This window comes from Mycolicibacterium sp. lyk4-40-TYG-92, from assembly GCF_030209435.1.
Taxonomy (GTDB): domain Bacteria; phylum Actinomycetota; class Actinomycetes; order Mycobacteriales; family Mycobacteriaceae; genus Mycobacterium.
Map to the genome: position 1 here is coordinate 57,132 of NZ_JARVRX010000018.1, position 50,006 is coordinate 107,137.

Annotated in this window: 50 protein-coding genes (1 of these 50 only partly in view); 34 read left to right on the forward strand and 16 right to left on the reverse strand. The window is 68.0% G+C overall.

Translation table 11 applies throughout. From position 1 onward, the window contains the following. Positions 1 to 1,119 carry the 3' portion of a DEAD/DEAH box helicase gene (locus tag QRN63_RS23760; protein ID WP_285033438.1) on the forward strand. Its footprint begins 2,118 nt before the window's first position, so the window shows 1,119 of its 3,237 coding nt (coding positions 2,119-3,237); its start codon lies beyond the left edge, outside the window; the stop codon is at positions 1,117 to 1,119. Positions 1,120 to 1,187: 68 nt separating this feature from the next. Here QRN63_RS23760 and nicT read toward each other — a convergent pair whose 3' ends face one another. From nicT to QRN63_RS23780, 4 genes are all read right to left on the reverse strand, one after another. Continuing rightward, the gene (gene nicT, locus QRN63_RS23765; RefSeq protein ID WP_285033439.1) at positions 1,188 to 2,351 is read right to left on the reverse strand and encodes a Nickel transporter NicT; all 1,164 of its coding nucleotides are present in this window, start codon (positions 2,349 to 2,351) and stop codon (positions 1,188 to 1,190) included. Between the two features lie 117 nt (positions 2,352 to 2,468). After that, on the reverse strand, positions 2,469 to 2,807 hold the full coding sequence (locus QRN63_RS23770; protein WP_267317018.1) for an ArsR/SmtB family transcription factor: 339 nt from the start codon (positions 2,805 to 2,807) through the stop codon (positions 2,469 to 2,471). A 40-nt stretch (positions 2,808 to 2,847) separates the two neighbouring features. Further along, positions 2,848 to 4,224, reverse strand: a complete 1,377-nt coding sequence (gene mtr, locus QRN63_RS23775; RefSeq protein ID WP_285033440.1) for a mycothione reductase — start codon at positions 4,222 to 4,224, stop codon at positions 2,848 to 2,850. 3 nt (positions 4,225 to 4,227) lie between these two features. Next, positions 4,228 to 5,262: an alpha/beta hydrolase gene (locus QRN63_RS23780; protein WP_285033441.1), complete on the reverse strand. Its 1,035-nt coding sequence runs from the start codon at positions 5,260 to 5,262 to the stop codon at positions 4,228 to 4,230. Between the two features lie 141 nt (positions 5,263 to 5,403). Between QRN63_RS23780 and mqo the strand changes: the two genes are divergently transcribed. The 11 genes from mqo (at position 5,404) to QRN63_RS23835 (ending at position 18,561) form a co-directional block, all read left to right on the forward strand. Beyond that, complete coding sequence (gene mqo / locus QRN63_RS23785; RefSeq protein ID WP_285033442.1) at positions 5,404 to 6,900, forward strand: malate dehydrogenase (quinone); 1,497 nt, start codon at positions 5,404 to 5,406, stop codon at positions 6,898 to 6,900. 14 nt (positions 6,901 to 6,914) lie between these two features. Then, positions 6,915 to 7,382: a GNAT family N-acetyltransferase gene (locus QRN63_RS23790; RefSeq protein WP_267317022.1), complete on the forward strand. Its 468-nt coding sequence runs from the start codon at positions 6,915 to 6,917 to the stop codon at positions 7,380 to 7,382. Continuing rightward, a complete protein-coding gene (locus tag QRN63_RS23795) occupies positions 7,382 to 9,259 on the forward strand; it encodes a magnesium chelatase subunit D family protein (protein WP_285033443.1) in 1,878 nt (625 codons plus the stop codon). Before QRN63_RS23790 ends, QRN63_RS23795 begins: the two co-directional genes overlap by 1 nt. Before the next feature lie 13 nt (positions 9,260 to 9,272). Next, on the forward strand, positions 9,273 to 9,887 hold the full coding sequence (gene cobO / locus QRN63_RS23800; RefSeq protein ID WP_285033444.1) for a cob(I)yrinic acid a,c-diamide adenosyltransferase: 615 nt from the start codon (positions 9,273 to 9,275) through the stop codon (positions 9,885 to 9,887). Between the two features lie 7 nt (positions 9,888 to 9,894). Then, on the forward strand, positions 9,895 to 11,289 hold the full coding sequence (locus QRN63_RS23805) for a cobyrinic acid a,c-diamide synthase CobB (RefSeq protein WP_285033445.1): 1,395 nt from the start codon (positions 9,895 to 9,897) through the stop codon (positions 11,287 to 11,289). A 22-nt stretch (positions 11,290 to 11,311) separates the two neighbouring features. After that, positions 11,312 to 12,541, forward strand: coding sequence for a uroporphyrinogen-III C-methyltransferase (cobA, locus tag QRN63_RS23810; protein WP_285033446.1), 1,230 nt, complete (start codon positions 11,312 to 11,314; stop codon positions 12,539 to 12,541). 55 nt (positions 12,542 to 12,596) lie between these two features. Beyond that, positions 12,597 to 14,132, forward strand: coding sequence for an MFS transporter (locus tag QRN63_RS23815; RefSeq protein ID WP_285033469.1), 1,536 nt, complete (start codon positions 12,597 to 12,599; stop codon positions 14,130 to 14,132). 36 nt (positions 14,133 to 14,168) lie between these two features. After that, the gene (locus tag QRN63_RS23820) at positions 14,169 to 15,593 is read left to right on the forward strand and encodes an alpha/beta hydrolase (protein WP_285033447.1); all 1,425 of its coding nucleotides are present in this window, start codon (positions 14,169 to 14,171) and stop codon (positions 15,591 to 15,593) included. 58 nt (positions 15,594 to 15,651) lie between these two features. Then, positions 15,652 to 16,068, forward strand: a complete 417-nt coding sequence (locus QRN63_RS23825; RefSeq protein ID WP_285033448.1) for a hypothetical protein — start codon at positions 15,652 to 15,654, stop codon at positions 16,066 to 16,068. 79 nt (positions 16,069 to 16,147) lie between these two features. Continuing rightward, a complete protein-coding gene (locus QRN63_RS23830) occupies positions 16,148 to 16,804 on the forward strand; it encodes a 4a-hydroxytetrahydrobiopterin dehydratase family protein (RefSeq protein WP_285033470.1) in 657 nt (218 codons plus the stop codon). Between the two features lie 11 nt (positions 16,805 to 16,815). Next, positions 16,816 to 18,561: a proline--tRNA ligase gene (locus QRN63_RS23835; RefSeq protein ID WP_267317029.1), complete on the forward strand. Its 1,746-nt coding sequence runs from the start codon at positions 16,816 to 16,818 to the stop codon at positions 18,559 to 18,561. Between the two features lie 95 nt (positions 18,562 to 18,656). On the opposite strand, the gene QRN63_RS23840 is transcribed toward QRN63_RS23835, so the two are convergent. From QRN63_RS23840 to QRN63_RS23850, 3 genes are all read right to left on the reverse strand, one after another. Further along, positions 18,657 to 19,589, reverse strand: coding sequence for a type IV toxin-antitoxin system AbiEi family antitoxin domain-containing protein (locus QRN63_RS23840; protein WP_285033471.1), 933 nt, complete (start codon positions 19,587 to 19,589; stop codon positions 18,657 to 18,659). Between the two features lie 153 nt (positions 19,590 to 19,742). Then, the gene (locus QRN63_RS23845) at positions 19,743 to 20,210 is read right to left on the reverse strand and encodes a ferritin-like domain-containing protein (RefSeq protein WP_285033449.1); all 468 of its coding nucleotides are present in this window, start codon (positions 20,208 to 20,210) and stop codon (positions 19,743 to 19,745) included. After that, the gene (locus tag QRN63_RS23850) at positions 20,207 to 20,740 is read right to left on the reverse strand and encodes a hypothetical protein (RefSeq protein ID WP_285033450.1); all 534 of its coding nucleotides are present in this window, start codon (positions 20,738 to 20,740) and stop codon (positions 20,207 to 20,209) included. Before QRN63_RS23850 ends, QRN63_RS23845 begins: the two co-directional genes overlap by 4 nt. A gap of 168 nt (positions 20,741 to 20,908) precedes the next feature. On the opposite strand from QRN63_RS23850, the gene rimP reads away from it, so the two are divergent. From rimP to QRN63_RS23885, 7 genes are all read left to right on the forward strand, one after another. Then, a complete protein-coding gene (gene rimP, locus QRN63_RS23855) occupies positions 20,909 to 21,463 on the forward strand; it encodes a ribosome maturation factor RimP (protein WP_267317033.1) in 555 nt (184 codons plus the stop codon). Next, on the forward strand, positions 21,460 to 22,497 hold the full coding sequence (nusA, locus tag QRN63_RS23860; protein WP_267317034.1) for a transcription termination factor NusA: 1,038 nt from the start codon (positions 21,460 to 21,462) through the stop codon (positions 22,495 to 22,497). Before rimP ends, nusA begins: the two co-directional genes overlap by 4 nt. 56 nt (positions 22,498 to 22,553) lie before the next feature. Next, positions 22,554 to 22,871, forward strand: a complete 318-nt coding sequence (locus QRN63_RS23865) for a YlxR family protein (RefSeq protein ID WP_285033451.1) — start codon at positions 22,554 to 22,556, stop codon at positions 22,869 to 22,871. A gap of 133 nt (positions 22,872 to 23,004) precedes the next feature. Then, the gene (gene infB, locus QRN63_RS23870; protein WP_285033452.1) at positions 23,005 to 25,854 is read left to right on the forward strand and encodes a translation initiation factor IF-2; all 2,850 of its coding nucleotides are present in this window, start codon (positions 23,005 to 23,007) and stop codon (positions 25,852 to 25,854) included. Then, complete coding sequence (gene rbfA, locus QRN63_RS23875) at positions 25,855 to 26,331, forward strand: 30S ribosome-binding factor RbfA (RefSeq protein WP_285033453.1); 477 nt, start codon at positions 25,855 to 25,857, stop codon at positions 26,329 to 26,331. Next, a complete protein-coding gene (locus QRN63_RS23880) occupies positions 26,300 to 27,307 on the forward strand; it encodes a DHH family phosphoesterase (protein WP_285033454.1) in 1,008 nt (335 codons plus the stop codon). The genes rbfA and QRN63_RS23880 overlap by 32 nt, the downstream gene beginning before the upstream one ends. 111 nt (positions 27,308 to 27,418) lie before the next feature. After that, positions 27,419 to 28,717, forward strand: a complete 1,299-nt coding sequence (locus QRN63_RS23885; RefSeq protein WP_285033455.1) for an MATE family efflux transporter — start codon at positions 27,419 to 27,421, stop codon at positions 28,715 to 28,717. A gap of 160 nt (positions 28,718 to 28,877) precedes the next feature. Here the strand turns inward: QRN63_RS23885 and QRN63_RS23890 are convergent, their stop codons facing one another. Continuing rightward, a complete protein-coding gene (locus QRN63_RS23890; protein WP_285033456.1) occupies positions 28,878 to 29,627 on the reverse strand; it encodes an enoyl-CoA hydratase in 750 nt (249 codons plus the stop codon). 71 nt (positions 29,628 to 29,698) lie between these two features. Between QRN63_RS23890 and QRN63_RS23895 the strand changes: the two genes are divergently transcribed. Together QRN63_RS23895 and QRN63_RS23900 are read left to right on the forward strand one after the other, a co-directional pair. Continuing rightward, complete coding sequence (locus QRN63_RS23895; RefSeq protein WP_029105342.1) at positions 29,699 to 29,965, forward strand: DUF2277 domain-containing protein; 267 nt, start codon at positions 29,699 to 29,701, stop codon at positions 29,963 to 29,965. Next, positions 29,962 to 30,510: a DUF1802 family protein gene (locus QRN63_RS23900; protein ID WP_285033457.1), complete on the forward strand. Its 549-nt coding sequence runs from the start codon at positions 29,962 to 29,964 to the stop codon at positions 30,508 to 30,510. The genes QRN63_RS23895 and QRN63_RS23900 overlap by 4 nt, the downstream gene beginning before the upstream one ends. Here the strand turns inward: QRN63_RS23900 and QRN63_RS23905 are convergent. Together QRN63_RS23905 and QRN63_RS23910 are read right to left on the reverse strand one after the other, a co-directional pair. After that, entirely contained in the window at positions 30,499 to 32,145 is a 1,647-nt protein-coding gene (locus QRN63_RS23905) for a CocE/NonD family hydrolase (protein ID WP_285033458.1), read from the reverse strand. The two genes, QRN63_RS23900 and QRN63_RS23905, sit on opposite strands and share 12 nt — an antisense overlap. A 55-nt stretch (positions 32,146 to 32,200) precedes the next feature. Beyond that, on the reverse strand, positions 32,201 to 32,785 hold the full coding sequence (locus QRN63_RS23910) for a DUF3558 domain-containing protein (protein WP_267317973.1): 585 nt from the start codon (positions 32,783 to 32,785) through the stop codon (positions 32,201 to 32,203). Positions 32,786 to 32,947: 162 nt separating this feature from the next. Here QRN63_RS23910 and pptH point away from each other — a divergent pair, with 162 nt between their 5' ends. From pptH to truB, 3 genes are read left to right on the forward strand one after another with little or no spacing between them, the layout of a single operon-like run. Then, a complete protein-coding gene (gene pptH / locus QRN63_RS23915; protein WP_267317043.1) occupies positions 32,948 to 33,889 on the forward strand; it encodes an ACP phosphodiesterase PptH in 942 nt (313 codons plus the stop codon). Then, on the forward strand, positions 33,889 to 34,554 hold the full coding sequence (pptT, locus tag QRN63_RS23920) for a 4'-phosphopantetheinyl transferase PptT (RefSeq protein WP_285033459.1): 666 nt from the start codon (positions 33,889 to 33,891) through the stop codon (positions 34,552 to 34,554). Before pptH ends, pptT begins: the two co-directional genes overlap by 1 nt. Continuing rightward, the gene (truB, locus tag QRN63_RS23925) at positions 34,551 to 35,453 is read left to right on the forward strand and encodes a tRNA pseudouridine(55) synthase TruB (protein WP_285033460.1); all 903 of its coding nucleotides are present in this window, start codon (positions 34,551 to 34,553) and stop codon (positions 35,451 to 35,453) included. Before pptT ends, truB begins: the two co-directional genes overlap by 4 nt. 141 nt (positions 35,454 to 35,594) lie before the next feature. On the opposite strand, the gene QRN63_RS23930 is transcribed toward truB, so the two are convergent. Further along, positions 35,595 to 36,539: an aldo/keto reductase gene (locus tag QRN63_RS23930; RefSeq protein WP_285033461.1), complete on the reverse strand. Its 945-nt coding sequence runs from the start codon at positions 36,537 to 36,539 to the stop codon at positions 35,595 to 35,597. 96 nt (positions 36,540 to 36,635) lie between these two features. On the opposite strand from QRN63_RS23930, the gene QRN63_RS23935 reads away from it, so the two are divergent. After that, entirely contained in the window at positions 36,636 to 37,187 is a 552-nt protein-coding gene (locus QRN63_RS23935; RefSeq protein WP_267317047.1) for a TetR/AcrR family transcriptional regulator, read from the forward strand. A gap of 4 nt (positions 37,188 to 37,191) precedes the next feature. Here the strand turns inward: QRN63_RS23935 and mntR are convergent, their stop codons facing one another. Further along, positions 37,192 to 37,902, reverse strand: coding sequence for a manganese-binding transcriptional regulator MntR (mntR, locus tag QRN63_RS23940; RefSeq protein WP_285033462.1), 711 nt, complete (start codon positions 37,900 to 37,902; stop codon positions 37,192 to 37,194). Positions 37,903 to 37,982: 80 nt separating this feature from the next. Here mntR and QRN63_RS23945 point away from each other — a divergent pair, with 80 nt between their 5' ends. The 4 genes from QRN63_RS23945 (at position 37,983) to QRN63_RS23960 (ending at position 43,258) form a co-directional block, all read left to right on the forward strand. Beyond that, positions 37,983 to 38,957, forward strand: a complete 975-nt coding sequence (locus tag QRN63_RS23945; protein WP_166556330.1) for a bifunctional riboflavin kinase/FAD synthetase — start codon at positions 37,983 to 37,985, stop codon at positions 38,955 to 38,957. Positions 38,958 to 39,047: 90 nt separating this feature from the next. Continuing rightward, positions 39,048 to 39,317, forward strand: coding sequence for a 30S ribosomal protein S15 (gene rpsO, locus QRN63_RS23950; protein WP_267317050.1), 270 nt, complete (start codon positions 39,048 to 39,050; stop codon positions 39,315 to 39,317). A gap of 328 nt (positions 39,318 to 39,645) precedes the next feature. After that, positions 39,646 to 41,928: a polyribonucleotide nucleotidyltransferase gene (locus tag QRN63_RS23955; RefSeq protein WP_267317051.1), complete on the forward strand. Its 2,283-nt coding sequence runs from the start codon at positions 39,646 to 39,648 to the stop codon at positions 41,926 to 41,928. After that, complete coding sequence (locus QRN63_RS23960) at positions 41,906 to 43,258, forward strand: M16 family metallopeptidase (protein ID WP_350224470.1); 1,353 nt, start codon at positions 41,906 to 41,908, stop codon at positions 43,256 to 43,258. The genes QRN63_RS23955 and QRN63_RS23960 overlap by 23 nt, the downstream gene beginning before the upstream one ends. Before the next feature lie 53 nt (positions 43,259 to 43,311). On the opposite strand, the gene QRN63_RS23965 is transcribed toward QRN63_RS23960, so the two are convergent. Then, a complete protein-coding gene (locus QRN63_RS23965; RefSeq protein ID WP_285033472.1) occupies positions 43,312 to 43,869 on the reverse strand; it encodes a DUF4334 domain-containing protein in 558 nt (185 codons plus the stop codon). A gap of 112 nt (positions 43,870 to 43,981) precedes the next feature. Continuing rightward, positions 43,982 to 45,088 (reverse strand): alanine dehydrogenase, encoded by a 1,107-nt coding sequence (ald, locus tag QRN63_RS23970; RefSeq protein WP_285033463.1) that lies wholly within the window; start codon positions 45,086 to 45,088, stop codon positions 43,982 to 43,984. Between the two features lie 89 nt (positions 45,089 to 45,177). Here ald and aldR point away from each other — a divergent pair, with 89 nt between their 5' ends. Beyond that, a complete protein-coding gene (gene aldR / locus QRN63_RS23975) occupies positions 45,178 to 45,702 on the forward strand; it encodes an HTH-type transcriptional regulator AldR (protein WP_285033464.1) in 525 nt (174 codons plus the stop codon). A 14-nt stretch (positions 45,703 to 45,716) separates the two neighbouring features. On the opposite strand, the gene QRN63_RS23980 is transcribed toward aldR, so the two are convergent. Beyond that, positions 45,717 to 46,277: a TetR family transcriptional regulator gene (locus tag QRN63_RS23980; RefSeq protein ID WP_285033465.1), complete on the reverse strand. Its 561-nt coding sequence runs from the start codon at positions 46,275 to 46,277 to the stop codon at positions 45,717 to 45,719. A 111-nt stretch (positions 46,278 to 46,388) separates the two neighbouring features. Between QRN63_RS23980 and QRN63_RS23985 the strand changes: the two genes are divergently transcribed. Further along, entirely contained in the window at positions 46,389 to 47,315 is a 927-nt protein-coding gene (locus QRN63_RS23985; RefSeq protein WP_285033466.1) for an SDR family oxidoreductase, read from the forward strand. Here the strand turns inward: QRN63_RS23985 and QRN63_RS23990 are convergent. Beyond that, a complete protein-coding gene (locus QRN63_RS23990; RefSeq protein ID WP_285033467.1) occupies positions 47,312 to 48,214 on the reverse strand; it encodes an NAD-dependent epimerase/dehydratase family protein in 903 nt (300 codons plus the stop codon). The genes QRN63_RS23985 and QRN63_RS23990 overlap by 4 nt on opposite strands. Before the next feature lie 35 nt (positions 48,215 to 48,249). Between QRN63_RS23990 and dapB the strand changes: the two genes are divergently transcribed. From dapB to QRN63_RS24005, 3 genes are read left to right on the forward strand one after another with little or no spacing between them, the layout of a single operon-like run. Beyond that, positions 48,250 to 48,984 (forward strand): 4-hydroxy-tetrahydrodipicolinate reductase, encoded by a 735-nt coding sequence (gene dapB, locus QRN63_RS23995; protein WP_267317058.1) that lies wholly within the window; start codon positions 48,250 to 48,252, stop codon positions 48,982 to 48,984. 10 nt (positions 48,985 to 48,994) lie between these two features. Then, positions 48,995 to 49,468, forward strand: coding sequence for a tetratricopeptide repeat protein (locus tag QRN63_RS24000; protein WP_267317059.1), 474 nt, complete (start codon positions 48,995 to 48,997; stop codon positions 49,466 to 49,468). After that, a complete protein-coding gene (locus tag QRN63_RS24005) occupies positions 49,465 to 49,914 on the forward strand; it encodes a flavodoxin family protein (RefSeq protein ID WP_267317060.1) in 450 nt (149 codons plus the stop codon). The genes QRN63_RS24000 and QRN63_RS24005 overlap by 4 nt, the downstream gene beginning before the upstream one ends. Positions 49,915 to 50,006: the final 92 nt, after the last annotated feature.

Sequence of the window (50,006 nt, forward strand, 5' to 3'; positions counted from 1 at the left end):
ATCGCCGAGCAGGTCGCCGCGGCCGACATCGTCGTCACGACCTACACGCTGCTGCGGATCGACAACGACAAGTATCGGGAAATTGCTTGGGCCGGAATGATTCTCGACGAGGCGCAATTCGTCAAGAATCATCACAGCAAGACGCATCAATGCGCGCGTCGCCTCGACGTGCCGTTCAAACTGGCCATCACCGGCACCCCGATGGAGAACAACCTGATGGAGCTGTGGTCGCTGCTGTCGATCACGGTGCCGGGTCTGTTCCCCAGCCCCAAGATTTTCGAACGCTACTTCCGCAAGCCCATCGAGTCCGATGGCGAGCCCGGACGGTTGGCCCTGCTGCGGCGGCGGATCAAGCCGGTGTTGTTGCGCCGCACCAAGAATCAGGTCGTCAAAGAGCTGCCGCCCAAGCAGGAGCAGGTGCTGGCCATCGAGCTGTCGGCCAAACACCGCAAGATCTACGACACCCGGCTGTCCCGCGAGCGGCAGAAGGTGCTCGGTCTGTTGGGCGAGTGGGAGAAGAACCGCTTCCAGATCTTCCGGTCGCTCACGCTGCTGCGGCAGCTCAGCCTGCACCCCGGGCTGGTCGATACCGAGACCATGGAGGCCGGGTCCACCAAGGTCGACTTCCTGATCGAACAACTGGACCAGCTGGTCGCCGAGGACCACAGCGCGCTGGTGTTCAGCCAGTTCACCGGTTTTCTGGCGATTCTGCGTGACCGCCTGGACGCGGCCGGGATCGAGTACAGCTACCTGGACGGGTCGGTGGACGCGCGCAGCCGGGCGCAGGCCATCGACGAATTCAGCGGCGGGCGGACCAAGGTGTTCCTGATCAGTCTGAAAGCCGGCGGCTTCGGACTCAACCTCACCGCGGCCGACTACTGCTTCCTGTGCGACCCGTGGTGGAGCCCGGCCGCCGAAGCGCAGGCTGTCGACCGTGCGCACCGCATCGGCCAGCAGCGACCGGTGAACGTCTATCGGCTGGTGTCCGAGAACACCATCGAGGAGAAGGTGATCGCCCTGCAGGAGCGCAAGCGCGCGCTGTTCGCCGCAGTGATCGACGACGGCGACATGTTCGGCACCGCAATCACCGCCTCCGACATTCGCGAACTCCTGGGCTGAACCCGTGACCTGTTCGCCGACAGGTTGGAGAGCCGAATTGCCTTACCCGCCATAGGGTTCTGTCACCGTTACGCGGAGTCCGCGAAGGCGGCCTCGTTGCCGAGTTTTGCCGACCAGCGTTCCTCGACGTTGCCGAAGCGCCACACGGCCAGCGCGGTGAGCCACGCGAGCACGAACAGGGCGACGATGCCGTAGCCGACGAAGTCGAGGTTGATGTTCGCAATCCAGGCCAGGGGCCCTGCGTCGATTCCCAGGCGCTCGGCGATGACGCCGACCAGTTCGATGGTGCCGATCACCAGCGCGACGGCCACGGAGATCGAGGTGATGGTCAGGTTGTAGAAGACCTTGCGTACGGGTTTGGCGAAAGCCCAGCCGTAGGCGTAGTTCATGAACACGCCATCGGTGGTGTCCATCAGGCACATTCCGGCCGCGAACAGGATCGGTAGTACCAGGACGGCGTAGAACGGCAGGTTGAACGCCGCAGCGCCGCCCGCGAGGACGAGCAGGCCGACTTCGGTGGCGGTGTCGAACCCGAGCCCGAAGAGCACGCCGATCGGGTAGATGTGCCAGGGCTTGGTCACGGATTTGGTCAACCCACCGAGGAAGCGGTTCATGAATCCGCGGGAGTCGAGGTGCTTTTCCAGGGCCGCCTCGTTGTACTGGCCGCGGCGGATGTCCCGGAAGACCTTGATGATGCCCACCAGGGCAACGAGATTCAGGATGCCCAGGATCCACAGAAAGATGCCCGAGACAGACGGACCGATCAGGGCGGTGACGGTGTGCAGCGTCGACTGTTCGTCTTCGACGGGCCCGACGAGAGCCTTGACTCCCAGTGCCAGCAGTAGGGACAGGGCGAACACGATGGTCGAGTGCCCGAGGGAAAACCAGAACCCCACCGAGAGCGGCTTGCGATCCACCCCCTTGTCGAGGTTGTCGGCGATCAACTTGCGGGTGGTGTTGTCCACAGCTGCGATGTGGTCAGCGTCGAAGGCATGCCGTAGCCCGAGGGTGTAGGCCAGGATTCCCACGCCCACCGTGAAGACCGGATGGTCGCCGCCCAGGTGATAGTTGTTGGGCGCGACGAACGCGAAGAGCACCACGAAGCCCACCGCGTGCAGCGCGACGATGAATCCGTACATCCCCCAAAGGGATTTCTTGTCGCCCGGTGACAGGCTGCGGCGGAACTGGGTCAGCCCGGATGGGGTTCGATCGGTCACGCCGCTGGTTGTCATATGACCGTCCCCCATCGTGGTGTGTCCGTGTGGGCACCCACGATCGGGGCTCAGGAGCACTTTCGGATCAGGCTATCCACGACCTGTTCACCTGTCCACGTGAACAGATATCTGAAATCAGCCGTGCTGGGCGCCGAGCCAGTGCAGCAGTTCGTGCACCGTGTCATCGGCCAGCCGGTAACTGACGGTGCGCCCCACCCGGGTCGCCGTCACCCAGTGCTGGCTGCGCAGAACGCGCAGTGCCTGGGAGACCGAGTTCTCAGATCGGCCGACCGCGGCGGCGAGATCGCCCACGCAGATTCCCGGAACGCGGTGCAGTGCGAGCAGGATGTCCAGACGATGCGGGTCCGAGAGGAGTTCGAACCGCATCGACCATGCCGCTGTGTCGACGTCGGCGCGCGCAGACTTCGCCGAATCGACTTTCGCCGAATCGGCCTTTGCGGCTGCGTCGCTCATCAGCACAATCTAGCCATTCCGCGCCGCGACTGGCGCGGCGTCAGATCAAGCCCAACAGCGCGTTTTCGATCACCTCGGACAGCGCCGGGTGAATCCAGTACTGGCCGCGGGCCACGTCCTGCGCCGTCTGTCCGAACGACATCGCCTGGATCAGAGGCTGAATCAGGGACGACGCCTGATAGCCCATCAGGTGCGCGCCCAGGATCCGGCCGGTGCCGCGCTCGCCGATGAGTTTGACGATGCCGGTCGTGTCTTCCATGGCCCAGCCGTACGCGGTGTCGCCGTAGTCCTGCACCTTGACCACGACGTCGAAGCCGGCTGCGCGCGCCTCGGCTTCGTTCATGCCGACCATCGCGACCTGCGGATCGGTGAACACCGCGGCGGGCACGAACCGGTGGTCGCTGGCCACCAGCTCGCCGTCCCAGTCGCGCAGCAGGTTCTCCTTCACCGTCCGCGCCTCGTGGTTGGCCACGTGCTTGAGCTGGTGGTGTGACGACACGTCGCCCAGCGCGAAAACCCCACGCGCCGTGGTGCGTTGGAACTCGTCGACGACGACGTAGCCGTCATCGTCGAGATCCACTCCGGCGAGCTGCACGTCGAGCAGGTCGCCGTTGGGCACCCGGCCCGTCGCGACCAACAGGGCATCGGCGCGCAGGGTCTCGCCGTCGTCGAATTCGAGCACCACGCCGTCGCCATCGCGCCGTGCACTGACGACGTTCTCCTGGGTGCGCAGATCCCATTTCTTGCCGACCACCGCGCTGAACCGCCGGCAGATCTCCTCGTCGCAGCGCCGGAGTAAGCGGTCGCCGCGCAGCACGATGGTCACCTTCGATCCCAGGGCCGAGAACACATGCGCGAACTCCACCGAGATGAAGCCGCCGCCGATGATGACGAGATGCCCGGGCAGCGCCGGGATGCGCATGATGTCGTCGCTGGTGAAGTACGGGACGCCGGAACCGGCGATGGTCGGGGGAATCCAGCTGCGCGAGCCCGCGGCGATCACCACCCGGTCGGAACTGAACTCGTCTCCCGCGGCAGTCCGCAAGGTGTACGTGCCGTCCGGCAACTTCGGCCCGAAGCGGGTGTGGCTGCCGTAGACCGTGACGTTCGGCAGGCCGCGGCGGTATTCCTCGCCGCCGGCCGCGATCGGGTCGATGCGGCCGAAGACGCGGTCCACGATGTCCGGCCAGCGGACGCCGTCGATGTGGGAGTCGACGCCGAAAGTGGCGCTGTGCCGGATGGTCTGGGCCACGTCAGCGGCGTAGACGAACATCTTGGTCGGGATGCAGCCGACGTTCAGGCACGTGCCGCCGAACGTGCCCTGCTCGCAGATCGCGACCTTCAGGCCGTCGTACCGCTCGTCGAGCACGCTGTTGCCCGAGCCGGTTCCGATGATGGTGAGGTCGTAGTGCTCCATTGCTCAGGCCTGTTCGTGTTGCGTTGTAGGGGAGACCGCTTGTGGGAGATACCAATCCAGCCAATGGTTCAGCTCGCCGAACGCGGCGGCACGTGGCGCCGGCAGGGACAGGAATACGTCGTGTTTGGCGTCGGTGACCGGGACGATCGTGCTGCGGTTGCCGACACATCCCGCCCACCGGGCGATCTGGCTGACGTCCAGCACCGCGTCGCCGCGTTCCATCCCGACCGAGGTGGTCGTCTCGGCGACGGTGTGGTCCGACCGCAGGATGAGGTTGGGCACCCCGACGTCGAGCCCGCGATGCAGCTGCAGTTGTCCGCGCCGGATGGCGTTGATCCAGCCGACGGTGACCGGGAACCCGCCCAACGGTTTCCAGTCCAGGTTGTAGTCGAACTCCCCGCCGTGGTCGCGGTGCAGGCTCGTGCCGTAGCCGCCTTCGGTGGGCTGCCGGACCACCGCCAGCTTGCGGAACCGGGCCAGGGCCCGCAAGGCGCCCGACACCGGCGACGAGCGCAGCACCGCCGGCCCGTGCAGATCGAAGAACGGGCTGTTGAGGATCAGGCCCGTCACCCGGTGGGTCCCGAGCGCGCCGTCGCGGCGCAGCTGATCGGCGAACAACGTCGCGATCAAGCCGCCGGCGGAATGTCCGTACAGGCAGACGCGGGCACCGGCGGTGTCGGCGGCGACGAGCTGCAGCGCCCGGCGGAGTTCGTCGTAGTACGACGCCAGATCGGTGGTGAAGTGCGGCGTCTGGCCGGGGCGCCGCGAGCGTCCGCACTTGTGCAGGTCTATCGCGTAGAACGCGATGCCGCGGGCGGCGAAGTGATCGGCCAGCTCCGTCTGGAAGAAGTAGTCGGTATAGCCGTGGACCACCAGTACGGCGTGTTCGGCCGGTCCCGGCTCACCGCGCCGCACGACGGTGGCGACCAAGTCGCCCTCTCCGTCGGGGTCGGGCCCCAGTGCGATGGTCTGCTGCCAGTACCCGGGCAGCACGTCCGGCTGCCACTCGGGTTGTCCCTGTGGCTCCTGCGGCGTCACGTGCTCAACCCTAACTGCGACCAACATCATGGTCGATGGGAGGAGATAGCGCGTAAGCGGCGAACACGGTCGCGATAACCTTGAGCACCGAGCATCCGCCAATACCGGCGGGTAACCCGAGTGCGAAGGACGAGCGATCACGTGTCGAATGCAAACGTAGCTGGGAGCGCACAGACCGACGTCGTCCTCGTGGGCGCGGGAATCATGAGCGCCACCCTCGGGGCACTGATCCGGTTGCTGGAGCCGGAGTGGTCCATCACCATGATCGAGCGCCTCGACGGTGCCGCCGCCGAGAGCAGCGATCCCTGGAACAACGCGGGCACCGGCCACTCGGCGCTGTGCGAGCTCAACTACACGCCGCAGAATTCCGACGGCACCATCGACATCAAGAAGGCCGTCCACGTCAACGAGCAGTTCCAGGTGACGCGCCAGTTCTGGGCCCACGCCGTGGAGAACGGGGTGCTGCCGGACGTCAAGAGCTTCCTGAACCCCATCCCGCACGTGAGCTTCGTGCACGGCGCCGACAGCATCGACTACCTGCGCAAGCGTCGCGAGTCGCTGGTCACCAACCCGCTGTTCTCGACCATGGAGTACATCGACGACAAGGACGAGTTCGCCCGGCGCCTGCCATTCATGGCCGCGCAGCGTGACTTCAGCGAGCCGGTCGCCCTGAACTGGACCACCGACGGCACCGACGTCGACTTCGGCTCGCTGTCCAAGCAGCTCATCGGCTTCACCGCACAGCGTGGCATGGAAACGCTGTTCGGCCATGAGGTGACCAACCTCAGCAAGCAGTCCGACGGCAGCTGGAAGCTCAACGTCGTGAACCGGCGCACCGGTGACCGGCAGAAGATCAACGCCAAGTTCGTGTTCCTGGGCGCCGGTGGTGGCGCGCTGCACCTGCTGCAGAAGGCCGGCATCCCGGAGGCCAAGGGCTTCGGCGGGTTCCCGGTCGGTGGTGCCTTCCTGCGCACCGACAACCAGGACCTGACGGTGGCGCACCAGGCCAAGGTGTACGGTCAGGCATCGGTCGGTGCCCCGCCGATGTCGGTGCCGCACTTGGACACTCGCATCATCAACGGTCAGTCCTGGCTGCTGTTCGGGCCGTTCGCCGGCTGGTCGCCCAAGTTCCTCAAGCAGGGTTCGATCACCGATCTGCCGCTGTCGGTCAAGCCCAACAACATCGCGTCGATGCTCGGCGTCGGCGTCACCGAACTGGGCCTGGTGAAGTACCTGCTCGAGCAGCTGGCCCTCAGCGAGGGCGAGCGCGTCGATTCGCTGCGCGAATTCGCGCCCAGCGCAGTCGATTCCGACTGGGAGCTGGATGTCGCGGGCCAGCGCGTGCAGGTCATCCGCCGCAAGGGCATCGGTGGCGTGCTGGAGTTCGGCACCACGGTCCTGACCGCCGAGGACGGCCGGATCGCCGGTCTGCTCGGTGCGTCGCCGGGTGCCTCGACCGCCGTGCCGGCCATGATCGAGGTGCTCGAGCGCTGCTTCGGCGACCGCTACCAGACCTGGCTGCCCAAGCTCAAGGAGATGGTGCCGTCGTTGGGCGTCAACCTGTCCGGCGAACCCAAGCTGTACCGCGAGGTGTGGGACTGGGGGACCAAGGTGCTCAAGCTCGACCAGCCGGCCTGATTTCGGGAGGCCGCATGACCGTCGCGCCGAGGCGCAGCTGGGCCAAGGATCTCGATGCCGCAACGCTCTACGAGCTGCTGAAGTTGCGGGTCGAGGTCTTCGTGGTGGAGCAGGCGTGCCCGTATCCCGAACTCGACGGCCGCGACCTGCTGGCCGAGACCCGGCATTTCTGGCTGGAAAGTCCTGACGGACAAGTCATCTCGACGCTGCGGCTGATGGAGGAACATCCCGGGGGCGAGAAGGTGTTCCGGATCGGCCGGGTGTGTACCAAGCGCAGCGACCGCGGTCACGGCCACACCACCCGGTTGATGCAGGCGGCCCTGGCCGAGGTGGGTACCTATCCGTGCCGGATCGATGCCCAGACCTATCTCGAGGAGATGTACGCCCGCCACGGATTCGTGCGCGACGGTGAGGAATTTCTGGAGGACGGCATTCCGCATGTGCCGATGATCAGACCAGGTCTGGGAGCGGGGCAGCAGTAGTGACCTATCCGTTCAGCGCGCTGGTGGGCCAGGACCGGCTCCGCCTCGCGCTCATCCTCTGCGCGGTTCGCCCCGACATCGGCGGCGTGCTGATCCGCGGCGAGAAGGGCACCGCGAAATCGACTGCGGTGCGCGGTCTTGCCGAGGTGCTGGCCGCCGTGGACGCCGAAGCCCGGCTGGTGGAGCTGCCCATCGGCGCCACCGAGGACCGCGTCGTCGGCTCGATCGATCTGCAGAAGGTGTTGCGGGACGGCGAACATGCCTTCTCGCCGGGCCTGCTGGCGCGCGCGCACGGCGGCGTCCTCTACGTCGACGAGGTGAACCTGCTGCACGACCACCTGGTCGACGTACTGCTGGATGCCGCCGCCATGGGCCGGGTGCACATCGAGCGCGACGGTGTCTCGCATTCGCACGAGGCCCGATTCATGTTGGTGGGCACCATGAATCCGGAGGAGGGCGAGCTCCGTCCGCAGCTGCTGGACCGGTTCGGGCTGACCGTCGACGTATACGCCTCCCGCGACGTCGACGTGCGTGTCGAGGTGATCCGGCGCCGCATGTCGTACGAGGCGGACCCGACGGGCTTCGCCGAGCAGTACGCCGTCGACGATGCCGAGCTGGCCGGCCGGATCGCCAAGGCCCGGGCCGCGGTGGCGTCGGTGTCGTTGCCGGACAGCGAATTGCGCCGGATCGCGGCGTTGTGCGCGGCCTTCGACGTCGACGGCATGCGCGCCGATCTGGTGGTCGCCCGCACGGCCGTCGCGCATGCCGCGTGGCGCGGCGCGACCGGGGCGAGCGAAGCGACGGGGAATGACCTAGTGGTGACCGAGGAAGACATCCGGATAGCCGCGGAACTCGCGCTCCCGCACCGGCGCCGTCGCGATCCCTTCGACGACCCCGGCCTGGACCCGCAGCAGCTCGACGACGCCATGGCGCAGGCCGACGCCGAATCGCAGTCCCGGCCAGAGCCGGATCCCGATCCCGATCCGCCGGGCGGCGGGGTCTCCGCGGACAGCCCGGAAGAGGCTGCGCCGCAAGGAAGTTCTGCCGGACCCGGTAGCGCGTCGCGGCCCAGCGCGCCGCCGTCGGCGACGTTCCGGACCCGGGCGCTGGTGGTGCCCGGCGTCGGGGAGGGTGCGCCCGGCAGGCGGTCGCGGGCACGCAACCGCACCGGCACCCCGATCTCGCTGACCGACGATGCCCGGGCCGGACACGGCGTACACGTCTTCGGCACGCTGCTGGCCGCGGCCGACCGGCGGCCACAGGCGGGTCGCCTGAAAGTGGCCCCGACCGACGTCCGCCACGCGATTCGCGAAGGGCGCGAAGGCAATCTGGTGATCTTCGTGGTCGACGCCTCGGGCTCCATGGCCGCGCGTGACCGCATGTCCGCGGTCAGCGGGGCAACGTTGTCACTGCTGCGCGACGCCTACCAGCGCCGCGACAAGATCGCCGTCGTCACCTTCCGGGGCGCCGACGCCACGCTGCTGTTGCCGCCGACCTCGTCGGTGCACATCGCGAGCCGGCGCCTGGCGCGTTTCGACACCGGTGGCAAAACCCCGCTGGCACAAGGGCTCCTGGCCGCACGCGACGTGGTGCTCCGGGAGAAGACCCGGGACCGGGCCCGCCGTCCGCTGGTGGTCGTGCTGACCGACGGCCGCGCGACGGGCGGTCCCGATCCGCTGGGCCGGGCCCGGACCGCCGCCGCAATGCTGGTCGCCGAAGGTGCTGCCGCCGTCGTCGTCGACTGCGAAACGTCTTACATTCGACTGGGATTGGCACAGCAGTTGGCCGGTCAACTCGGTGCCCCCGCCGTGCAACTGGCGCAGTTGCGCGCCGACAACCTGGCCCGTGTGGTCCGGGCCGGGCAAGCCGCGGCGTAAGAGGAAGAACGTCATGCCACAAGGACAACCGCTCGTCGTCCCCAACGACGGACTGACCACCAAAGCGCGCCGCAATGCGCCGATCCTGGCGGTGCACACCGGCCCGGGTAAGGGAAAGTCCACTGCCGCTTTCGGTATGGCGCTGCGCGCCTGGAACCAGGGGTTCGACGTCGCGGTGTTCCAGTTCGTCAAGAGCGCCAAGTGGAAGGTCGGGGAGGAGGCGGCGTTCCAGGCCCTCGGCCGGCTGCACGACGAGCAGGGCGTCGGGGGACCGGTGCAGTGGCACAAGATGGGCTCGGGCTGGTCGTGGACCCGCCGCCAGGGCTCCGACGAGGACCACGCCGCCGCGGCCGTCGAAGGCTGGGCCGAGATCGCGCGGCGGCTGGCCGCCGAGCAGCATGACTTCTACGTCCTCGACGAGTTCACGTATCCGCTCAAGTGGGGCTGGCTGGACGTGGAAGAGGTGGTCGAGGTGCTCCGATCCCGTCCCGGCACCCAGCACGTCGTCATCACCGGCCGCGACGCCCCGCCGCCGCTCCTCGAGGCCGCCGACCTGGTGACCGAGATGACCAAGGTCAAGCACCCCATGGACGCCGGCCGTAAGGGCCAGCGCGGCATCGAATGGTGAGTGCGGTGTGACCACCCACCCCGCCCCGGCGGTCGTGATCGCGGCGCCGTCCTCGGGCAGCGGCAAGACCACGGTGGCCACCGGTCTGATGGGTGCCCTGCGCCGCGCCGGGCACACGGTGAGCGCTGCGAAGGTCGGTCCCGACTTCATCGACCCCGGTTACCACGCGTTGGCCACCGGCCGGCCGGGCCGCAACCTGGACCCGGTCCTCGTCGGCGACGATCTGATCGGTCCGCTCTACCGGCACGGCAGTGCGGGCTCCGACATCACCGTCGTCGAAGGCGTCATGGGCCTGTTCGACGGCCGCATCACCGATCAGCCGATGTCCCCGGCACCCGGGTCGACGGCGCATGTCGCCGGGCTGCTCGGCGCGCCGGTCGTGCTGGTCGTCGATGCCCGGGGACAGAGCCAGAGCATTGCCGCTCTCCTGCACGGCTTTTCGACGTTCGGCCAGGCCGGGGCGAGCGGAGCGACGGGTATATCGCCGGTGCGGATCGCCGGGGTGATCCTCAACAAAGTAGGCTCGCCGCGCCACGAACAGGTATTGAGGCAGGCCTGCGAGCAGGCCGGCATCCCGGTATTCGGCGCCATCCCGCGAAACAGCGGACTGGAGATCCCGTCCCGGCACCTCGGCCTGGTCACGGCCGTCGAGCACGGCCGCCGCGCGCACGAGGCCGTCGATGTCATGACCGAGCTGGTCGCCCGGCATGTCGATATCGAAGCCGTCGCGCGGTGCGCCGGCATCGGTGCGCTGGCACCCGCGTGGGCCCCCGAACTGGAGCCGGTGGCGAACGTAGCCGTCGCGCTCGCCGCGGGCAAGGCGTTCAGTTTCGGCTACGCCGAGCACGCCGAGCTGCTCGAGATGGCCGGTGCCCGGGTCGTCGCCTTCGATCCGCTCACGGAACCGCTGCCGGACGGCACGCAGGCGCTCGTCATCCCCGGCGGGTTCCCCGAGCAGTTCACCGCCGAATTGTCGGCCAACGCCGTTGTGCGCGAACAGATTGCCGCACTGGCGGCAGCCGGCGCACCGGTACACGCGGAGTGCGCCGGGCTCACCTATCTGGTCGACGACCTCGACGGGCACCCCATGTGTGGCGTGCTGCCGGGCTCGGCGCGCTTCACCGAGCGACTCACCCTGGGTTACCGGGATGCCGTGGCGCTGGCCGACTCGAGCATGCACGCCGCGGGCGAGCGCGTCACCGGTCACGAATTTCACCGCACCACAGTCGAATTCGCCGAGGAGCAGCCGCCGGCGTGGGTCTTCCGGGGCGCCGGGCAGGCCACGGTGCATGACGGCGCGGTCCGCGGCGGCGTGCACGCCGGCTACCTGCACACCCATCCGGCCGCGCATCCGCACTCGGTGCGTCGGTTCGTATCGGCGGCAACTAAACTCGTCGGGTGATACTGCGCGCGCGAGGAGCAAAATGACGTCCCAGCATGCCTACCTCGTGGGGCTGCATCTGTCCGGCAAGAAGGTCGTGGTGGTGGGTGCCGGCAGTGTCGCCCAGCGCCGCTTGCCGCTGCTGATCGCCAGCGGCGCCGACGTCCACGTCGTCGCACCCGCGGCCACCCCGGTGGTCGAGGCGCTGGTCGACAACCCCGACGGCACCGGCATCACCCTCACCGCTCGCGAATTCCAGAACGACGACCTCGACGGCGCCTGGTACGTGCTGGCCGCGACCGACGACGAGGCCGTCAACGCCGCGGTGGCCGACGAGGCCGACCGCCGCCGCATCTTCTGCGTCCGCGCCGACGCCGGCTCCGAAGGCACAGCCGTGACGCCGGCGTCCTTCGAATACGACGGCCTGACGGTTGGGGTGCTGGCCGGCGGCGAACACCGGCGTTCGGCGGCGCTGCGCACCGCCATTCACGAGGCGCTGCACCGCGGCGCCATCGGCGACGCCGCCGAACCCGACAGCTACAGCGGAGTCGCGCTCGTCGGCGGCGGTCCGGGCGACCCCGAGCTGATCACCGTCCGCGGCCGCCGGCTGCTGGCCCACGCCGATGTGGTCGTGGCCGACCGGCTGGCCCCGCAGGAGCTCCTCGCCGAGCTCGGCCCGCACGTCGAGGTGATCGACGCCGCCAAGATTCCGTACGGCCGGGCGATGGCCCAGGACGCCATCAACGCCGTTCTGATCGACCGGGCCAAGGACGGCAAGTTCGTGGTTCGTCTCAAAGGCGGCGACCCGTTCGTCTTCGCGCGCGGTTATGAAGAGGTGCTGGCATGCGCCGAGGCGGGCATTCCGGTCACCGTCGTACCCGGTGTGACCAGTGCCATAGCGGTTCCGGCCCTCGCCGGTGTTCCCGTCACGCACCGGGCCGTGACCCACGAATTCGTGGTGGTCAGCGGCCACGTGGCGCCGGGGCATCCGGAATCGTTAGTGAATTGGGACGCACTGGCCGCGATGCGCGGCACGATCGTGCTGCTGATGGCCGTCGAGCGCATCGAGCTTTTCGCCAAGGTTTTGCTGCAAGGCGGCCGACCTGCGGAAACGCCGGTCCTGGTGGTCCAGCACGGGACGACGGCGGCACAGCAGACGCTGCAGACCACGCTTGCCGACGCGCCGGAGGACATCCGTTCGGAGGGCATTCGACCTCCTGCGATCATCGTGATCGGGGACGTCGCGGCCTTCGCAGGGTTAAAGAAATCTTAAGATTACTGTAAGGTAGCTTTCCATGACGGCTCTCAACGACGCTGAGCGCACCGCCATGGCATATAGCCGCCGCGAACCGCTCACGATGCACGTAGGGCAAACCGAGGACGAGCGTAAGAGCTGGTACCCGGCTTGGCTTCCGTCCCCTCGCTTCATTTCCGCGGTTATCGCCATCGGTGGCATGCAGCTACTGGCCACGATGGACAGCACTGTCGCGATCGTTGCTCTTCCTAAGATTCAAGACGAGCTCGGTCTCTCCGATGCCGGCCGCAGCTGGGTGATCACTGCTTACGTGCTGACCTTCGGCGGTCTGATGCTGCTCGGTGGCCGCCTCGGCGACACCATCGGCCGCAAGCGCACCTTCATCGTCGGCGTCGCTCTCTTCACCATCGCTTCCATCCTGTGCGGCGTTGCGTGGGACGAGACCACCCTGGTCATCGCCCGGCTGTTGCAGGGTGTCGGTTCGGCCATTGCCTCACCGACAGGCCTGGCGCTCGTCGCCACCACCTTTCCGAAGGGCCCGGCCCGCAACGCCGCGACCGCGATCTTCGCGGCCATGACCGGCGTCGGCTCGGTGATGGGCCTCGTCGTCGGCGGCGCGCTGACCGTCTTCTCGTGGCGCTACGCGTTCCTCGTGAACGTGCCGATCGGCCTGGTCATGATCTACCTGGCCCGCACCACGCTGACCGAGACCTCCCGCGAGCGCATGAAGCTCGACGCGGCCGGCGCCATCCTGGCGACCCTGGCCTGCACCGCGGCGGTGTTCGGTTTCTCGATGGGTCCGGAGAAGGGCTGGATGTCCCCGCTGACGCTGGGCTCCGGGGCGGCGGCAGCCGTGCTGTTCGTGGCGTTCCTCTTCGTCGAGCGCAGCGCCGAGCACCCCGTCGTGCCGTTCAGCCTGTTCCGGGACCGCAACCGCGTGGCCACCTTCGCCGCGGTCTTCCTGGCCGGTGGCGTGATGTTCACGCTGACCGTGCTGATCGGCCTGTACGTGCAGGACATCATGGGCTACAGCGCGCTGAAGGCCGGTATCGGCTTCATCCCGTTCGTCATCGCGCTCGGCATCGGGCTGGGCCTGTCCTCGCAACTGGTGGCGATGTTCTCGCCGCGGGTGCTGGTGATCGCCGGCGGCGTCCTGGTGCTGGCCGCGATGATCTACGGCTCCACCCTCAACGGCGGCATCCCGTACTTCCCGAACCTGGTCATCCCGATCACCGTCGGTGGTTTCGGTATCGGCATGATCGTGGTGCCGCTGACCGTCTCGGCCATCGCCGGCGTCGCGCTCAGCGACATCGGCCCGCTGTCGGCCATCGCGCTGATGCTGCAGAACCTCGGCGGCCCGGTGGTGCTGGCCGTCATCCAGGCCGTCATCACCTCGCGCACCCTGTACCTCGGCGGGACCACCGGTCCGGTCGCGAAGATGAACGCCGCGCAGCACACGGCACTCGACCACGGTTACACCTACGGCCTGCTCTGGGTCGCCGCAGTGGCGGTGATCGTCGGTGTGGTGGCGCTGTTCATCACCTACACCGCCGACGAAGTCGCGGCGGCACAGGACACCAAGGAAGCGCTGGACGCCGGCGAGCTCTGACGCTCCAGCTCGGCGTAGTTCTCCCGGAGGATCGGCGTGCCCTCGTTTGCCACCCATGCGTCGCTGACGCATGGGTGGCTGCCGTTTCTGGTTCAGGTCGTGGCTTTCGCCGCACTGTGCTTCGCGGTCGGACGACGGTCGCGGCAGTGGAGCGTCAGCCGGTTGCCGTGGGCGCTCGCTGTCGGCGTCGCGTGTGCCGCCGGGTTGTACTGGTACATCACCTCGCTCGGCATCGCCGGCGACCCCGCCCCGGTGTGGCTGTGGATCTGGACGGCGCTCGGCGGGTTCGCCGTCTCGGTCCTGATTCTCGGCTGGCGCGGATCCCCCTGGCGGCGCCGCGGGATGGCAGTGCTCGCCGTGCCCCTGTGCGCAGTCTGCGCGCTGCTGATGATGAATGTGTGGGTCGGGTACTTCCCGACCGCGTACGTGGCGTGGCACAAGTTCACCGTCGGCAAGGTGCCCGACGAGGTGGACCGCTGGACGGTGACGGCCATGCAGCTCAAGGGCATCCGGCCGCCGCGCGGAGTCGTCGTACCCATCTCGACCAGCTCGCAGGAATCGAACTTCTCGCACCGCGCCGAGCTCGTCTACCTGCCGCCGGCCTGGTTCGCCAGCAATCCGCCGCCGCAGCTGCCGACGGTCATGATGATCGGGTCGCAGCTGAACACCCCGGCGGACTGGATCTGGGCGGGCAATGCCAAGGCGACCATCGACGACTACGCGGCCGCGCACGGCGGTGCGGCGCCGGTGTTCGTCTTCGCCGACGCCACTGGTTCCTTCAACAACGACACCGAATGCGTCAACGGCAGCCACGGCAATTCGTCGGTCCACCTGACCAAAGAGGTCGTTCCGTACCTGATCTCGAACTTCGGCGTCAGCCCTAAGCCCGAGAACTGGGGCATCGTCGGCTGGTCGATGGGCGGCACCTGCGCGGTGCAGCTGACCGCGCGACATCCCAACCTGTTCAGCGCATTTGTCGACATCGCCGGCGATCTGAGCCCGAACATCGGCAGCAAGGACCAGACCATCGCCAAGCTGTACGGCGGTGACGCGGCCAAATGGGCCGAGTTCGATCCGAGCACCGTGATGCGGCAGTACGGCCGGTACCGCGGAATCTCCGCGCTGTTCGAAATCCCCGGCACCGTCGCGGCCTGCAACGCGCCCGGTCCCGGAGTGCCGCGCGATGCGCGGGCGAATCCGGAGGGTCAGGACATCGCGGCCGGAACGTTGTGCGAAATCGCCCGGCAGCACGGCATCAACGCCGAGATTCGTGCGCTGCTCGGACTCCATGACTGGGGCTTCGCCAACGAGGCGTTCGCGGATTCGCTGCCGTGGGTGGCCGGCAAGCTGCATTCGCCGGGAGTCGCGACTCCGGCCGGGCGGCCGGGCGCGCCGGTGACGTCCACCACCCCGGACGCGGGGAGTGCGGCGGCCGGCCCGCACACCGTTCCGACGCTCTAGCGCATCGTCGGCGTCGCCCGGTGGTCGGCGCCCCAGGTTTCGCTGCTATTCATGGTGCATGACTGCATTGCGCGCCCGGGCTGTGATCGCGGCGGCTGTGCTCGCCGCGACGGCGATCACGGGATGCCAGCGCCCACCGGCTCCCGGGCCACAGGCCGGTGCGCTGACGGGCGCCCCGATCCTCAATACCGTCACCGCGCAGGCCGTGGTGCGGGACGTGGGCGCCGCAGGCCTGCCGGTGGCCCACCCGCGGGATGTGTCCAAACAGAAATGCCCCGACATCAAGTGCATCGAGGCCATCGAGACGGACCCGATCACTGTGCTGATCTTCTCGACCACCGGCGCCGCCGAAGGCTATGCGGGCGCGACGCCGAGCACGTTCCAGGCGATGAACATCGTCCTGCAGTTCGGTCCGACGGTCACCGCGACAGACAAGACCGCGTACGAGCAGGTGGTGAACAAAGAGCTGCTCTGAGGACGCCTCAGCGCCGCAGTGCTATGCATTGAGGCATGACCGTCAGGGGGTGCGACATGGTCGCAGGGGCCGAATCATGATGCGGCGTCAGGAGATTTCGGATGCGGTGACCCCGCTGGGGTGGCGTCTGGTGCTCGGCGCTGTCTCCGCGGAGGTGCTGACGTCCGGCCTGGCGGCCTCGGCAGCGCTGGCCGCCGCGGTGGTCGAGGCGAGCGGACCGCAGGCGCAGGGACACCTGACCCTCGACATCCGCGCCGACCGCGTCGTCATGCGGCTGCGCTCGGCTGATGGCGTCACCGCGCACGACATCTCGCTGGCACGGCACATCTCTGACGCACTTGGCGATCGCGGCGCGGCGACCACGCCGGGCGACGTGTCGGTCCAGGCGATCGAAGTCGCGATCGACGCCATCGACATCCCGGCGGTGCGCCCGTTCTGGAAGGCCGTCACCGGCTACGTCGACGAAGTGGGGCCGTCGGATGTGAGCGGGGGACTCGTCGACCCGGCCGGCCGTGGCCCGGCCCTGTGGTTCCAGCAGATGGATGTGCCACGGCCACAACGCAACCGCATCCACCTCGATGTCGATGTGCCGCACGACCAGGCTGCGGCACGCATCGAGGCCGCGCTGGCTGCGGGCGGCACACTGCTGAGCGACAACGAAGCACCCGCGTTCTGGGTGCTCGCCGACGCCGAAGGCAACGAGGTGTGTGTCTGCACCTGGCAGGGCCGCGATTAAGCTGGCCCCCCGTGATCACCCGCATGTCCGAGCTGTTCCTGCGCACCCTGCGCGACGACCCCGCCGACGCCGAAGTGCCGAGCCACAAGCTGCTGATCCGGGCCGGCTACGTCCGCCCGATCGCGCCCGGCCTGTACAGCTGGCTGCCGCTGGGGCTGAAGGTGCTGCGCAAGATCGAGGACGTCATCCGCAGCGAGATGAACGCCATCGGCGCCCAGGAGATTCTGTTCCCGGCACTGCTGCCGCGCGCCCCCTACGAGACCACCGACCGTTGGACCGAATACGGCGACAACCTGTTCCGGCTGCAGGACCGCCGCAAGAACGACTACCTGCTGGGGCCCACCCACGAGGAGATGTTCACGCTGACGGTCAAGGGGGAGTACTCGTCGTACAAGGACTTCCCGCTGCGGCTCTACCAAATCCAGACCAAGTACCGCGACGAGGCGCGTCCCCGTGCCGGCATCCTGCGCGGCCGCGAGTTCATCATGAAGGACTCGTACTCGTTCGACATCGACGACAGCGGACTCAAGGACGCCTACCACGCCCACCGCGAGGCCTACCAGCGCATCTTCGACCGGCTGGCGGTCAAGTACGTCATCGTGTCCGCGGTGTCGGGCGCCATGGGCGGCAGTGCCTCCGAGGAGTTCCTGGCCGAGAGCGAGGTCGGCGAGGACACCTTCGTGCGTTGCCTGCAGTCGGGCTACGCGGCCAACGTCGAGGCCGTCGTCACCGCGGTTCCCGAGTCGCTGCCGATCGAGGGCCAGCCTGAGGCCGTCGTCTACGACACGCCCGACGCCCCGACCATCGCGACCCTGGTGGACTGGGCCAACACGGCCGGTCTGGGCCGGGAGATCACCGCTGCCGACACGTTGAAGAACGTGCTGCTGAAGGTGCGCCAGCCGGGCGGCGAGTGGGAGCTGCTGGGTATCGGTGTGCCCGGCGACCGCGAGATCGACGAGAAGCGTCTGGGCGCGGCGCTCGAGCCGGCGGAGTTCGCCCTGCTCGACGATGCCGACTTCGCCGCCAACCCGTTCCTCGTGAAGGGGTACGTGGGTCCGAAAGCCTTGCTGGACAACGGCATTCGATTCCTGGTGGACCCGCGGATCGTCGACGGCTCGTCGTGGATCACCGGTGCCGATGCGCCCAACAAGCACATCGTCGGCATGGTGGCCGGCCGGGACTTCGTGGCCGACGGCACCATCGAGGCCGCCGACGTCCGTGACGGTGATCCCTCGCCCGACGGCGCCGGGCCCCTGGTGTCGGCGCGCGGCATCGAGATCGGGCACGTCTTTCAGCTGGGCCGCAAGTACACCGACGCCTTCAGCGCCGACGTCCTCGGCGAGAACGGCAAGCCGGTGCGGCTGACCATGGGCTCCTACGGCATCGGGGTGTCGCGCATGGTCGCGGTGATCGCCGAGCAGCACCACGACGAGCTCGGGCTGCGTTGGCCGTCCTCGGTGTCGCCGTTCGATGTGCACCTGGTCATCGCCAACAAGGACGCGGAAGCTCGTACGGGCGCGACCGAGCTCGCCGGCGAGCTCGACCGGCTGGGCCTGGACGTGCTGCTCGACGACCGCACCTCATCGCCGGGCGTGAAGTTCAAGGACGCCGAGCTGCTGGGTGTGCCGTGGATCGTCGTGGTCGGCCGCGGCTGGGCCGACGGCACCGTCGAGCTGCGCAACCGCTTCACCGGCGAGAAGACCGAAGTGCCGGTCGACGGCGCCGCAGCGGCGATCACGGCGGCGCTGGCGGGGTAGCCCGGTCGGCGGCCTCCACGCGGACAACCATCCGCTACGCCGAGGATTGTCGTCACTATCTGGCGGCAATCCTCGGCGTTGGCGTATGGCGGCGGTCAGGCTGCGAGGTCGAGGCGGGTGTATCCGCAGGCCGGCCCGCACGCATGGCCACTGACGTCGATACCGTGCTGTCGCATCACTTGAGCGATCTTGGCGGCAGTCTGGCACGGTCGGTCGAACACTTGTCGATAGCCGAGCCGGACGGTCGACCGGCCATCTACCGCGGCGTCGAGGTCGCGCTCGAAGTCCTTGTTCCGGGCGGATGCCGAGTCGTGAAACAGGCGGCCGTCCAGTTCGACCACGAGCCGCTCCGCGTATTCGGCGTCGCGATAGACCACACCAAGCGAGGACACGAAACGGGTCTGCCGTTTGGCCCGCGGCAGGCCATGCGCGCGTTCGATGCGATTGCGGTATCCGTACTCGAGAACAGAGCAGGTTCCCTCGGCGATATCGACCAGAACTGCGCGCAGCCACCGCCGACCGCGAATACGTCGGCGGGAGTCGAATACTCGCAGAAGACGGTCTGCGGTGGTGCGCCTCGACTGGCAGGCATCGGCCAGTACCGCGATCGCATCGAAACCCGTGGCGCGGGCAGCAACGTCAAGGGCGGCCTCCTCATAACGCAGCCGTGGCGGCCCGACGTTCCAGAGCACCCGTCCGTCCAGGTGATCGATGTGGTGGATACGTACGCCTTCCGGTTCGACCAGCATCGCTCGATGCCGCGAGACCGCGATGTGGATGAGCGGGCCTTCGATCGATAAGGCGGACTCAAGGCACAATGCCGCCGGCGCCGCGTAAAGAACTGCGGCCCAGGCCCGTTGGAGCCAGGTCAGCGGACCTGTGTGGTCGATGTATACGCCGGCGTGGACCCGTGCCCATTCGTTACGTCTGAGCAGCCGACGGATCTGGTGGTCCCGTAGCCCTGCATCGATGGCTTGACGACGCGAAATGACGCCCGCCTGATGGCGAACCAATTCATCGATGTCCACGCCACCGATGCTGGCCGATCGTCGCTTTTTGAACCAGCGCCCGGTCACCAGCCTGTGGATAACCCAGTTACGCCGAGGACTGTGGTCACCATCTGGCGGCAATCCTCGGCGTTGGTGCCGGTTCCGAGTCTGCCTGCCGAGCCTCGCGCTGCGTTACTCGGCGCCGCCGGGGAACGCCACGACTGCCGGCGTCACGCCGAGGGCCACGCGCCACCGGGCCGCCAGCACCGCGCAGTCGGTGAGCGCCTTGACGGCCAGGGTCCGGTCCTCGGTGGTGGTGGCCTGCTCGGCCACGGCGCGCCAGGCGACGGCGGTGTCCTCTTCCATCTGCAGTGCCAGCTTGCTCGCGTCGGTCGGGTTGTTCGCGTCGATGGGGAGCTGATAGCCCGCGGCCGGCAGTGGCGCCGGCACCGATCGTGCGGCGAGGGCGGCGATGCCCGCTTCGCGGTTCACCCGGTGCTTGGCCATGGCCTCGGCCACCAGATCGTTGTCGTCGGGTGTGGTGTGCGCAGACACCAGGCCGTAGCCGTAGATGGTGCCGTGCTCGGCGGCGATGGCGTCGTACAGCGCGGCGTCGGCGGCGCTGCCCGGGCGGGTCGGAGTGGGTTGCGGGCTGGTCATGGCGCGGCCTGTCCAGCGAGTGTGACGGTGTGCGCAGTGGTGCACGCGGCGGCGATCGAGGCCAGCAGCCCGGCCCGGTAGCCCGATTTGCCGGCCGCGGCGCGGCCCGCACTGTCGGCGGCCTGCTCCAGCGCCGCGACGACTTCCTGAGGTGTGGGGGGCGGGGGCGCGGGGGTGGCGCCCGGCGTCGGCGCAGCGCTCGTAGCCGAGGTCTCGGTGGTGGACGACGACGGTGCAGCCGGCGGGCTGCCCATCCGGGTCAGTTCGTCGGACAGCGCGCGGGCATGCGCGTCCCGGAGCGTCGCGACGGACGTCAGTGCCGGCGCCAGCTGCGGCGGTACGCCGGCCACGGCGGACGTGGCCAGCTGGCTGTCGCGCCGGGCCCGGTCGAGTTCGGCGGTCAGGATGTCCAGGGCGGGATCGCGCTGCGGTGCGGACCCGCAGGCCGACGCCGCGCCGCCGAGCAGCGCCAGAGCCGCCGTGCCCAACAGGACACGCCGTCGGCTGACGGTGGTTTCGGTGTGCGGCACAGGCACATCCTGCCATTGCCTGCGCTGGCTTCCCGGCACCGCGGCGCCGGGTGTTCTCGGGTGCTGCGGTCGCGATTGCCATTCGGCCATGCGCTGCTGGCGTATCGTTGGTACCGGGTTCACCCTTCTGGGGGCCCTGTCCGCACAACTCAAGATGAGGAGCTCGCCGTGGCCCGGGACACGCCGGAACGACCGCTGCCACCCAGTCGGTTACCGACCACAGGCCAGGTGCTTGAGCTGCTCAGCAGTGCTTTTGCGGATGCCGGATACGACATCGAAGATGTGCGGGTGGACGCTGCCGCGCGGCCCCCGCGGATCGTCGTGGTGGCCGACGGCGACTCGGGTCTGGACCTCGATGCGGTCGCCGACCTGTCCCGCGTCGCATCCGAACTGCTGGACCAGGAGACGGCCGACTCCGAGCCGTATGTGCTGGAGGTCACCTCGCCCGGCGTCGAGCGTCCGCTGACCGCGGAGCGGCACTACCGCCGCGCCCGTGGTCGCAAGGTCGAGCTGACCCTGGCCGACGGCACGTCGCTGACGGGCCGGCTGGGCGAGCACGACGGCAGCGCGATCCAACTGGTCGTCGCCAACCGCGGAAAGCTGTCGGTGCAGCCCGTCGCGCTCGCAGATATTACGAAAGCTGTTGTACAGGTTGAATTTTCACCACCCAATCGCCGGGAACTGGAGCTGGCGGGTATGACCGGAGAGGGGGCCGACGGATGAACATCGACATGGCGGCACTGCATGCCATCGAGGCGGACAAGGGAATCAGCGTCGACGTCGTCGTCGACACCATCAAGACGGCGCTGCTGACCGCGTACCGCCACACCGAAGGGCACGAGCCCGACGCGTACATCGACATCGACCGCAAGTCGGGCAGCGTGCGGGTGATCGCCCGCCAGACCGACACCGACGGGACCGTCATCCACGAGTGGGACGACACCCCCGAGGGATTCGGCCGGATCGCGGCGACCACCGCGCGCCAGGTCATCCTGCAGCGGTTGCGCGATGCGGAGAACGAGAAGAACTACGGCGAGTTCTCGGCGCGCGAAGGCGACATCGTCGCCGGCGTGATCCAGCGCGACGCCCGGGCCAACGCCCGCGGTCTCGTGGTGGTGCGGGTCGGCACCGAGGCCAAGGGGTCCGAGGGCGTGATCCCGGCCGCCGAGCAGGTGCCGGGGGAGAGCTACGTGCACGGCGACCGGGTGCGCTGCTACGTCGTCGGGGTGACCCGCGGCGCGCGCGAACCCGTCATCACCCTGTCGCGCACCCACCCGAACCTGGTGCGCAAGCTCTTCTCGCTGGAGGTCCCCGAGATCGCCGACGAGTCGGTCGAGATCGTCGCCGTGGCGCGCGAGGCCGGGCACCGGTCCAAGATCGCCGTGGCATCGCGGGTGCCGGGGCTGAACGCCAAGGGCGCCTGCATCGGCCCGATGGGTCAGCGGGTGCGCAACGTGATGAGCGAGCTCTCGGGCGAGAAGATCGACATCATCGACTACGACGAGGACCCGGCGAAGTTCGTCGCGAACGCGTTGTCGCCGGCCAAGGTCGTGTCGGTGACGGTGATCGACGAGGCGCAGCGCGCGGCGCGGGTCGTGGTGCCTGATTTCCAGCTGTCGCTGGCGATCGGCAAGGAGGGCCAGAACGCCCGCCTGGCGGCGCGGCTCACCGGTTGGCGCATCGACATCCGCAGCGACGCCGACGGTCAGGGGGCGCCCGCCGCCCAGGGCGGCCGCAGCGGCGGCCACGATCGCTGAGGCGAAAACCCGCAGTTACCGGCGGCGTGTCGGGGCCGCGACCGCGATTGAAGTTCATGGGCCCCGAGACGGTAGACTGCACTGTGATCCAGCGCGAGACTCCGACAGCTCCGGTGCGTACCTGCATCGGCTGTCGGAAACGAGAGCTGGCCGTCGACTTGCTTCGAGTGGCAGCTGTACGCGACGGGAACGGTAAATGCGCCGTCTCGGTCGATGCAGCGGGTAACCTGCCGGGTCGGGGTGCGTGGTTGCACCCGGTTCAGCAGTGCCTCAACGCGGCAGTTCGGCGGCGAGCATTCGCCCGAGCGTTGCGCATCACCGGTTCGCCGGACACCTCTGCGGTCGAAGAGTTCTTCAGTGCCTTACCCGCCTGACGGACCCTGAACACCACAGCTAGAGAACAGGTAGCGAAGAACATGAGCACACCGTGAAGTCCCGATGACCATGCGTCATAGCTAAACCGAGGCGCGGCCTACCCACCGCTGACGCCTCACGACGAGGAGAGAAGTGGCAGCAGGTAAGGCACGCGTACACGAGTTGGCAAAAGAACTCGGTGTCACCAGCAAGGAAGTGCTCGCCCGACTGAGCGAACAGGGCGAATTCGTGAAATCTGCGTCCTCCACTGTGGAGGCGCCCGTCGCACGCCGGTTGCGTGAGGCGTTCGGCGGCGGCAAGCCCGCCAAGTCCGAGGCATCGGCCGCTCCGGCGGCCGCGAAGCCGTCGGGTGCCCCGAAGCCCGGCGCACCCAAGCCGGCTCCCGCCGCGGCACCTGCCGCGCCTGCTCCGGCCGCCCCGGCCGCAGCAGCTCCGGCACCCGCACCGGCGGCTCCCGCCGCCGGTGGACCCAAGCCCGGCGCACCCCGGCCTGCGGCTCCGCAGCCCCAGACCCCGGCTCCGGCTGCGCCCGCCGCTCCGGCAGCGTCGGCGGCCCCGGCCGCTCCGGCTCAGCCGCGTCCGGCCACCCCGGGTGCGACCCCGGGCCCGCGACCTGGCGCACCCAAGCCGGCCCCGCGGGCTCCGCGCGTCGGCAACAACCCCTTCTCTTCCCAGCAGCCGGTCGAGCGCCCGGCCCCGCGTCCGGCTCCCGGTCCCGGTGGCCCGCGTCCGGGTCCCGGCGCCGGCGGTCCCCGTCCTGGCGGCGGCCCGCGTCCGGGTGTCACGCCGGGCAACATGCCCCCGCGTCCGCCGGGTGCCCGTCCGGGTGCCGTCGGTCGTCCGGGTGGTCCGCGTCCCGGCCCCGGTGGCGGTCCGCGTCCCGGTGGCGGCCCTCGTCCCGGCGGTGCCGGTGGCGGCGGTAACTACCGCGGCGGTGGCGCCGGCGGTGGTGCTGGTGCCGGCGCAGGTGCCGGTGGTGGCTTCCGTGGTCGTCCCGGTGGCGGCGGCGCTCCCGGTGGCGGTGGCCCCGGTGGTGGCGGCGGTCGTCCCGGTCAGCGCGGCGGTGCCGCGGGTGCCTTCGGGCGTCCCGGTGGCGCGCCCCGTCGTGGCCGTAAGTCGAAGCGGGCGAAACGCGCCGAATACGAGAACATGCAGGCGCCGATCGTCGGTGGCGTGCGGTTGCCGCACGGCAACGGCGAGGTCATCCGCCTCGCCCGCGGCGCGTCGCTGAGCGACTTCGCCGAGAAGATCAACGCCAACCCGGCTTCGCTGGTGCAGGCGCTGTTCAACCTGGGCGAGATGGTCACCGCCACCCAGTCGGTGGGCGATGAGACCCTCGAGCTGCTGGGCGGCGAGATGAACTACGTCGTGCAGGTCGTGTCCCCGGAGGACGAGGACCGCGAGCTGCTCGAGTCGTTCGACCTGACCTACGGCGAGGACGCCGGCGACGAGGACGACCTGGCCAGCCGGCCGCCGGTGGTCACCGTCATGGGCCACGTCGACCACGGTAAGACGCGACTGCTGGACACCATCCGCAAGGCGAACGTCCGCGAGGGCGAAGCCGGTGGCATCACCCAGCACATCGGCGCCTACCAGGTGCTGACCGAGCTGGACGGCAACGAGCGTCTGGTGACGTTCATCGACACCCCGGGTCACGAGGCGTTCACCGCCATGCGTGCCCGTGGTGCCAAGGCCACCGACATCGCGATCCTGGTGGTCGCCGCCGACGACGGCGTCATGCCGCAGACGGTGGAGGCCATCAACCATGCTCAGGCCGCTGATGTGCCGATCGTGGTTGCGGTCAACAAGATCGACAAGGAAGGCGCGGATCCGCAGAAGATCCGGGCGCAGCTGACCGAGTACAACCTGGTGGCCGAGGAGTACGGCGGCGACACCATGTTCGTGGACATCTCGGCCAAGCAGGGCACCAACATCGACGGCCTGCTCGAAGCAGTGCTGCTGACCGCGGATGCCTCGCTGGACCTGCGGGCCAACCCCGACATGGAGGCCCAAGGCGTGGCCATCGAGGCGCATCTGGACCGCGGTCGCGGTCCGGTCGCCACGGTGCTGATCCAGCGCGGCACGCTGCGCGTCGGCGACTCGATCGTCGCCGGTGACGCCTACGGTCGCGTCCGCCGCATGGTCGACGAGCACGGTGAGGACGTCCACGAGGCGCTGCCGTCACGTCCGGTCCAGGTGATCGGCTTCACCTCGGTGCCCGGCGCCGGCGACAACCTGCTGGTGGTCGACGAGGACCGCATCGCCCGGCAGATCGCCGACCGGCGCAGCGCGCGTAAGCGCAACGCGCTGGCCGCACGTTCGCGCAAGCGCATCAGCCTGGAAGACCTGGATTCGGCGCTGAAGGAAACCAGCCAGCTGAACCTGATCCTCAAGGGCGACAACTCGGGCACCGTCGAGGCGCTCGAGGAGGCCTTGATGGGCATCCAGATCGACGACGAGGTGGAACTGCGCGTCATCGACCGCGGTGTCGGTGGTGTCACCGAGACCAACGTCAACCTGGCTTCGGCCTCGGACGCCATCATCATCGGCTTCAACGTCCGTGCCGAGGGCAAGGCGACCGAGCTGGCCAACCGCGAGGGTGTCGAGATTCGGTACTACTCGGTGATCTACCAGGCCATCGACGAGATCGAGAGCGCGCTCAAGGGCATGCTCAAGCCGGTCTACGAGGAGAAGGAGCTCGGCCGCGCCGAGATCCGCGCCATCTTCCGGTCGTCGAAGATCGGCAACATCGCTGGTTGCCTCGTGCAGTCGGGCATCATGCGGCGTAACGCCAAGGCCCGCCTGCTGCGCGACAACATCGTCATCGCCGAGAACCTCACGGTGTCCTCGCTCAAGCGCGAGAAGGACGACGCCACCGAGGTGCGCGAAGGCTACGAATGTGGTCTGACGCTGACGTACAACGACATCAAGGAAGGCGACGTCATCGAGACGTACGAGCTCGTAGAAAAGGCTCGGACGTAGGTGGCGGATCCAGCACGGGCCAAGCGATTGGCCAAGCGCATCTCAACGATCGTCGCTTCGGCGATCGAATACGAGATCAAGGATCCACGGCTGGACGGCGTGACGATCACCGATGCCAAGATGACCGGTGATCTGCACGACGCCACGCTGTACTACACGGTCATCGGGACCAGCCTCGACGAGGAGCCGGACTACGCCGGCGTCGCGGCTGCCCTGGAGAAGGCCAAGGGCGCGTTGCGCACGAAAGTCGGCGCGGGGACCGGAGTTCGGTTCACTCCGACGCTGACTTTCCAGCGCGACACCGTGCCCGATGCGGCTCTGAAGATGGAAGAGCTGCTCGCCCGGGCCCGTGCCGCTGACGAGGACGTTGCTCGCATCCGCGAGGGTGCCAAGCACGCCGGTGACGCCGATCCGTACCGTGTGGTGGGGGACAGCGATTCCGAGGATGCAGGTGACGGCGATCGAACCGACGACTGAGATTCGGCCGCAGGGCGCGCGGGTTGACGCGCGCGGTGCGGCCGACTTACTCGGTGCGGTCGACAGCGTCAGCGTGGTTGCCCACGTCTACCCCGACGCCGACACCATCGGGGCGGGCCTGGCGCTCGCATTGGTGCTCAGCGAAGCCGGTAAGGACGTGCAGGTCGGTTTTGCCGCTCCTGCGACCGTGCCGGATTCGCTGCAGACCCTGCCCGGTGGGCATCTGTTGGTGCCGCCGGACCAGATGCGTCCGGACGCCGACCTGGTGGTCACCGTCGACATCCCGAGTGTGAACCGGCTGGGGTCGCTGGCCAAGCTGGCCGATCCCGGAAGGCAGGTGCTGGTGATCGATCACCACGCCTCGAACCGGTTGTTCGGTACCGCGAATTATGTTGACCCATCGGCAGATTCGACCACCATGTTGGTGGCCGAGCTGCTCGATGCCTGGGGCAAGCCGATCAAGCTACCGGTGGCGCACTGCCTGTACGCGGGGCTGACCACCGACACGGGTTCGTTCCGGTGGGCCAGTGCCCGGGCGTATCGCCTCGCGGCGCGGCTGCTCGACATCGGCGTCGACAACGCCGCGGTCAGCCGCGCGCTGCTGGACACGCACCCGTACTCGTGGCTGCCCATGCTGTCTCGCGTGCTGTCGACGGCGTGCCTGGTGCCCGCGGCCGCCGGCGGTAAAGGCCTGGTGTATGCCGTTGTGTCGCACCAGGAATACGCGGCTGCGCGGTCGGAAGAGGTCGAGAGCATCGTCGACATCGTGCGAACGACGTCCGAGGCCGAGGTGGCCGCGGTGCTCAAAGAGATCGAGCCGGGGCAGTGGTCAATGTCGCTGCGTGCCAAGACCGAGGTCGACGTGTCGGTGCTGGCGAGCTCGTTCGGCGGCGGCGGTCACCGCTTCGCGGCGGGCTACTCGTCGACGGGCACCGCGGACGACGTCGTCGCGGCCCTTGTCGCCGCCTTGTCTTGATCGTCTCACTGCCTTGATGGTCTTCCTCCCGCGAGCGGCCGTGTTTGTACGCCGACACGCCGTGATTTGTGGGCATTTCGGGGCCGCTCGTCGGCCACGAGGGTGCGCATCATGACCACTGAGGTGACCGGCCGTCGCATCGCTGGGCTGGCGTTCCCGGCGCTCGGGGTGTTGGCCGCCGAGCCGATCTACCTTCTGCTGGACACTGCGGTCGTCGGCCGGTTGGGTGCGTTGCCCTTGGCCGGGCTGGCGGTCGGCGGGCTGATCTTGAGCCTGGTCGGGTCGCAGCTGACGTTCCTGTCGTACGGCACGACGTCGCGGTCGGCCCGGAGCTTCGGCGCCGGGGACCGGGCCGGTGCTGTCGGCGAGGGCGTGCAGGCCACGTGGCTGGCGCTGGCCCTCGGCGTCCTGATCGTGGCGGTGGTGCAGGCGCTGGCGCCATTTCTGCTCACGGCCATCGCCGGGCCGCGCGGCGGCATCGCCGAGACCGCGCTGCCGTGGCTGCGGGTCGCGATCCTGGCCGTACCGGCGATCCTGATGTCCATGGCCGGCAACGGCTGGCTGCGGGGCGTGCAGGACACGGTGCGGCCGCTGCGGTATGTGCTTGTCGGCGTAGGTATTTCGGCGGCGCTGTGCCCGCTGCTCGTCTTCGGGTGGCTCGGATTGCCACGGCTCGGTCTGACGGGCTCGGCGGTGGCGAACCTCGTGGGGCAGTGGATCGCCGCGGCGCTGTTCGGGTATGCGCTGCTGTCCGAACGGGTTTCGCTGCGCCTGCGGCCCGACGTACTGCGCGCGCAACTGACCATGGGCCGCGATCTGGTGCTGCGGTCCCTGGCGTTTCAGGTGTGTTTCCTGTCCGCCGGCGCGGTGGCAGCCCGGTTCGGCGCGGCCGCCGTCGCCGCTCATCAGGTGGTGCTGCAGCTGTGGAATTTCCTTGCCCTGGTGCTGGATTCGCTGGCCATCGCGGCGCAGTCGCTGGTCGGTGCGGCTCTCGGTGCGGGGGAGCCGGCGCACGCCAAGACAGTGGCGCGGCGGGTGACGGTCTACTCGGCCGCCGCGGCGACGGTGCTGGCGGCGGTGTTCGCACTCGGCTCCGGCGTGCTTCCGGCAGTGTTCACCGGAGATCACGCCGTGCGGGCGCAGATCGGCATCCCGTGGTGGTTCATGGTGGCCCAATTGCCCATCGCCGGAATCGTTTTCGCGCTCGACGGGGTGCTGCTCGGCGCCGGTGACGCGAAGTTCATGCGCAACGCCACCCTGATCAGCGGGCTCGTCGGCTTCCTGCCGCTGATCTGGTTGTCCCTGGCGTTCGGCTGGGGCCTGGCCGGTATCTGGTCCGGGCTGAGCACGTTCCTGGTGCTGCGGCTGGTGTTCGTCGGCGGGCGTGCGCTGTCCGGCCGCTGGACTTGACCAGGTCGCCCGCGAGCGTGCGTGTTTGCGCACGAAACGCCGTGGGTTCCGCGCAAAAACGTCCCGCTCGGGCTCGCCGAGCGGGACGTTCTTGTACGCCGATTGCGGAGTGTCGATGTACAAACACGCACGCTCGCCGGGGAAGCGCGAGGAACAGGTATTAGACCTGACTGCGGCCGCGCTGCATGACGGCGTCGCGGTTGGCGGCGATGTCGTTGCCGTTGGAGGCGTCCATCCACTTGCGGGCCGACGCAGCTTCGATCCAGAGGCCGGCGTCGGTCTGCGAACCGTCGATCTTGTGGTACGAGTCGAGCAGCGCCCGCACGGCGTTCTGATTGTTGCCGACGATCGAGGCCGCGACGCGGCGCGCGGTCGGGAGCAGCTCGTCGTGCGGGACCACCTCGGTGACCAGGCCGGCTCGCAGCGCCTCAGTCGCTGACAGGTAGTCGCCGGTCAGGCTCATCCGGCGGGCCAGCCCGACACCGGCCTTCTGCGGCAGCCGCACACTGAGACCCCAGGTCGGCAGCAGCCCGACGCGGGCGTGGGTGTCGGCGAACTTCGCGTTCTCGGAGGCGATCAGGATGTCGCAGTACAGCGCCAGTTCCAGGCCACCGGTGACGGCGGCGCCGTTGATGGCACCGATCACGGGCTTGGTCATGTTGGGCCACTTGGGCGAGATGTCCGGCAGGTCCGCGCCTTCGCCGAGTTCCTTGAGGTCGAGTCCGGCGCAGAACACCGGGTCGGCGCCCGTCAGGATCACCACGTCGACGTCCGGGTCTGCCTCGGCGTGGCGAAGGGCGCCGTAGAACGCATCGCGCAGCTCGTAGGACAGCGCGTTCCGGGACTTGGGCCGGTTCAGCGTCAGGGTGCGAACCCGGTCGGTGGTGTCGATCAGTAGAACGTCGGTCACGTTGGCTCCTTGCTTGGCGGTCACCCTCCGACACCGTAACTTGCGGCCCGAACGCGCCTATCGTGGAGGGCATGTGCCGCAACATCACCGAACTGCGTGGCCTGGAGCCGGCCGCCACGGCCGAGGAGATCGAGGCCGCCGCGCGTCAGTACATCCGTAAGGTGAGTGGGATCACGCGTCCCACCGCCGCCAATGTCGACGCCTTCGAAGCCGCGGTCGCGGAGGTCACGGCCGTCACCGAGAGGCTGCTGAACCAGCTGCCGGCCCGGCGGCAGCCACCCAAGACCGTGCCGCCGTTGCGGCGGCCCGAGGTGCAGGCGAGGTTGGCAGCCAAGTGAATTCGCCCGCGCTCAAGGAGTGGGGCGCGGCGGTACAGGCGCTGCTCGACGGTCGGCAGACGGTGCTGCTGCGCAAGGGCGGGATCGGGGAGAAGCGTTTTCAGGTATCGGCGCCGGAGTTCGTGTTCTTCCCGACGGTCGAGCACAGCCACGCCGAACGGGTCCGGCCCGAGTTCACCGATCTTCTGGACCGCGCCGCGGGGGACAGCACCGAAGCCGAGGTGGTACTGCGTGGCGGCGCGAAAGTCGTTGCCGCCGTGGCAGTTGAACGTCCGGAGCAGCTGGATGCCATCGCCGATCTGCACATCTGGACCGCGCGGTCCGTGCAGAACGACCGGCTGGATTTCCGGCCCCGGCACCGGCTGACCGTCCTGGTGGTGCAGGCGAAACCGCTCGTGGCACCGGTGCGGTTGCCGCGCACGCCGGATTACGCCGGCTGCCGCAGTTGGGTGGACCTGCCGGTCACGCCCGAGTGGGGCCCGCCGGTGTACGACGAGGAGGCGCTGGCCGCCGTCGCCGAGCGGGTGCGTGACTCAGTCGGCTGACAGCACGACCTTCGGGAGCAGCAGCCGGGACACCCCGCCCGCCCCGTGATGCACCGTGTGCGTCGCCGGCACCATGCGCTCACCGGAGACGACGGGCTCGCCGGTGCCGAGGTTGCGGTCATACCTCGGGTGGCAGCCGCCCGCGATGATCACCCGCAGCCGCGACCCGGCCGGGACACGGTGCGCGACCGCGTCGAGCTCGAGTCGGAGGGTCTCGGGCTCGTCCGAAGGGGTTGTGAGCCTGCGGAATCCGTCACTGACGTTGTGGGACTTGCCCTTTGCGTCGACGACGCTGAGCCGGACGAAGATGTCCCGGTATCGGTTGTCGCAGGACTGGACCAGCTCGAGCACCGGGTTGCCGACGAGGTACAGGTCGTCGACGAGCGGCTCACCGGTGAAGTCGACGACGTCCGGTCGCCGGCTCAGCGCGGAGTCCTCCTGGTAACCGGCAGCCGACGACAACAGCCGACCGCCCAACGTGGGCGTCGGCGCGGCCGGATCGAAGGTGAACCGCGACGGGGGCGCCGTGACGGCGGGCGCGGTGGCGCCGAGCCGGTGTGCGGGTTGCAGGTACAGCTCGAGTTCGGTCGCCGCCGGTGGCCAGTCCGGCATCGCCAGCCAGCCCTGCCCGTTGACCTCGACGCGCACCGCGGGCCGCTCGGGCGCGGGCGTGGTCTCGACGAGATGCGCGTCGAGCCAGGCCAGCGATTCGCGCAGCACGGTCGCGCCACCGCGGGTCATCACCTGTGTGTGGGTCCACGAGCCGATGGTGACCGCCGTCGGCACGCCGCGCGACTTCAGGCGCTGAAACTGCGTCAGGGTTTGTTCCAGGAACAGGTCCTGCCAGCCGCCGATGAGCAGCACCGGCACGTCGACCTTGTCGAGCATGTCGCTGAACGCCATCTTCTCCCAGAACGGGTCGGTGCCGTCAGGATGGCTCAGCCAGGATTCGTACCAGGGCGCCCCGGAACCGAGTAGCCGACGTGCGGCGGCCCCCGCGGGTGCCTGCGTGTGGGTACGCGCGACCAGGCGCGGTGCCAGGAACCGCCGGGCCAGCACGGCCAGCGGTGGATCTTCCTGGTGCGCCATCATGTCGCTCCAGCCCAGGAAGTTGTCGAGCGTGAATGCTCCTGTACCCCAGGTTGATTCGGCGAAATCGTGCGGGCCGACCATGATGATCGCGGCCTTCATTTCGGGCGGGGGATCGGTGAGCAGCGCCCACTGGGTGAAGCCCAGGTACGACAACCCCATCGTGGCGAAGGATCCGGTGAACCACGGTTGGTCACGCAACCAGTCGGCGGTGTCCACGGCGTCTGCGATCTCGTTGACCATCGGTTCGAAGTCGCCACCGGAGCCGAACGTGCCTCGCACACTCTGCAGCAGCACGTGATACCCGCGGCGGGCGTACGCCGCACCGAATACCGGGCCGAACGGGAAGCCGCGACCGTAGGGGCACCGCACCAACAGGGTGCCCACGGCGGTGCCGGTGGGGGCGTAGTGGCTGCCGACCAGTTCGACGCCGTCACGCATCGGGGTGGTGACGCGGCTGACGGTGTAGTCGGTTGTCGGGGGCGGGACGTCGAGGACGCGGCTCAGCAACCGGGAGCCGAGATGGGCGATTCGGGAGCTCACCATTCGGATGGTACCGATCCGTACCGGTCGGCGCCGTGGCGGCTGGGGCGGCCGGATATCAGAACTTGTAGAACGGCACCAGCTGGTTGGCGCGCTGCAGGTTGGTCTGCAGGCAGTCCGGGCGGTCCGGTGATTCGATCGGGGAGTAGAACAGCGACTGGTTGATCAGGCCGTAGCTCGTCTTGAAGGTGATCATGCAGGTCACCCACCACCGGTCATTCCAGTCGGTCGGCTTCATGATCCAGTACTGCGCGGCGCGGTGTCCGGCGATGTTCAGCTCGACGGCGTCGGCAGGCAGCGTCTGCTCGTAGGTGCGCCAGACGATCGGCTCGACAGCCATCTGATAGTTACCGGCGTCGTAGTGGCAGCGCAGGCCGTCTTCATGGTCGGGCGGGGTGAAGCCAAGGCCCATGGCGTTGATGGCGTCGAGCGGAATCTGATCGCACGGGTCGAAGGGGCTCGGGTTCGTGGTGGAGATGATCGGCGACTTGATGGTGCTGCTGATCGGGGCCATCGGGGCAGAGGTGGAGCGCAACTCCACGTTGTTGCCGCCGGTGGGCGTCACGGGGTTGGTCTGTGTGACCACCACGCCCGCCGTCACGAGCGCACACAGCGCGGACACGAGCCGCAGTTTCCCGGCCATCGCTGCCATGACACCCCTTAGATCCGAGCAATACTGCGGGGAGTCTACAAGTCGCCTGCGTCACACCGGACAGGATGGGAGAACCTGTTCTAGTTTCTCCCGCTGCGCGGGACGGTTGGCACTCCAGCGGGCGTTGCTGCCAGCCAAGTACCCTGGATTTTTGTGTCGACCCAGCCGACCCTTTGGGCAATCAGTGACCTGCACATCGGGCACACCGGAAACAAGCCGGTCACCGAGTCGCTGCACCCGGCCTCACCGGACGACTGGCTGATCGTCGCCGGCGATGTCGCCGAGCGCACCGACGACATCCGGTGGTCCCTGGACCTGCTGCGCAAGCGCTTCGCCAAAGTGATCTGGGTACCGGGCAACCACGAACTGTGGACCACCAACAAGGACCCGATGCAGATTTTCGGGAAGGCCCGCTACGACTACCTGGTCGACATGTGCGACCAGATGGGCATCGTGACCCCCGAGCATCCGTTCCCGGTCTGGACCGGCCCGGGTGGCGCGGCGACCATCGTGCCGATGTTCCTGCTGTACGACTACAGCTTCTTACCCGCGGGTACCGCGACCAAGGCCGAGGGGCTGGCGCTGGCCAAGGAGCGCAACGTCGTCGGCACCGATGAGTTCCTGCTGTCGAGCGAGCCGTACGCCACCCGGGACGCGTGGTGCCGCGACCGGCTCAACGTCACCCGCAAGAAGCTCGACGACCTGGACTGGATGGAGTCGACGGTCCTCGTCAATCACTTCCCCTTGGTGCGCGAACCCTGCGACGCCATGTTCTACCCGGAGTTCGCGCTATGGTGCGGCACCACCGCGACCAAGGACTGGCACACCCGCTACAACGCGATCTGCTCGGTGTACGGCCATCTGCACATCCCGCGCACCACCTACTACGACGGGGTGCGATTCGAGGAAGTGTCCGTCGGGTATCCGCGAGAGTGGCGGCGCCGCAAGCCATATCGGTGGATGCGCCAGATCCTGCCCGACCCCCAGTACCCGCCGGGTTACCTCAACGACTTCGGTGGCCATTTCGAGATCACCCAGGAAATGCGGGAGCACGCCCAGAAGATGCAGGACCGGATCAATTCGAGGCGGTTGTGATGACTGATGCGCTGCTCACTCAGGTGCTGCCTGACGTGGTGGCCACCGCCGAGACGTATTCCGATCCGGACGGCCTTACCCCGCTGCCCGAGGAAGAGCCGCTGATCGCGCGGTCGGTCGCCAAGCGCCGCAACGAGTTCATCACCGTGCGGCACTGTGCCCGTGAGGCATTGGGCAAGCTCGATGTGGGCCCGGTCCCGATCCTCAAGGGGGACAAGGGCGAGCCGTGCTGGCCGGAAGGAATTGTCGGTAGCCTGACGCACTGCGAGGGTTTCCGCGGCGCCGTGGTGGCCAGGTCGACGCAGGTGCGATCGGTCGGTATCGACGCCGAACCGCACGGGGTGCTGCCCAAAGGTGTGCTTGGCGCTGTTGCCCTGCCGGCCGAGCAGGACGCCGTCGCGACGCTGGAAGGCGACCTGCACTGGGACCGAATCCTGTTCTGCGCCAAGGAGGCGACGTACAAGGCCTGGTTCCCGCTGACGCACCGCTGGCTGGGTTTCGAGGACGCGCACATCACTTTCGAGCTGGATTCGTCGGGGACTTCGGGCAGGTTCCTGTCCCGCATTCTCATCGATCCGACAGCCGAGTCGGGGCCGCCGCTGACCGAATTGCCCGGGCGTTTCACCGTGTCGAATGGTCTTGTCCTGACGGCGATCTCGCTGTGAAGGAAGGTTCGCGGCCGGCCCCGCCGCCGGGGCTGGTGATCGTCGACAAGCCGGCCGGAATGACGAGCCACGACGTCGTGGGGCGGTGCCGGCGGCTGTTCGGCACCCGCAAGGTCGGGCACGCCGGGACGCTGGACCCCATGGCCACCGGCGTGCTGGTGGTCGGCATCGAACGGGCCACCAAGATCCTCGGCCTGCTGACCGCCACCGACAAGACGTACGTCGCGACCATCCGTCTCGGCCAGACCACGTCGACCGAGGACGCCGAAGGGGAAGTGCTGGAGACGGTTTCGGCTTCCCACGTGACCGACGGACAGATCGAAACCGCGGTTGCGGCGCTGCGGGGTGAGATCGACCAGGTGCCGTCGGCCGTGAGCGCCATCAAGGTCGACGGGGAGCGCGCGTACAAACTGGTTCGGGAAGGCAAGGCGCCCGAGTTGGCGGCGCGCCGGGTGCGGATCTCCCGATTCGCCATCGACGCCACGCGACGCATCGACGACTTCGTCGATGTGGATGTGACGGTGGACTGCTCGTCGGGCACCTATATCCGGGCGCTGGCCCGAGACGTCGGCGCCGCGCTCGGCGTCGGCGGGCATCTGACGGCGTTGCGGCGCACCAAGGTCGGCCGCTACGGCCTGGATGAGGCGCGCACGTTGGAGCAGTTGACCGACGCGGCGGAGTTGAGCTATTCGCTGGACGCGGCCTGCCTGCTGGGCTTTCCGCGGCGTGACCTGACCGACGACGAGACCGAAGACACCCGGCACGGGAGAGCCCTGAAGCCGGCCGGCATCGACGGCATCTACGCCGCGACGGCTCCTGATGGACGGGTCATCGCGCTGCTGGCGGACGGACCGAAACGCACCACCAGTGTCGTGGTCCTGCGTCCCGCGACGTTGTAGCAGCGTCCTCAGATCGCCCATTTGCATACCGGTTGGCATGATTTGTCGCCAGATTTGACCCGCCGGCCACGTACGATGCGCCCACGCCGACCCTGCTGTTCGCGCGCGGCGTACCACCGCAGACTTGTGAACTGAACGGCGTCAGTCGTTTTCGATCAGATGCGGTTCGGCGCCGTGCTGGTGGACGGTGTTGTCTGCGGGCACGGTGCCGATAGGGTCCAGGGTTGCGAGCGCTTCGGCATCGAGCTGAATCGCCCCAGCGGCGGCGTTGTCCTCCAGATGGGTCACTGACCGGGTCCCGGCGATCAGTAGCGTATTGGGCGAGTGTGCCAGCAGCCAGGCCAGGCCGACCTGGGCCGGCGTGGCGCCGATTCGCTCAGCCACTGTTCGCACCGAGGGATTCGCGGTGACACTGGGGAACCCCGGGAAGGCCGATCCCAGTGGGAAGAACGGAACCCACGCGACGCCCTCTTCGGCGCACAGCCTCAGGGTGTCCTCCTGTGATCGGTCCAGCACGCTGTAGGCGTTCTGGACGCAGGTGATGCCGGCCGGCAGTGCGTGCCGGACGGTGTCGACAGGCACCGCGCTGAGCCCGATGGCGCCGATCTTGCCCTCGTCGCGCAGCGCGGTCATCTCTGCCAGCTGGTCATCGATGCCGACGAGCTGATCGCGCGCGGCCCGCAGTCCCGGGCCCAGATCCAACCGGCGCAAGTTGACCACTGGAATCTGTTCCAGGCCAAGCTGTTTCAGGTCCGCCTCGACCGCCGCGCGCAGTTCCGCGGGCTTCTGGGCAGCCGCCAGCGGCGCCGGTCCGTCCGGCACGTGCACGGCGCCGACCTTGCTCACGATGACAAGGTCATCGCGGTACGGCCGCAAGGCCTGCCGGATGAGGGTGTTTACCGTTCCGCCGCCGTAGAACGATGCGGTGTCGAGGTGATTGATGCCGAGTTCGACCGCGCGACGCAACACCGCCACCGCGTCGTCAGGCGAACCGGCGTCGCCCAGTTGCATGGCTCCGTAGCCGATCCGGGCCACTGCCCGGCCGCCGATCGAGCCGAGGCCGCCGGGACATGTTGTATCGGTCATCGTCACTCCTGAAACGTGGGCGTTCTGCGATACTCGAAGAGATTCGGAGGTACCTCCGCTTAGATTGAACGTAACAGAAACGGAGGGTCCTCCGCTATGGCTGACGCTATTCGCGCCGATGCCCGTCGCAACCGGGAACGCATTCTGGATGTGGCGGCGCTGGCTTTCGGCACGGCCGGAGGTGCCGTGTCGCTCGAGGCGATCGCGCGCGACGCCGGCGTCGGCATCGGCACGCTCTATCGGCATTTTCCCAGCCGTGAGGCGCTGGTCGAAGCGGTATACCGCGCCGAATTGGCGGAGGTGGCCGCGACGGCCCAGGAGCTGTTACGTACCCATCCGCCGGTCGAGGCGCTGCGGCTGTGGATGGATCGCTATGCGATGTTCGTGGCAGCCAAGCGGGGCATGGCCGAATCACTGAGAGCGATCTTCGATTCTGGTGCGGTGACGGCGGGAGACACCCGGGCCGGGATCGTCGGCGCGGTAGGCGCACTGCTCGCCGCCGGCGCCGCCGACGGGAGCCTGCGCACGGACGTGCCGGCCGATGACGTCGTCACCGGACTGCTCGGCATCATGCTCGCCTGTGCTTCGCCCGAGCAGTGCGGCCGGATGTTCGACCTCCTGATGGCCGGTCTGGTGACCACTCGCTGATCGGCTAGGCGACGACCCAGATCGCTTCTGCCGCTGGGTTGCCCAGGTCGACGGTTGTCGTGTCGTCGTTTACGGCGTCCGCGGCCGTGACCGCCACGGAGATCATCCCGGCGAAGTCTCGCCGGGCCACCACGCGAAGGTGTGAATCGAGCGTGATCCCCACGCTGTCGAAGTATCGCAGCATCTCGGGGTCGTGATCGGAAATCCGGGCCACCGTGCCGGCGTCACCGTCCGAGCACGCGGACAGCTGCCGGGCGGGGGGAGTCGGCACCTGGCCGTCGGCCGCGGGAATGGGGTCCCCGTGGGGATCGCGGGTGGGGAAGCCGAGCTTGGCATCGATGCGGTCCAGCATCCGGTCCGACACCGCGTGCTCGAGCACCTCGGCTTCGTCGTGTACCTCGTCCCAGCCGTAGCCGAGTTCGCGCACCAGGAACGTCTCCATCAACCGGTGGCGGCGGACCATGGCCAGCGCCGCGCTGCGGCCGATGTCGGTCAGCGTCACCGCGCCGTACTTCTCGTGGTGCACCAGACCCTGGTCGGCGAGCTTGCGGATCGACTCCGACGCAGTCGACGCCGACACCCCGATGCGTTCGGCCAGCATTTTCGTGCTGACCTTCTCGCGCGACCACTCCTGCGCGGTCCAGATGACTTTGAGGTAGTCCTGGGCAACCGGGGATAGATCCGGCGGGTTGCCGCCGTCTTCTGCAGGACTCACACCACAAAGTTTAGGCAATCGTCACCTCATCCGGGGATCTCACGGTGCCTGCCGCGGCGGCGCGCCGTAGGCTTGCGGTCGTGCAACGCTGGCGTGGGCAGGACGAGATCCCCACGGACTGGGGCCGATGTGTGCTCACCATCGGGGTGTTCGATGGCGTACATCGTGGACATGCAGAACTGATCAGTCACGCGGTGAAGGCGGGTCGGTCCCGCGGAGTACCCACCGTGTTGATGACCTTCGATCCGCATCCGATGGAAGTGGTCCTCCCGGGCAGCCATCCGGCTCAGCTGACGACGCTGACGCGCCGGGCCGAACTGGTCGAGGAACTGGGCGTCGACGTCTTCCTGGTGATGCCCTTCACCACCGACTTCATGAAGCTGACCCCTGAGCGCTACGTGCACGAGCTGCTCGTCGAGCGCCTCCATGTCCTCGAGGTCGTGGTGGGCGAGAACTTCACCTTCGGCAAGAAGGCCGGCGGCAACGTGCCGCTGCTGCGCAAGGCCGGCGAGCGCTTCGGCTTCGCCGTCGAGGGCATCTCGCTGGTGGCCGAACATCACCAGGCCGAGACGGTTACGTTCTCCTCCACCTACATCCGGTCCTGTGTGGACGCCGGCGACATGGCGGCCGCGACCGAGGCGCTGGGCCGGCCGCACCGTGTGGAGGGCGTCGTCGTCCGTGGCGACGGCCGCGGGCGCGGGCTCGGCTTCCCGACGGCGAACGTCGCCCCGCCGATGCACTCGGCGATCCCCGCCGACGGCGTCTACGCCGCCTGGTTCACCGTCCTGGGGCACGGTCCTTCCGTGGGCACCGTGACGCCGGGGGAGCGCTACCAGGCCGCGGTGTCGGTGGGGACCAATCCGACGTTCTCCGGCCGCACCCGCACAGTCGAGGCCTTCGTGCTCGACACCGAGGCAGATTTGTACGGACAGCACGTGGCGGTCGATTTCGTCTCGCGCATCCGCGGCCAGGAGAAGTTCGATTCGGTGGACGACCTGATCGTGGCCATGGACCGCGATACCCAGCGAGCTCGCACGATTCTGGTTCCGCAGTAGCTTCCTGATAAACTGCCCGATGCGCGTGCTGCAGTTCGCGGCGGCCGCGCCCTCGTTGTTCTTCGCGGACCGAATTGATGGAGTTGTTTCGTGGCACTCACTGCCGAACAGAAAAAAGAGATCCTGGGTCAGTACGGCCTGCATGAGACCGACACCGGTTCGCCGGAGGCTCAGGTCGCCCTGCTGACCAAGCGCATCTCGGACCTGACCGAGCACCTCAAGGAGCACAAGCACGACCACCACAGCCGTCGTGGCCTGCTGCTGCTCGTCGGCCGTCGTCGCCGGCTGCTCAAGTACGTCGCTCAGGTCGACGTCGCGCGGTACCGTTCGCTGATCGAGCGTCTGGGTCTGCGTCGCTGACGCACCACTGATTCACTCCCATCGCCAGGTCTGCTCCGGCAGGCCTGGCGATGGGCATTGGTACGGGTAGTAACATAAAACTGTTTTGGGCCCAGCGCCCAGGACGTCGGAACGTCACACAGCGTCCGCCTGAACCTCGTGGGGCGGTCTTCGGTAGTGGCTGCCGGGGCATGACCCCCGGCCGCTTCGATCGACGGCCGTCAGCAGTTAGCGGGATGGTTTTCGGGTTTTCTGGATGCGCGCGTGTGACGATGCGACAGCTGTAACAAAGAGGAACCAGAAAACGGAACCCGCATAGGGCGGGCCCAGAGAGGTTATTGCGACATCCATGTCTGCAGTTGAAATTGAAGAGGGCGTGTTCGAAGCAACCGCCGTCATCGACAACGGGAGCTTCGGCACCCGCACCATCCGCTTCGAGACCGGCCGCCTGGCACGTCAGGCCGCCGGCTCTGTCGTCGCCTACCTGGACGACGAGACCATGCTCCTGTCGGCCACCACGGCCAGCAAGACCCCGAAGGATCACTTCGACTTCTTCCCGTTGACCATCGACGTCGAAGAGCGCATGTACGCCGCGGGCCGCATCCCCGGCTCGTTCTTCCGCCGCGAGGGTCGGCCGTCTACCGACGCGATTCTGACCTGCCGCCTGATCGACCGGCCGCTGCGCCCGTCGTTCGTCTCGGGCCTGCGTAACGAGATCCAGGTTGTCGTCACCGTCCTGAGCCTGGACCCCAAGGATCTGTACGACGTGCTGGCGATCAACGCCGCATCGGCGTCGACCCAGATCTCGGGTCTGCCGTTCTCCGGCCCGGTGGGTGGCGTCCGCGTCGCCCTCATCGACGGCCAGTGGGTCGCGTTCCCGACCGTCGAGCAGCTGGAAAACGCTGTGTTCGACATGGTCGTCGCGGGTCGCGTGGTCGACGGTGACGTCGCGATCATGATGGTCGAGGCCGAGGCCACCGACAACGTGATCGACCTGATCGCCGGTGGCGCCGGTGCTCCCACCGAGGCCGTGGTGGCCGAGGGTCTGGAGGCCGCCAAGCCGTTCATCGCCGCACTGTGCAAGGCGCAGCAGGAGCTGCACGACGCCGCCGGCAAGGAGACCGCCGAGTATCCGGTGTTCCCGGACTACGCCGACGACGCCTTCCAGGCTGTGGCCGCCGTGGCCACCGACGCGCTGTCGCAGGCGCTGACCATCGCCGGCAAGCAGGAGCGCGACGATCGCACCGACGAGATCAAGGTCGAGGTGCTCAACCGGTTGGCCGAAACCTACGCCGGCCGCGAGAAGGAGATCGGCGCGGCGTTCCGCTCGCTGACCAAGAAGCTGGTGCGCCAGCGCATCCTGACCGACCACTTCCGCATCGACGGCCGTGGCATCACCGACATCCGGGCCCTGTCGGCCGAGGTCGCCGTGATTCCGCGGGCGCACGGCAGCGCGCTGTTCGAGCGCGGCGAGACCCAGATCATGGGTGTCACCACGCTGGACATGGTCAAGATGGCTCAGCAGATCGACTCGCTCGGTCCCGAGACCAGCAAGCGCTACATGCACCACTACAACTTCCCGCCGTTCTCGACCGGTGAGACCGGTCGTGTCGGTTCGCCGAAGCGCCGCGAAATCGGCCACGGTGCGCTGGCCGAGCGGGCCCTGATGCCGGTGCTGCCGAGCATCGAGGAGTTCCCGTACGCCATCCGTCAGGTGTCGGAAGCGTTGGGCTCCAACGGTTCCACCTCGATGGGTTCGGTCTGTGCCTCGACCCTCGCGCTGCTGAACGCCGGTGTGCCGCTGAAGGCCCCGGTCGCCGGTATCGCCATGGGCCTGGTGTCCGACGAGGTCGACGGTGAGACCCGCTACGTCGCGCTGACCGACATCCTGGGCGCCGAAGACGCCTTCGGCGACATGGACTTCAAGGTCGCCGGTACCAAGGAGTTCGTCACCGCCCTGCAGCTGGACACCAAGCTGGACGGTATCCCGTCCAAGGTGCTGGCAGGTGCCCTGGCCCAGGCCAAGGACGCGCGTCTGACCATCCTCGACGTGATGGCCGAGGCCATCGACGAGCCCGACGAGATGAGCCCGTACGCGCCGCGCATCACCACCATCAAGGTGCCGATCGACAAGATCGGTGAGGTGATCGGGCCCAAGGGCAAGGTGATCAACCAGATCACCGAGGAGACCGGTGCGAACATCTCCATCGAGGACGACGGCACCGTGTTCGTCGGCGCCTCGAACGGCGAGGCGGCACAGGCTGCGATCGACAAGATCAACGCCATCGCCAACCCGCAGCTGCCGAAGATCGGTGAGCGGTTCCTCGGCACGGTGGTCAAGACCACTGATTTTGGCGCCTTCGTGTCCTTATTGCCGGGCCGGGACGGTCTGGTGCACATCTCCAAGCTCGGCAAGGGCAAGCGCGTCGCGAAGGTCGAGGACGTCGTGAACGTCGGCGACAAGCTGCGCGTGGAGATCGCGGACATCTCCGCCGACAACCGTGGCAAGGGTCAGAAGATCTCGCTGATCCTGGTAGATGAAGACGGCGCAGCGGCTGCGGATTCGAACGCCGCCGACGCTGGGTCCGAATCGGAGACTGCACCGGCAGATGCCGCGCCTGCAAACTCCTAGTAAGAATCTGCGCAACGGCCGGGGTCCTGCAGCAACTTCGCTGCAGGCCCCGGCTGCTGTGCGCAAGACCAATCTCCCGGGTGGGCTGCGGGTCGTCACCGAACACCTGCCGCACGTGCATTCGGCGTCGGTGGGCGTGTGGGTCAACGTCGGTTCGCGCGACGAAGGCCCCAGTGTCGCCGGGGCCGCGCACTTCCTGGAACACCTGCTGTTCAAGTCGACTCCGACGCGCTCCGCTGTCGAGATCGCCCAGTCGATGGACGCCGTCGGTGGTGAATTGAACGCGTTCACCGCGCGTGAGCACACCTGCTACTACGCGCACGTGCTGGACAGCGATCTCGGGCTGGCCATCGATCTGGTGTCGGATGTCGTACTCAACGGCCGTTGTGCCGCAAGCGATGTCGAGCTGGAACGTGACGTGGTGCTCGAAGAGATCGCCATGCGCGACGACGATCCCGAGGACACCCTCGCGGACGTCTTCCTCGGCTCCATGTTCGGCACACATCCGGTGGGGCGGCCGGTGATCGGCAGCGTCGAATCGATCACGTCGATGACCCGGGGTCAGCTGCACTCGTTCCACGTGCGCCGGTACACGCCGGACCGGATGGTGGTCGCCGTCGCCGGAAACGTCGACCACGACGAGGTTGTGTCCATGGTGCGCAAGCACTTTCGGCCGCATCTCGTGCGTGGCCGCAAGCCCGTGCCGCCGCGCAAGGGGACCGGCCGCGTACCGGGGACCCCGACGCTGCAATTCGTCAAACGTGACTCCGAGCAGGCCCACATGTACCTGGGTGTGCGCACGCCGGGCCGCAACTGGGAGCACCGCTGGGCCCTGTCGGTGCTCAACACCGCGCTCGGTGGTGGGCTGAGTTCCCGGCTGTTCCAGCAGATCCGGGAGAACCGCGGCCTGGCCTATTCGGTGTACTCCACGATCGACACGTTCTCCGATGCCGGTGCGCTGTCGGTGTACTCGGCGTGCCTGCCGGACCGCTTCGACGAGGTGGTCCGGGTGACCACCGACGTGCTGGAAGATGTTGCGCGCGAAGGCATCACCGCCGACGAGTTGCGCATCGCCAAGGGTTCGATGCGTGGCGGTCTGGTGCTGGGCCTGGAGGATTCCGGTTCCCGGATGCACCGCATCGGACGCGCCGAGCTGAACTACGGCAACCACAAGTCGATCTCGGACACCCTCGCGTCGATCGACGCGGTGACCCTCGAAGAGGTCAACACGGTTGCACGCGACCTGCTGACGCGGCCTTTCGGTGCCGCGGTACTCGGGCCGCAGTCCAAACGCTCACTGCCAAAGCAGCTGCGCGCCATCGGCCAGTAGGGATTTGTGCACGATTTTCCGCGCTGACCGCGGATTATCGTGCACAAATCACCTCAACGGCTGAGGCGCAGCGAGTTGTCGCGGCGCAGCACGAAGAAGTACGGCTGGGCTTGGCCGCGCAGGTCCATGGCACCCAGGACGGCGTCGTCGGACAGCTTGCGGAACACGTCGTTGATGGGCAGCTGGTCGTAAACCATTGTCGCGGTGTCGACTCCGCGGTAGCGCGTGGTGCGCAGCCGGGCCTTGGCCGAACGGGCCTGCAACAGCGGCCGCAGGGCGGCGATGGGCTTGGCCACTGAAAGTCGGTGCAACGCCGGCATTTTGGCGGCAAGTCCGACGCCGGAGAACGCCAGGGCCGGGTTGAGCGGCCACAGCGCCTCGCCCGACGCGTCGGGAAACAGCAGCGGATGCACCGTCTCACTGTCGACGAACTGCTTGCCCCACCAGCCGCTGGCTTCCAGCAGTCCGTCCATCGGATGTCCGGTGGGTACTTCTGCGCCGTGCCAGGTGCCGATCATGAAGTCGGGTTCGACGGCCGGCGCGGCATCGAAGATCTCGAGGGCTTCGGCCGTCGTGGACGGCGGGGCGGGCAACAGTTCCTGCAGGAGCATGGTCACGACGATACTTGACACGTGTCAAGAATGGCAGTGCGGGCGGGCGGAAAGTCATCGCCCGGCCAGCGCGACACTGCGCTGACCGGGCGATGGGTATCGGGTTCGTGGGTTACAGCGCGACGCGGCCGAGCGGAATGTCGAGGTCCGCGGCGACCTGGCTGCACAGCAGCTCACCGTCGTGCGTCGACAGGCCCTTGGCCAGCGCGGCGTCGTCGCGGCACGCCGCCTGCCAACCCTGGTCGGCGAGCTTGAGCACGTACGGCAGCGTCGCGTTGGTCAGCGCGTAGGTCGACGTGCGCGGCACGGCACCGGGCATGTTGGCCACGCAGTAGAAGACCGAGTCGTGCACGGCGAAGGTCGGGTCGTCGTGCGTGGTGGGCTTCGAGTCCTCGAAGCAGCCACCCTGATCGATCGCGATGTCGACCAGTACCGAGCCCGACTTCATGTGGGCCACAGTCGAATTGGTCACGAGCTTCGGCGCCTTGGCGCCGGGGACCAGCACCGCGCCGATCACCAGGTCGGCCTGCTTGACGGCGTCTTCCAGGTCCAGGCTCGAGGAGTACCGGGTGTGGATCCGCCCGCCCCACTCGGCGTCGATCCGGCGCAGGGTATCCAGGTTGACGTCGAACACGGTGACCTGCGCGCCCATGCCGCAGGCGATCTGCGCCGCGTGGAAGCCCGCGGTGCCACCGCCGATGACGACGACGTTGGCGGGGGCCACGCCGGGCACGCCGCCCATCAGGACGCCGCGGCCGCCGTGGCTGCGCATCAGGTGGTAGGCACCGACCTGGGCCGACAGTCGGCCCGCGACCTCGCTCATCGGGGCGAGCAGGGGCAGGCGGCCGTCGGCAGTCTGGACGGTTTCGTAGGCGATCGAGGTGGTGCCCGACGTCAGCAGGGCGTCGGTGCATTCGCGCGAGGCGGCCAGGTGCAGGTAGGTGAACAAGGTCTGGCCCTTGCGCATGCGGTGGTACTCGGCCGCGATGGGTTCCTTGACCTTGAGGAGCAGGTCGGACTGCGCCCACACCTGGTCCGCGGTGGTGACGATCTGTGCTCCGGCGGCCTTGAAGTCGTTGTCCGCGATCGCAGATCCTTCGCCGGCTCCGGCCTGGATCAGGACCTCATGGCCGTGCTTGATCAGTTCGGCGACGCCGGCCGGGGTGATGGCCACCCGGTACTCGTTGTTCTTGATTTCGGTCGGGATACCGACGTGCATCTGGGGTTCTCCTCAGGGCGGATCAGGTGATGCCCTAAGTGTGAATAAACGTCGATTGACCTGCAATATCTATGATTATAATTCTCAATATGGCACCCTCAGTTGAACGATCTTCGAAATCGGCGGTCCAAGAGGCCTCCCGGCCGAAGGATGTTCAGCCCGTTGAACTCGACGACGTCGACCGGCAGATCGTGACCGCGCTGCACGCTGACGCGCGCATACCCAACAGTGCGTTGGCGGAGCTGGTCGGGATTGCCGCGTCGACCTGTCACGGCCGCGTCCGCCGGTTGCAGCAGCTCGGGGTGATCCGCGGTTTCCATGCCGATATCGATCCCGCGGCCATCGGCTTGGGCCTGCAGGCGATGATCTCGGTGAGCCTGCAATCGGGGGCGCGGGCGCGCATCCGCGACTTCATCGCCCACATGCGGCGCCTGCCGCAGGTGATGGACGTCTACTTCCTGGCCGGCGCCGACGATTTCATCCTGCACGTCGCCGCGCGCGACACCCCGCACCTGCGTGCGTTCGTGGTCGAGCACCTCAATGCCGATGCGGACGTGGCCGGCACTCAGACGTCCCTCATCTTCGAGCATCTGCGGGGTGCGTCGCCGCTCTGATCGGTTGTCGCGGATCAGGATTGGGTCGCGGCCCGGAGTTCGGAGAGTGTCTCGCGAATGTGCTCGGCGAGGCTGCTTTCGGCCGGATCGGTGAGCCAGTGCTCGAATGCCACCTTGAACACCGCGACGCCGGTCTCGGCCACCAGGCTCGCCACGGGGTCGGCGACGCCGCGGCGGCGTAATGCGTCGCAAATGGTGGTCGCCAGTGATGCGAGTTTGATGAGTTCGCGTTCTTGCAGGCTGGGGTTGGCGGCGATCACGGTCTGGCGCCGGCGGGCATGTGGGCGACGGTCGGCGAAGAAGCCGGACAGTGATTCCAGCGCCGCGGCGACGGCGTCGAGTGGTGCGGCGGCTGCCGGTGCGTCGTCGATGGCGGCCTCGAGGGCATCGGCGAGCTCGCGGCCACGGAACAGCACCTCGCGTTTGTCGGCGAAGTGCCGGAAGAAGGTGCGTTCCGTGAGGCCTGCTCGGGCGGCGATCTCGGCAACGGTCGTCTCGTCGAAGCCCTGCTCCAGGTACAGCTCCAGGGCGGCCTGCTCCAGGCGGCCCTGCGCATTCGGTTCCCAACGGCCCACGGGCGGATTGTAGGCGATGTCAGTGACTGTCACCACGAGTGATGACAGTCGCTGACATGAGGTGTACGTTCGGTGATGTCATGGACTGACATCACATGAGGAGCTGAAACCATGCGCATATTCGTCACCGGCGCCAGCGGGCACATCGGGTCCGTCGTCGTCCGCGAGCTGCAACAGGCGGGTCATCAGGTCACCGGACTGGCCAGGTCGGACGCCTCGGCGAGCGCCCTGGAAGCCGCCGGCGCCCAGGTGCATCGCGGCTCGCTCGATGATCCTGACGATCTGGCCGCCGCGGCTGCTGCCGCCGACGGTGTCATTCATCTGGCCTTCAAGCACGACTTCTCCAATTACGCCGACTCACTTCGGTCGGACCTGCGGGCAGTCGAGGCCATGGGAGAGGCCCTGGCGGGCTCCGGCAAGCCGTTCGTGAACACCTCGGGCACGCTGATGCTGGCGTTCGGTGAGTCGGGCCGGCTCGGTACAGAGGACGCCGAGGTCGATCGGTCGGGCCCGCGGGTCGCATCCGAACTCGCCACTCTGGCGCTGGCCGACCGCGGCGTGCGGTCATCGGTGATCAGGCTCGCGCCGACAGTGCATGGGGACACCGATCACCACGGCTTCATCCCCAGCCTCATCCAATTCGCCGGTGCGGCAGGACGATCCGGATATCTGGGCGACGGCTCGAATCGGTGGCCCGCGGTGCACACCGTCGATGCCGCGCGGCTCTATCGGCTGGCAGTGGAGTCGGCGCCGGCCGGCTCGGTGTTGCACGGGGCGGCCGAACAGGGCATCGCCTTCCGCGATATCGCGCAGGCCATCGGGGATGGTCTGGGTCTGCCGGTGCAACAGATTCCGGCGGACGAGGCGTCAGCGCACTTCGGTTTTCTGGCCGGCTTCGCCGCGCTGGACAACCCGACATCCAGTGAACGGACGCGGGCGTTGCTCGGCTGGGAACCCGTGCAGCCCACCCTGCTCGACGACCTCAAGGCCGGTCACTACTTCGAGAACCTGCGGGAAACGCCACCGCTCTGGGCCTAGCGGCTGACGAGCTCCGGGTGGAACTTGGTCACCAGCCGGCGGATGCCGTCGCGCCAATCGACCCTCGTGCCGCCGATCAGCTCGTGCATGCGGGTGGTGTCGGTCGGACCGCCGCGCAACGCGTTCGGGTCCTCGGTGAACACCGGCTCACGGCCGACCAGCTCACCGATGTAGGCGCACCATTCCTGCAGGCTGACGGTCTGATCGCCGCACCAGTTCACCGTGGTGGCCGGGACCGACGCGACGTCCAGCAGCTTGGGCAGGGTCGCCAGGATGTCGTCTTCGTGGATCGGGTTGTATTGCGCCGGACCACCCGGCGGCACCGGGATCGGGATGCCGGCCAGGATCATCTCCATCTGGTAGTACGGCCAGCCGCCGTTGTCGCCGTAGGGCACGTTGAATCGGGCGATGGTGGCCGGGAGATCCAGCGCGCGCGACATGGTGCGCACCACCGTCTCGCCGGCGATCTTGGAGATCGAATAGGTGGGGAAGAGGTGCTTGTGGTTGTCGCCCAGCGCCGCTGATTCGGAACGCGGCTCGTCGCCGGGCGGGTCGTACACCGCGGCCGACGAGGTGTGCAGGAACGCCTTGGCGTCGCGACAGCGCGCCATCAGCAACCCCACCGACTCGGCGTTGGCCGCGAGGTCCTTGTCCCACCGGCCGGTCTTGGCCACCGCCAGGTTGACGACGTAGTCGAAATCAGTTGGCAGAGAACTGAAGTCACCGGCCGCCAGGTTGACCGCGGCGCACCGGACGCCGGCCTGTTCCAGGTTCTGTTTGGCCTGCGGGTTGTTGAACCGGGCGACGCCCCACACCTCGTTGTCGGCCGCCAGCGCCGTGGCGATCGGGGTGGCCACCTGGCCGGTGACTCCGGTGATGAGGATCTTGGCGCCGCGCATGGGGCTGATAGTAGGGGGCCGCTAGGGTTGATCATATGCGAGTCGGAGTTCTGGGTGCCAAGGGCAAAGTCGGTGCGACCATCGTCGAGGGTGTGGAAGCCGCCGACGATCTGACGTTCACCGTCGGCGTCGACGCCGGTGACGAGCTGACCCTGTTCACCGACAGTGACACCGAGGTCGTCGTCGACTTCACCCACCCTGACGTCGTGATGAACAACCTGAAATTCCTCATCGACAACGGTATTCATGCTGTCGTCGGGACGACGGGCTTCACCGCGGAGCGCCTGGCCCAGGTTCGCGAGTGGGTCGCCGCCAAGCCGGGCGTCGCGGTGCTGATCGCGCCGAACTTCGCCATCGGCGCGGTGCTGTCCATGCACTTCGCCAAACTGGCCGCCCCGTTCTTCGAGTCGGCCGAGGTCGTCGAGCTGCACCACCCGCAGAAGGCCGACGCGCCGTCGGGCACCGCCACCCGCACCGCCCAGCTGATCGCCGAGGCACGAAAAGGCTTGCCGCCCAATCCCGATGCCACCAGCACCGGTCTGGAAGGCGCCCGCGGCGCCGACGTCGACGGCATCCCCGTGCACTCAGTCCGGCTGCGTGGTCTGGTGGCGCACCAGGAGGTGCTGTTCGGCACCCAGGGCGAGACGCTGACCATCCGGCACGACAGCATCGACCGCACGTCGTTCGTGCCGGGCGTGCTGCTCGGTGTCCGTGAGGTCGCCAAGTACCCCGGGCTGACCATCGGCATCGAGAAGCTGATGGGCCTCTGACGAGTCCGTCATGACCAAACCGAGCTCGCAGGTGCTGCGCATCCAACTGGTCGTGGCCTTTTTGTGCGTGGCGCTGGTGGTCTACTTCTGGATCATGGGCCGCTCCGGCGTCATCCTGATGAAGTCCGGTGAACCCGCCGCGATCGGGCTCGGCATCGGCATCTTCGTGCTGCCGCTCATCGGCCTGTGGGCCATGGTCGCCACCTTGCGGGCCGGGTTCGCGCACCAGCGGCTGGCCCGGCTGGCCCACGACGAGGGTGTCGAACTCGACATCAGTGACCTGCCCAAGCGTCCGTCGGGCCGCATCGAACGCGACGCCGCCGACGCGCTGTTCGAGACAGTCCGCGACGAGGTCGAGGCCGCACCAGAGGATTGGCGCGGCTGGTACCGGCTGGCTCGCGCGTACGACTATGCGGGGGACCGCACCCGGGCCCGCGAGACCATCCGCAAGGCTGTCGCGCTGGAAAAGTCATCACGAGTATGAAACTCCTTGTCGTGCACCACACTCCGTCTCCGAACTGCCAGGAGATGTTCGAGGCGGTGCTCGCCGGGGCGACCGATCCCGAGATCGAGGGCGTCGACGTGGTGCGCCGGCCGGCGCTGACGCTGTCCGCGGCCGACGTGCTGGAAGCCGACGGCTACCTACTGGGCTCGCCGGCGAACCTCGGCTATATGTCGGGTGCCTTGAAACACGCGTTCGACCAGATCTACTACCCATGCCTGGACGCCACGCGTGGCCGGCCGTTCGGTCTGTGGTTGCACGGCAACGAGGGCACCGAAGGCGCCGAGAAGGCGGTCACGTCCATCACCACCGGGCTCGGTTGGACGAAAGCGGCTGAGTACGTGGTGGTTTCGGGCAAGCCCAGCAAGGCCGATCTGGAGGCGTGCTGGAACCTGGGGGCTACGGTCGCCGCGACGTTGATGGGCTGACCGGGCAGGCGAGCGTGAGGGATATGCAGAGAATCGTCGCCTTCGATTCAAGGGTCTAGTGCAACAGCTCCTACCTGGGGAGTTGTTGCATG

Coding starts and splice junctions, on each gene's coding strand:
- QRN63_RS23905 (WP_285033458.1), bottom strand. CDS start 32,145: ATGGTGAGCTCCCGAATCGCCCATCTCGGCTCCCGGTTGCTGAGCCGC.
- QRN63_RS23880 (WP_285033454.1), top strand. CDS start 26,300: ATGCAGGTGACGGCGATCGAACCGACGACTGAGATTCGGCCGCAGGGC.
- QRN63_RS23825 (WP_285033448.1), top strand. CDS start 15,652: ATGACTGCATTGCGCGCCCGGGCTGTGATCGCGGCGGCTGTGCTCGCC.
- QRN63_RS23885 (WP_285033455.1), top strand. CDS start 27,419: ATGACCACTGAGGTGACCGGCCGTCGCATCGCTGGGCTGGCGTTCCCG.
- QRN63_RS23895 (WP_029105342.1), top strand. CDS start 29,699: ATGTGCCGCAACATCACCGAACTGCGTGGCCTGGAGCCGGCCGCCACG.
- nusA (WP_267317034.1), top strand. CDS start 21,460: ATGAACATCGACATGGCGGCACTGCATGCCATCGAGGCGGACAAGGGA.
- cobO (WP_285033444.1), top strand. CDS start 9,273: ATGCCACAAGGACAACCGCTCGTCGTCCCCAACGACGGACTGACCACC.
- QRN63_RS23965 (WP_285033472.1), bottom strand. CDS start 43,869: ATGCTCCTGCAGGAACTGTTGCCCGCCCCGCCGTCCACGACGGCCGAA.
- QRN63_RS23830 (WP_285033470.1), top strand. CDS start 16,148: ATGCGGCGTCAGGAGATTTCGGATGCGGTGACCCCGCTGGGGTGGCGT.
- QRN63_RS23960 (WP_350224470.1), top strand. CDS start 41,906: ATGCCGCGCCTGCAAACTCCTAGTAAGAATCTGCGCAACGGCCGGGGT.
- ald (WP_285033463.1), bottom strand. CDS start 45,088: ATGCACGTCGGTATCCCGACCGAAATCAAGAACAACGAGTACCGGGTG.
- QRN63_RS24000 (WP_267317059.1), top strand. CDS start 48,995: ATGACCAAACCGAGCTCGCAGGTGCTGCGCATCCAACTGGTCGTGGCC.
- QRN63_RS23930 (WP_285033461.1), bottom strand. CDS start 36,539: ATGACCGATACAACATGTCCCGGCGGCCTCGGCTCGATCGGCGGCCGG.
- QRN63_RS23815 (WP_285033469.1), top strand. CDS start 12,597: ATGGCATATAGCCGCCGCGAACCGCTCACGATGCACGTAGGGCAAACC.
- dapB (WP_267317058.1), top strand. CDS start 48,250: ATGCGAGTCGGAGTTCTGGGTGCCAAGGGCAAAGTCGGTGCGACCATC.
- pptT (WP_285033459.1), top strand. CDS start 33,889: ATGACTGATGCGCTGCTCACTCAGGTGCTGCCTGACGTGGTGGCCACC.
- nicT (WP_285033439.1), bottom strand. CDS start 2,351: ATGACAACCAGCGGCGTGACCGATCGAACCCCATCCGGGCTGACCCAG.
- QRN63_RS23865 (WP_285033451.1), top strand. CDS start 22,554: ATGGGCCCCGAGACGGTAGACTGCACTGTGATCCAGCGCGAGACTCCG.
- aldR (WP_285033464.1), top strand. CDS start 45,178: ATGGCACCCTCAGTTGAACGATCTTCGAAATCGGCGGTCCAAGAGGCC.
- QRN63_RS23845 (WP_285033449.1), bottom strand. CDS start 20,210: ATGACCAGCCCGCAACCCACTCCGACCCGCCCGGGCAGCGCCGCCGAC.
- QRN63_RS23770 (WP_267317018.1), bottom strand. CDS start 2,807: ATGAGCGACGCAGCCGCAAAGGCCGATTCGGCGAAAGTCGATTCGGCG.
- QRN63_RS23955 (WP_267317051.1), top strand. CDS start 39,646: ATGTCTGCAGTTGAAATTGAAGAGGGCGTGTTCGAAGCAACCGCCGTC.
- mtr (WP_285033440.1), bottom strand. CDS start 4,224: ATGGAGCACTACGACCTCACCATCATCGGAACCGGCTCGGGCAACAGC.
- QRN63_RS23935 (WP_267317047.1), top strand. CDS start 36,636: ATGGCTGACGCTATTCGCGCCGATGCCCGTCGCAACCGGGAACGCATT.
- QRN63_RS23790 (WP_267317022.1), top strand. CDS start 6,915: ATGACCGTCGCGCCGAGGCGCAGCTGGGCCAAGGATCTCGATGCCGCA.
- cobA (WP_285033446.1), top strand. CDS start 11,312: ATGACGTCCCAGCATGCCTACCTCGTGGGGCTGCATCTGTCCGGCAAG.
- QRN63_RS23910 (WP_267317973.1), bottom strand. CDS start 32,785: ATGGCCGGGAAACTGCGGCTCGTGTCCGCGCTGTGTGCGCTCGTGACG.
- QRN63_RS23985 (WP_285033466.1), top strand. CDS start 46,389: ATGCGCATATTCGTCACCGGCGCCAGCGGGCACATCGGGTCCGTCGTC.
- QRN63_RS23990 (WP_285033467.1), bottom strand. CDS start 48,214: ATGCGCGGCGCCAAGATCCTCATCACCGGAGTCACCGGCCAGGTGGCC.
- QRN63_RS24005 (WP_267317060.1), top strand. CDS start 49,465: ATGAAACTCCTTGTCGTGCACCACACTCCGTCTCCGAACTGCCAGGAG.